This is a genomic window from Weizmannia sp. CD-2023 (genome assembly GCF_036225245.1).
GTDB classification, from domain to species: Bacteria; Bacillota; Bacilli; order Bacillales; family Bacillaceae_C; genus Weizmannia; species Weizmannia faecalis.
In genome coordinates this window covers 1-57,671 of the sequence record NZ_JARTJQ010000025.1, presented here as the reverse complement: position 1 = coordinate 57,671, position 57,671 = coordinate 1, and the positions used below count along the sequence as shown (strand labels likewise).

Genomic DNA, 57,671 nt, shown 5'->3' with positions numbered 1-57,671 from the left:
ATTGATCGCCATCAGTATTATTTCAACCATCTTTTCATTGAACGACAGATTAGGCTACAAAACAGGCATTCCGTACGTTGTCCAGCTGAGAATGTCCTTCGGCGTAAAAGGTTCGATATTCACATCGCTTTGCCGCGGGATACCTGCCATTGTTTGGTACGGATACCAAAGCTGGATTGGCGGCACGGCTTTAAATGAAATGGCCAAAATTGCAACGGGCGGAGCTTTTGACAATGCAGCTATTTGCTTTATCGTGCTCCAACTGTTTCAAATTGCGCTCTCCCTCTATGGCTTTCATGCGATTAAGTGGGTGGAGGCCCTGACTTCAGTCGTGATTTTAGCTGCACTTTTCTATGTGTTCAGCATTCTTCTCACATCCCATAGCGCCACGATTGCAAACAAATGGGTGCATGCAAAAGGAACGTGGGGGCTGCCATTCTTTGCTTTTATCATGACGTTTATGGGCAATTATGCCGCCATCTTTTTAAGTGCAGCGGATTATTCAAGAGAATTGAAAGCCGGGATCAGCCATACAAAAAGAAGGTTATTGTATTTTATTCCGATCTTTATCGCATACGGGTTTGCTTTAACGATGGGGGCCATGCTTGCTTCTGCTACCGGTATTACAAATCCTGTAAAGGCCTTTTCGGTGGTGGTCGATAATCCTTATATTACATTTTTCGTGTCTGCGTTTATCGTGATCGGGACCGTTTCAGTGAATATGGTTGCCAATATTATTCCGCCAACTTACGTCATTACATTGCTTACGAAATTAAAATTTAAGTATGCTGTCACCATTACAGGGCTGCTTGCTTTTGCATCTTTTCCATGGGTGCTTGTCCGGGATTCTTCAGCAAAGGGGCTCGACATTTTCATTCTGGCTTACTCGGCGTTTTTAGGTCCGATTGTAGCCATTCTATTGATTGAGTACTACATCTTCCGAAAACAAAAGGTAAATATCGCCGACTTGTACGCGGAAGCCGGGCCTTATTCCGGCTATAACCCTGCGGCTGTCATTTCATTAGTAATTGGCGCGGCTGCCGCACTTGCAAAAGTGGAACTGGCATGGATCATCGGCTTTGTTGCGGCTGGTTTAGCCTATATCATTCTGTCAAAATACGCATTTCCATTTTCAAAATTTAAAAAGGATACAATTTTTCAAAACAACGTCGTTCTCGAACCAAATCACAGGGAGGGGATTCACAATGAAATATGATACGCTCATAAAAAATGGAAAAGTTGTTTTTAGAAACAGCGTTAAAATCGCTGATCTTGCCATCCAAAATGGAAAAATTGCTGGAATTGCGGATAAAATCGAGGAAACGGCAGAACAAGTTTATGATGCTTCAGGCCAATATGTGATGCCGGGAATGGTCGACATCCATGTGCATATGTGTGAACCGGGGCGGACGGAATGGGAAGGGTTTGAAACCGGAACAAAGGCGCTTGCCGCCGGGGGAACGACAACGTATGTAGATATGCCTTTAAATGCGCTGCCTGCCACGACAACAAAAGATGCTTTAGAAAAAAAGCTTGCCGCTGCCGCCGGAAAAAACTATGTGGACTACGCCTTTTACGGCGGATTAGTGCCCGGTAATCTCGATCACTTAAAAGAACTTTCCGATTGCGGCGTGGTCGCTTATAAGTGTTTTATGGCCAGCTGCGGAACCGATTTGCCGGGAGACTTTAAAAATGTAGATGATTACACGCTTTATGCGGGGATGAAAAAATTAGCCGAGCTTGGCCATATTTTATTGATTCATGTAGAGAATGCCGCCATTACCGATGGGTTAGCAGAGGAGATGATTAAACAAGGGAAAACAAGCCCGGCTGATTATGTTGCAACACGGCCGATATTTACTGAAGTGGATGCCATCAAGCGGGCGCTGTATTTTGCGAAACAAACCGGGTGCAAACTGCATTTTGTCCATGTCAGCAGTGCGGAAGGAGTGGAAGAAATTACGAAAGCGCGGAACGAAGGACAGGATGTCACCCTTGAGTCGTGCCCACATTATTTTACAATCACAACAGCCCAATTTGTGGAAATCGGCCCGCTTGCAAAATGTTCCCCGCCTTTACGCAGCGAAGCGGAGCAGGAAAAACTTTGGGAAGGATTGAAACAAGGAAAAATCGATATGCTGACATCCGACCATTCCCCTTGCCCGCCTGTAATGAAGGACAGCGAAACCGGTAATATTTTTGAGGTATGGGGCGGCATAACCGGGTGCCAGAATAATGTCGATTTGATGTTCGATGAGGCTGTCAAAAAGCGCAATATTCCCATTACGCAATTTACGCGCATGATTGCAACCAACCCTGCCGAACGTTTTGGCTTAAAATCGAAAGGGGAAATTGCGCTCGCAAAAGATGCGGATCTTCTCTTTCTCGATCCCGACCGGCCATACACGGTAAGTGCGGAAGACCTCTATTACCGCCATAAGCACAGCCCGTATATCGGCAGAAAAATTGATTGCCGGGTTACGAAAACTTTTGTAAGAGGACAGCTCGTATTTGATCTGGATGGCGGCGGTATCACAGGTGAGCCGGTTGGCAAATGGATCCGGCCAGCGAAGGTCCCAGACTATGCCGGAGTGCCGTCATAATGCCAACAGCATCAGGCTCTGTTTTCAAGAGCCTGTTGTTGCTGGCACAGATTTTGGGACAGGAATAAAAATAACACAAGACAGCTTGCTGTTTTCAAGAGCCTGGTTTTGCTGGCATAAATTTTGGCCGGTTATCAATAGCTGGCATCCTGTATGTGCCGTGGCAATGCCTTCAATTCTCCGTGGTGCTTCACTCAAATGTAAATGTAAGAGGAAGCTCGTATTCAATCTGGATAGCGGCTGTATACAGGCGAGCCGGTTGGCAAATGGATCCGGCCAGCGAAGGTTTCAGACTATGCCGGAGTGCCGTCATAATGCAAGCAAAATCAGGCTCTGTTTTCAAGAGCCTGATTTTACTGGCATGGATTTTGACCGGTTATCAATGGCTGGCAACCTGTATGCACCATGGCAAATGCCTTCAATCCTCCGTGGTGCTTCACTCAAAGCTTACGGTTGCTTACGGTATGATTGATCATTCTGTCCCACCCTTTATTTTTTTGTAAAACTTTTATCAAAACATAGCCAAAAATGGCCCCTGCAAAAGAGCTTAAAAAGAAGGCAGGGATAAATCCGAAAAGCGTTGACGCTTGGCCGAGCAGAAAAACAGCAATGGGATAACAGGCCAGGGCACCGAGAATGCCTGTCCCCATGACCTCCCCAACAAAGGCAAAAATGAGCTTATTCGTCTTCGCGTACAGATAAGCTGCCAAAAACGCGCCGATCATGCTTCCCGGAAAGGCAAAAATACTCCCTGTCCCAAGCAAGTTACGTAAAAGCGAGGATATAAAGGCTTGTGCAACCGCATAACCGGGGCCGAGTAAAACAGCCGAGAGTATGTTGGCAAAATGCTGTACCGGAAAAATTTTTGCAAAACCAACCGGGATATAAATCAAGCTGCTGGATGCAGTTGTGATAGCTGCAATAACTGCAGTTGCTGTTATTTTTTGTGTTTTTCTCATTAGAACCAACCTTCCCTCCTTTTTAGTTGCGAATGAAAATCAGACCGGCCAGTCTTGTTTTTTATCGTTCATATCCCAAAATAAATATTCATACTTTGAGGCCATTTGAAAATGGCGTTCTAAGGCCATCAGTTCCGTTTCTGATTTTCCGCTTGCCAGTTGGTCCATTAAGTCAATTAACCACTGCGTTCCGGAGCCGAACGTTTCTGAAGAATAGGTTTCGATCCATTTCTTGTAAGGATTGGCCTCCAATGTGTCTCGATGATTTACTTTTAGCAGTTTCCCAATTTCCCAATAATCCCAGGCACACGGCAACAAGCAGGCAACAAGTTCAGCCAAGCCTCCATTGGCGGCCACTTGTAGCATGTAACTCGTGTAAGCAAGGTTGGCCGGCGTTGGTTGAGTTGCTTCTAAATCCGTGCGTGTAATGCCAAACTCGGCAGCGTATTGGCGGTGTAGTTCCATCTCAAAATGCAACGATTCATGGAGCACCGCAGCAAATCTCGTCATAATGTCCAGGTTACCCGCTTTCACAACACCCATGGCAAACAGTTTTGCGTACTCAACTAAATATACGTAATCCTGCTTTAAATAATAGATAAATTTATCTCTTTCTAAAGTTCCGTTCCCCAGTCCCACGACAAAAGGATGGTTATGGTTTTTCTCCCAAATCGGCTGGACATTTTGATATAGCCTTTCTGTAAAAGATCGTTTCAACAATGATTCCTCCTTGTTTACCGGGAAAACGATTACGGTTTGCAGGCTGGTTTCTCCCTTTGCCCTAAGCAGCTTCAAAATAAAAAACCCGCCCTCCATCGGAAAGCGGGTGTATAAATTACAAATCATCAGGTGTAATTTCATTACCTACTTCCCTACGCTAGTACGAACTAGATCAGGTTCTAAGGGTACTTCTCAGCCAATCCGGCGCCCCTAGTAGACGATTGTGAATATTCATTTTCATTAATTTTACCATATCATAGTCCCGAATTTTGTGCAACAGCAAAATTATTGCCCGTCTTTTAAGTTTTTGTTAAATATGAAAAAAAGCACAGGATGTTACCTCAAATGCCGCCCGTACCACGCTTCAGTTCCCGAGATACGGTATTTTTTTTACAGCCAACCACATCAGCGATTACTTGCATGGATTTTCCTTCTGCACGAAGGGTGGCAATCTACTCCATGGATAAACCTCCGTATTGATTGCGTTTTTATCGCAAACGGTTTATCATGTTTTTTTTCATTTATTTAGCTTGTTGCATTTGATTATCCAACTAGCCTTTTGTAATTTTATCAAAAAAGTCTATATAATCTACTATTGCATTTTCAAAATAATCACCTAAATAAATATTGAAATGTCCACAATCGTACGCTTTAATCGTTGCTTTCTTGGAGCGTTTTGCACACTTTATGGTTGCCCAAGCAGGTGCTAATGTATCTTTCCGACAAACCGCATAAAATATCGGTATTTCTATATTTTTAGTGTATCTACTAGGTGAACATTTAAAAAATTCTAAAACTGTTCTTGCAGGGGCTTTATTCACAAACTTTAAATTTTCAGGCATCAACTTAAAAACCTCTTTGTAATCAGGAACAGCCATCATCGCTACTTTCCCATGCGCATCCACCAATTTAATCATGACCGGATGATACCCGGTAATAGAAGATAAAACGTCGGCTATGACAAAGGGGAATATTTTTAGGGCAGATAGCGGTGAGACCGTTTTCATTGTAGCTAAATTGTTTGTATATGGGCACTGTGCCACGGTTGCAAGAATATCTATTCGATGAGCTGATAGGGTTATAACGTGTCCCCCACTAAACGAACTTCCAAACAGGAGTATTTTACTATCATCAATCCTATCATTCTTTTTGATGAAATCAATGGCAGAGTTCCAATCTGCAAGTTGTTCTTTTACATTTATCCGTTGTCTTTTATTTCCGTCACTTGCTCCATGGTTACGATAATCAAATAAAAAGCAGGCATACCCGGCAGCAGCAAACCTTTCAGCATATGCGTCCAACCGCATTTCACGCACTCCACCCAAGCCATGAGCCATTACAATTACCGGGCATCTTTTATCTACATTGGGTAGATATAGCCACGCGCTACACCTTGTTCCATTTGAATAAAAGTCAATATCTTCTCGTCGAAATTGATTGTTCATTTTTCTCCCTTCTCCCGCTTCAGGCGAGCACAAACATTGCACGAAATAGAATTGACATATACGTATAAAAATGGCTCCACAGTGAACTACTCCCACTTCGACGGGTCACTCGAAGTAGGGGCTTCTCGACTTATCGTTACTTTTACGAGCTAACGAAAGCTGACCAAGCGATCCTTTTTGTTCCAAGCGTTTATGTTTCATACTAACCCCAATAAGCATATGCCTTCTTGTTTGTATCCCCGAATATTGCTCAATTCGTCCAGCGCAGTTTGTGACCAAAATACACGATACTCTTTGTCCACGCTTAAGACCCCTTGAAACATCTCCGAAGATACTTAAGCCCCTGTTCTTTGCTGTAAATGCGTCCGTTTCGCCGATCTTCGCGACTCTTTTGAACCTGACGAACAACTTCTTCATCTTTTGCCAGATATTCAACTTCCTTTTCGTTTAGTGCTTGTTCTCCCCGCTTGAAGGTTAAAAATTCAATAAAATCATACACTTCAAGGACATCTTGTTCAGGAATTTGATCAATCATCCGCTTTAATTCTTCACGGCTCACTCTCAAAACGTTTCACCGCCTTGTGGTTTATTTTCTCATTATATTTTTTAAATGCAAACACACTCCACATGGCTCAGGTGCTGTGAGATATCAGGACGTCCTATCCGTTAAGCAGAATCTGGGTTAGCCATGAGACATCTTTTAAAACGATACTCAATCAATAGCGTTTGCTGCGACATTGAAGGGTATTGATTCTGGCCCGGCCTTAAAATAGCAGTACCGGCCACTTTCCCTAATTTGCCGCGTTTCGGCACTGTCCAGGAAATGGCCGAAATTGGTTAAAAATACTTCAATTTCAGGACTTATATTTTCGGAAATCTATTTTATCAATGTCTTTATAATTGTTATGATCTGCTCTATAACTATTCATAGAGGAAGCCTCATAAACACATAAATATTGTTCAGGATTTAGTAAATAAAATTGAACATCCCCCTTTTGATGCATTTCCGGATCTTCTAATTTTACGCCTGCAAAATTGGGGAAAGTGGGTAGTTGTTCTTACCCGTTGCCCTGCAGGCGGTCAATCAGCTAAATAGTTGCCTTCCATATTGTCCACCGGTCTTTTTCAACGATGTTATTTTCCTTTGTCACCTTTTTCTGGACATAATCGGTCAGCAAACTTAGTTCTTGATCATCCAGTTCATACAAAATGCTTCTTCCTGTTCTTTCACTTATGTCTTTTAATAATTGCGCTTTATTTTCGTGCACCTTTCTTGTTTCCCATAATTTAACTTCTTCAATTTTTTTGAACCCTGCTTCTTGCAAAGCCTCGATGACCGTTTGGCTGCTATGCCTGCGTTTTATTTCCTCATCAATTAATTTTGGAAATAACTCAAATAAATACCCTCTGATGTTTGTGTTATCTCCTTCTAATAAGCAATCATCGGGTGTGCGATCTTGAATAATAAAAACCCCGCCATCCTTTAACAGTCTGTGTGCTTCTTTAAAACAAGCATGCAAATCCCAAAGATGGTGTATTAACGCTCTTTCAATCACCAATTGAAAGCTTTGACTTTCTAAGCCTGTATCATAAGCGTTTCCGAGTTGAAAGGAGATATTTTTATAGTCTTTACAATTTTCCTTCGCTCCTTCAAGAATCGGTTCCGAAAAATCGATGCCTATAACAGTTTGAACGCCCATATCTGCCAGGGCTTTCGAATAAATCCCTCCTCCGCACCCGATATCTAAAGCGTTTGATATATGCTCGACAGTTAGCAGACTTTTCATCATGTCAATCCAGGAACGATCCGCAACACGGGTTGTATAAGTCAATCGATTTTGCTTACTGTGAAAATCAATTCCCATTTCTTATCCCTCATCTCTATTGAAAAATCATATTACTCTAAAAACTGAACTTAGTTTTTTACATTAAGACCAAGTCATCCATTTTACATCCTAATTGCTTTTGCAACCGGTAACAAAATAGCAATGTTTCGCTCATTCTCTCCAGCTTTATTTTATTATACCTCATTGGAAAGAAAAATTCGGAAAATTTTATTACAAATCATAAATATTCATTATAGTCCCGGTAATAAGCCGGCTATTGGAGATTTTTGATTTTGAATAAAAAATCGCCCTGATTTTGGAAAGGTGATTTTCACAAAATCAGGGCTTTGTATCGTTGCTGTTTACACATCTAAAACCAAATGCGCCACGCACTCCACATGCACCGTATGCGGGAACAGGTCCACCGGCTGGACGGCAGTCAGTTTGTAGCCAAACGGTTCGAGTTCTTTTATATCCGTTGCAAATGTGTCCGGGTTGCAGGAGACATAGACAATGCGCGCAGGTTTTGCCCGGCCGATTTTGCGCATCACTTTGCCGCCGGCGCCGGAACGCGGTGGGTCGAGAAGCAACAGTTCCGGGTTGCCGAAGCTTTCCAGCACTTCATCAATCCCTTTGCGTGCGTCTTTGGCAAGGAAATATGTGTTTGAAATGCCATTGTCTTTTGCATTCCGTTTTGCCGATTCGATCGAGGATTCAACAATTTCAATGCCGGCAAGTTCCCTGACACGGTCCGCAAACGGCAGCGAGAATGTGCCGACGCCGCAGAACAGGTCAATCATTTTTTCCGCTTTCTCCGGCCGGCCCATTTCAAGCGCAAGATCGACGAGTTTCTGTGCCTGTACTGGGTTGGTTTGGAAAAATGTATCGAACCATATCCGGTAACGGTAACCACCCATTTCATCGTAAATAAAATCACGTCCGGAGAGGACATGTGTTTTTTCCGCCTGTGTCCGGTCTGCCCAGTCGGTATTTTCGAGCCAGAGCAGGCTTTTTACTTGCGGGAAGTTGCCGGTGATCCGCTCTGCCAAATCGCGGGCCGCTTCAGCTAGTTCCCCATCCGGCGCTTCGGTTGCAAACAGGGCGAGCATCATTTCCCCTGTTGCAAAAGACTGGCGCACCATTAAGTGGCGTAAGAGGCCTTCGTGCGCATCTTTGTCATAGCCTTTTAAGCCATGCTCTTTTACCCACGCGGCCACTTCCATCGCGCCATCCACCATTTCTTTTCCGGCAATCAGGCACGTTTCAAGTGGAATCACTTTCCGGAAATTCCCTTGCTCATGCAGGCCGAGCGATCCATCTGGAGCAAATGTAAATTCCATTTTATTGCGGTAATGCCAAGGATTGTCCATGCCGATCGTATCACGGACAAGCGCCGGGTCAAAGCCTTGTGTGGCAATGGCTTCTTTTACATGGGCAGTTTTTTGTTTTAACTGGCCCTCGTATGCCCAGTGCTGCCAGACACAGCCACCGCAACGGTCAAAGTGCGGGCACATGGGCGCCACCCTTTCCGGATGGGCTTTCAGAATTTCATCCGGCAGCGCCTTTCTTCTTCTTTTCTCCGGCTGGTCCACGGTGACGCGTACTTTTTCCCCCGGAAGCGTACGCGGAATGGTCAGTTTTAATTTTTTCGCGTTACCAAGTTCATTTTCACGCCAGACAACCGCCTGCCCGGAACCCTTTGCATCAAGGCCGCGGATTTCTGTCACCAATGATTCCCCTTGCAAAATGGCCAATCCAATCACTCCTTCCATCGAAAAACAAATATCTTGAACACGTTTAAAGTGTAAAATTTTCGATTCAAAAAAACGGGCGTTTCACTGCCTTGTAATAGTATAATGGAAAAAAAGCGGTTTGCAAATGTGCATCGCGCCGTTGCAAGCCATCCCGTAAATAGAGCTTGCTGGGCGAATCCGATTTTGTACCCAATTGATCAGCAAATGCTGTCTCAATATATAGAAGAAACTATCTGCAAAATGCAGGATTCTGTCTTCTAGTACGATGAAACAGCTTGCGAGTGCAAACTTTTCTCTAGATTTTTATAAACCAAATCTATAAATTTTGCTTATTCAGCAACCCATAAGCAAAACAAAGCCCGTGAATCTCGAGTTATCCACGGGCCTTGTTTTGCTTTCTGATTTCCAGTATTTTTGGCAGCTTGATCGCCAGATGTTCACGACATTTTCGCTGTTTTTCATATATATAGTCTGTTGCCTTTTCAATGGAAACGAGCTTATTGATTTCATCTTCATCTATATCGAGATCAAATTCATCCGATAACTCCACAGCCAGCTCTGAAAGGTCAATCCAGTCCGCACCGAGATCATCGACAAAAAGGGTGTCGTCCTTTATTTCCGAAGGGTCATCATCGAAATCATTCAACACAATGTCGCGCACTCTTTCCCGGATATTTTCTTTTGAAATGGTTTCCCGCATCATCATCAGCTCCATTGTGTAAATGTTAACAAATTGTTTCTCATCTACTTTTAATAATAGTCATTTTACAACGCCAGCACAAGAATGCAATACCTGACGCTAACTTTTTTATGCCAAATTTTTCCGTGGACCTCTGCAGCATTCCTTGGATGCGAATGCGCCCGGGACAGCTACTCTACAAATCAAGTGACAAGGACGGATACAAACACTAAAATGGTCGTATAGTGTAAGCGGATTCTTTCGGTAAAGGAGATGCACCATTCCTTTACCCATTAGAATTTTCTCTAACCGTATTATCATATTGAACAAAACTGAGGATGCCTCGGCCATTCCAACTGAAGCAGGAAAACGAAAACCTCTGCACTTACGAAACGAGGAGGAAGATGGATGATTAGTTTTGAGGAACAAACGAAAACTTTCCATTTGCAAAATGATGAAGTGAGTTACCTTTTACAAGTGGATGCATTCGGCTACGTGGAACATCTGTATTGGGGAAAACCGGTGAGGGCCTATCACGGAGGGCGCGCCTATCCGCGCATTGGCCGCAGTTTTTCCCCGAACCCGCCCGGTGCAAAAGACCGCAAATTTTCGCTTGATACGGTACTGCAGGAATTCCCGGGTTACGGCAACGGCGATTTCCGTGAGCCGGCACATATTATCCGACATGCGGACGGGTCAACGGTCACGGACTTCCGCTACCGGGCGTATGACATTTTAAAGGGCAAGCCGGCGCTTCCCGGGCTTCCCGCTACTTTTGCCAATCAAAATGAAGCCGAAACGTTGAAAATCATGTTGGAAGACAAGCTTACAGGCCTTCAATTAACGCTTTTATATACCATCTTTCGCGATTTTCCGGCGATTTCCCGCGCGGCTGTGCTGACAAACGGCGGAAACAAACCTGTTCGAATTGAACGCTTGATGAGCCTGAATGTCGATTTCCCAGCCGGAAATTTTGAGCTTTTGCATCTCCCCGGCGCCCATAAACGCGAACGGCAAATAGCAAGAGAAACCGTAACAGACGGCATCAAGCGGATAGACAACAAGCGCGGCGCCAGCAGCCACCAGGAAAATCCGTTTTTGGCGCTTGTCCAGCCTGAAACAACGGAATTCCAAGGTGAAGCATATGTAGTGAACCTCGTTTACAGCGGCAATTTTGCCGGAATGGTGCAGCAGGACCAGTTCGGCCAGGTACGCTTTGGAATCGGGCTGAATGATTTCGGGTTCAGCTGGGCGTTGGAGCCGGGTGACACTTTTTATTCCCCTGAAGCGGTGATGGTATACAGCAGAGACGGGCTGAACGGGATGTCGCAAACGTTTCACACGCTCTACCGCCGCCACCTTTTGCGCGGCAAGCATAAAGATGCGGAACGCCCTGTATTGATCAATAACTGGGAAGCGACCTATTTCCGATTTCATGATGAAAAACTGCTTGAACTCGCCGACGAGGCGCAAAAGCTCGGCATTGAGCTATTTGTACTGGATGACGGCTGGTTCGGCCACCGGGACAATGACCGCAGTTCTTTAGGGGACTGGTATGAATACGCCGAAAAAATAAAGATGGGGCTCAAAAACCTGGCAGAAGAAATCCATAAACGCGGGATGCAATTCGGCCTCTGGTTTGAACCGGAAATGGTTTCGCGGGACAGCGACCTTTTCCGTGAACATCCGGACTGGGCACTGCAAATTCCGGGCCGCGGGCTTTCTGAAGGGCGCTCCCAATATGTGCTCGATTTTAGCCGTAGGGATGTACGCGAAAATATTTTCCGGCAGATGACAGACATTCTGGATCATGTCCATGTTGATTACATCAAATGGGATATGAACCGCCATATGACAGAAGTCCATTCCGCCCTGCTGGAGCCGGAAAACCAGGGAGAAACCGCCCACCGCTATATGCTCGGGCTGTATGACTTTTTAGAAAAGTTGACATCGCGTTATCCTGATATTTTGTTTGAAAGCTGTTCCGGCGGTGGCGGGCGTTTTGATCCGGGCATGCTGTATTATATGCCGCAAACGTGGACGAGCGATAATACCGATGCGGCCGACCGTTTGAAAATCCAGTATGGCACAAGCCTCGCCTACCCACCGGTTACGATGGGCGCGCATGTCTCGGCCGTTCCGAACCACCAAACCGGCCGGGTTACGCCGTTATCGACGCGCGGTGACGTGGCAATGGGCGGCAATTTCGGCTATGAGTTGGATTTGACAAAATGCACGGAAGATGAAAAAGCAGTGATCCGGGAACAGGTTGCATTTTACAAAGCACACCGGCAATTGTTCCAGTTTGGCCGGTTCTACCGCCTGATAAGCCCGTTTGAAGGCAACAGCGCCGCCTGGCAATTTGTCTCACCGGACCGCAACCATACCATTGCCTATTTTTTCAACGTACTGTCTGAAGCAGCCGGCCAGTTGAAAATATTAAAACTGGCAGGCCTTGACCCGGACAAAAACTACCGGCATATTGAAACAGGCAAAATCTACGGCGGCGACGAACTGATGAACATTGGGCTATATTTGCCATTGTTTAACAAACAGGACTTTGCAAGTTACAAGGCGGAGTTTGAGGTGGTGTACGAGTAAAAATACCTCCCCTCTGCCCGGGCAGAAGACACTGAAAAACGGTGAGACACTATGAATGGCGCGGTGTCTTGCCGTTTTCTCTTGGACTTTTTCAGCGGCTTTTCTCCTCTCCTCTATTCATTTTTGTTATGAATGAATATAACAATTTTTTATTTTCATTTTTTTCTCTATTTCAGTATAGTATACATAAAACCAGTCTTAAAGAAAGAGGGTTCAACTATGGATGCATTTGTAGACGCATTCCGTTCTATTCCTACCACATGTATATCAGATGCTATGGATGGCTTGAATAACTTGCACCCGCGGATTAAGCCATTGAAATCTTCCTATTTTCTCTGCGGCAAAGCTTTTACTGTTAAAATGCCGGTGGGTGACAATTTAGCCGTCCTAAAAGCCATCAGACATGCACAACCTGGCGATGTTCTTGTCGTGGATGCAAAGGGGGATGAGTACAGAGCCATTGCTGGCGACTTTGTGGTCGGGATGGCAAAAACTTTAGGCATAAGCGGGATCGTTGTGGACGGCGTCATTCGCGATATAGATGGCGTTAAAAAACTGAACTATCCTGTTTTTTGCAGAGGCACAACTGTGGCCGCTAGCGGAAAAAGCGGTGTTGGCGAAATAAACGTCCCCATTTCCTGCGGGGGAGTAGCCGTACATCCCGGGGACATTATCGTGGGTGATGCGGACGGAGTTGTTGTGGTCCCGGCAGAAAAAGGAGAAAAGATATTGCAAAAAGCACAGGAAAAAATGAAAAAAGACCAGCTTAGGGAAGAATCCGTCTCCGAAAACAAAGAAGAGATCATCAAGTACTTAGACTCCATGATCTCAAAATCATAAGCTGCCTGTCTCTAGCACTATTGGGTTGTTGAACCACAGGAGATGCTCCCTGCCGGAAAAAGCAGCCGCCATGCAAATGGATGTGTGGCTTTGAAATTAAATTCACTTTATTCTATAAAACAGGGAAACATTGTTATTTTGCCACCGGCTGCAAACACCATGCAGATGGATAAGTGGCTTTAAAGTTAAGTTCACTTTATTCTATAAAACGGGCGATACATTGTTATTTTGCTACCGGCTGCAAACACATGCAAATGGATGCGTGGCTTTGAAGTTAAGTTCACTTTCTTCGTTAAACCGAGCGAATCATTGTTTTTTCGCTGTCGGCTGCAAACACATGAAAATGGATGCGTAGTTTTGAAGTTAAGTTCACCTTCTTCGTTAAACCGAGCGAATCATTGTTTTTTTGCTGTCGGCTGCAAACACATGAAAATGGATGCGTAGTTTTGAAGTTAAGTTCACCTTCTTCGATAAACCGAGCGAAACATTGTTTTTTTGCTACCGGCTGCAAACACCATGAAAATTGTTGACTTAACCCCGATGCAAAAGCTTAAGTCTGTTTTACACGACATACGGCGGACTGGCCAAATGCTTCATAGTTGATATTCATTTGCCAGTTTCCTGAACGCTGCAAGCGACCGTTTCACTTTCTCTGTCGGGATGCAGTAGGAAATCCGGAAGTAGCTCGGAACGCCAAACGTATCAGAAGGAACGAGCAGCAGGTCATATTCAAGTGCTTTTTTGCAAAATGCCACAGCATCCTCTTCCAAGGCTTTCGGAAACATGTAGAATGTACCACCTGGCTTTGTGATGGAAAAACCCATATCGGTCAAGGCATCGTACAAAATATTCATGTTGGTTTCATAGACTGAAAGATCCGCCGTGATGTCCAGCACTTCGGCAACAGCGAGCTGGATGATTGACGGCGGGCAGTTGTGGCCGATGCCGCGTGAGATCTGGCCGCACATATTGACAATCAATTCCGCATCCGGGCAGTCCGGGTTCACAGCCACGTACCCGATCCGCTCGCCTGGCAGCGACAGCGACTTGCTGAAAGAGTAGCATGTAATCGTGTACGGATGATATTTTGCAACGTACGGGGCCTCTACACCCTTGAACACAATTTCCCTGTACGGTTCATCTGTAATGATATAAATCTCATGCCCGAATTCCCGCTCTTTTTCTTGCAAAATCTGCGCCAATTCCCGGATCGTAGCTTCAGAATAGACAGCGCCTGAAGGATTGTTTGGCGTGTTAATTAAAACGGCTGCCGTTTTGGGCGAAATCATCCGGCGGAACGCGTCAAAATGAATTTGAAAATTTTCCGTATCAGCAGGAACAACTTTTAACACCGCGCCCGTTTGATTGACGTATGGCACGTATTCCGGAAAATACGGCGCAAACGTGAGCACTTCATCTCCCGGTACGGTTACCGCCCTTAAAGCGTGTGCAATGGCGCCGGCTGCCCCCGTAGCCATAAAAATATGTTCTTTCCGGTACGGCATGCCAAACCGCTGTTTTAAGGAATCTGCAATTTTTTCACGGACTGAATCAATCCCAAGGCTCGGGCTGTAGCCGTGCACCGCCGGGTTTTTCGCAAGTTCCATAAGTTTTTCGGTAAAAGCTTGCGGGACCGGCACGCTCGGATTGCCAAGGCTATAGTCAAAAACATTTTCAGACCCGATTTCCTTTGCACGTACTGCCCCGTATTCAGCAATTTCCCGGATGACCGATTTCTGGCCAAGCATCCTTTTGAATTCTTCCGCAATCATGTTTTTCTTCCTCCTGAACATCAATCCTATGTATAGATATAACTATAACATATTTTGAGCCCGTTATGATGAAATTTTCTAAATTTGCTTTCTTGTTTACAGTATAACAGTGTTATGTTATATTAAAAATAGCAAAGGAGTGGCGAAAATGGATGAAGACTTAATTTCCAAAAAAGATCTGCTCGAACAAACCGGCATCTCCTATGGGCAATTATACCGGTGGAAACGGAAAAACCTGATTCCGGAAGACTGGTTTATCCGCAAATCGACGTTTACCGGGCAGGAAACCTTTTTCCCCCGCGAACGCATTTTGGAGCGGATTGAAAAAATACAGGCGATGAAAGAAAACCTTTCGCTTGATGCGCTTGCCGAAATGTTTGCACCGGGCGGCGGGAAACGGATCAGCAAGGCAGATATACTGAAACGGGGTATTGCCTCCGATTTTGTACTAAATTTTTACATCGAACAAACGCAGGCGCAAGAACAGGCTTTTCCTTTTGAGGAAGTGCTCTCCATTTTTTTATTGGAAAAACTTTTGCACGGCGGGGAGATTTCCCTTGAGGAAGGAAAAATGCTGGTTGGGCTCTTGCAGGATGCAGAAAAATCTTTTGCAACGGAAGGCACAAACGTATGGCTGATCCGAAAGTTCGGCGTTTCCACCTGCTTTTTGACAAAAAAGGCAGAAGATATTTTGTTTGACCGTGAAGCAAAAGTGATTGTCAGCCTTGATCTGATGGAGTTATCAGCAGAATTAAAAGGAAAATGGCTATAGGAGGCGGGCAAAAGTGGGAAATCTTGTCATAAACGGAGTCGCATCCTCAAACGGCGGGACTTTTGACGACGTCATCGTGAATGGAAAAGGAACAGTGAATAGTGAAATCAAGTGTAAAAATTTGGAATCAAACGGAATAGCGGTTTTTAAAGGAAACATTGTTTCACAAAATGCCACTGTCAATGGAACGGCAACCTTTCACGGTAGTCTCTCCAGTAAAAGCATGGAGGTTTCGGGATCGGCCAAGTTTTTGGATGATGTCCTGGCAGAAAATCTTCACGTATCCGGGAATGCAAAATTTGGCGGCAAAGTGAAAGGAACGGAAATCCTGCTTGAAGGGAATGTGTCTGTTGCCGGAGATTGTGAAGCCGAGGAAATCAACATCCACGGCACCGTCAAAATGGAAGGCGAACTGAATGCCGAAAAGATTGAAATGAACCCGTTGTGGCGCTGTTTTATCCGTGAAATGGGTGGGCAGCAGATCACGGTGAAAAAAGTCAATTCTATTTCAAGCTGGTTGAAGCCGTTTACGCCCACGGGCCTCACGGTTGACAGTATTGAAGGGGATGATATTGTGCTTGAAATGACGACAGCGAAAGTGGTGCGGGGCGCCCGTGTAAAAATCGGTCCAAAATGTGAAATTGATCTTGTGGAGTACAAAGATACGTTTGAAAAAGACAGCTCAGCGGTTGTGAAAGAATACCGGAAAATATAAAGAAAGGCGTGCAGAACATGGAGAGAAATCCTTTGATTGTGAATGGTTCGGGCGCTTATGGCGGCGGATTGTACGGAAATGTTAAAGTGAACGGGGAAGCGGAAATTGTCGATGCGCTCGATTGTTTGAACTTGTCGATCCGCGGTACAAGCAAGGTAAGCGGCAATACAACCGCCAAAACGATTTCAGTTTTTGGCGAGGGGATATTTGCCGGCAGTGTAGAGGCAGAGAAATTGAAAGTTTCAGGCAGCTGCCGGATTGAACGGGATGCGGAAATCAAGACCAGCCTTGTACGCGGGGAGATGGAAATTGGCGGCCGGTTCAGCACGGAAAAAGCAGAGATCAAAGGGTCGCTTGACGTCAAAGAAGATGTCGAAGCAGAGGCTTTTATTTCAAAAGGAAAGTTTCTAGTTGGCGGCCTGTTAAATGCGGAAGAAATTGAAATTGCGTTAAAGTATAGCAACAGCCGCGCGGGAGAAATCGGCGGGAAGAAAATTGACGTCCGCATGCAAGGCGGGCTTCCCGGCATGTTTGGGAAAAAACGGCATCTGTTGCAGGCTGATATCATCGAAGGAGATCAAATCTATTTGGAATACACTGAAGCCGGCACGGTTCGCGGGGAAAATATCGAAATCGGCCCCGGCTGCAAGATCGGTTTAGTGGAATACACGGGAACGCTGAACATTTCAAATGAGGCAGTGGTCGAAAAACAACAAAAAACAGGAGCCCATTCTTAAACTGGGAGCTGAATTTGCTCCCTTTTTTGTCTCCCGCTGCCTGATGAAGACATTTTGGACGCGGATGTTTCGCGGCACACAGGCATTTGGATTGGGGGCCGGGCCAAGTCTACGTTAAGAAAGCGGGGGGAAAACGACAATCTTGACTTAGAACCCCTCTAATTGAACAAAAGCTCAACGCTCCCGAGTGGTTTGTCTAGTTAGAAGGTCCAATTAGACAAAAGCTCCCCGATCGGCGTTCGTTTTGTCCAATTAGCGAGGTTAACTGGACAATAGCCCCACGCTCCCTGAGTGTTTTGTCCAGTTAGAAGTTTCAATTAGACAAAAGGTCCTGCACGGCGTTCGTTTTGTCCAATTAGCAGGGTTAACTGGACAAAAGTTCCCCGCTCCCGAATGTTTTGTCTAGTTAGAAGGTCCAATTAGACAAAAGTAAACCGTGGGGGTTCGTTTTGTCCCATTAGCGGTGTTAACTGGACAAAAGCCCCACGCTCCCCGAGTATTTTGTCTAATTAGAAGGTCCAATTAGACAAAAGCTCCCCGACCGGCGTTCGTTTTGTCCAATTGGCTGACCTGCGTGAAGAAGCGAGAAAAAAGATATTCCGGCGTTGTCAAACTCGCTTTTGTTCCTCTTGAACCCTGCAGCCCAACCTGTTTCGCCCCCTATTCCGATCGCGGCCACTCCCTTTTTTCCAAATAACGGAAGCCCCACCTTCTTGGCAATCCTGTTTTTTTCTTGAACGGCATGCTTCCCAAATGAAAAGGCAGTGCGATGAACGGGTACTTCATCGCACTGCCTTTAGTTTGGTATTACAGGGGACCCAACCATGCCGCATCCTGTATACATTTTCACATTCGGGGGGTAACTCCCCAATGTATGAATGGAGTTTTCAGCCTTTTCCCGGCTGCCGGAGTGTGATGTTATCAGGATGCCTGTCGTCGGCTCCGTGACAGATACAAATCTTTGTTAAGATTTGCTGCTTTTAAAGCTTGTGCCTTAAAAGATCCGTAACTGATCCGGCTTTCCTTTGCCTTACCATATTCTTTTGCCTGAAAGTTCATTGACATTTCATTTGACTGTTCAGCACTTTTTCTCATGAATGAATTGCTTTGCGGCCTTTTCCTTTTGAAAACTTTCCTTAGAAAACTTTCATCGTCGGAAACTGGTTCCCCAATTGCTTTCATTCATTTACTCAAGTGCCTGGAGTTTCCATGATGCTTCAAATCACTTTTTCGGCAATCGTTTATGTTCCGGCAAAAGGTTTGCTTTTCAGCTGCTTGAACGGGCGGAGAGCATTCGCCAATTCCTTTTTAGTGGACCGGTTGCGCTCACCGTTCTGGGCTTTTCGAAATATACGCGTGAAGACGGAACCAATCGGGATGGTTGAGTCTCCTGCAATCCCAAACTGTAAGGGCTTTCCCTCCTTACACTTGTAGTATAGCATGGGCAGCCGGAAAAAGCTGTGTCGAAATTGTTAACGTTTTCACATTTTGAAAACTAAAAGCAGTGCGGACGATCGCACTGCTTTCCGTCGTTAAACCAGTTTATGCGCATACCATTTGGCACCTTTGAAGCGGTTCATAAAAATGAGCCCGCGCACACCCCATTCGGCAATCATCGCGACCCAGACGCCAATGATGCCAAAACCGAATGTAATCCCTAAAATATAGCCGAGTATGACCCGCAAAAGCCACATTGACAGCAGCGAAGCGACCGATGTAAATGTTGAGTCACCTGCTGCCCGGAGCACGGCCGGCATAATAAAACTTTGCGGCCATAACAGCGGCTGCCCAAACGCAGAAATCAGGACAATCGTAAAGATCGTCGGAATAATTGAGTCAGGCGGATTAAACAATTGCATCATGACAGGGAAAAACGGCAAAAGAACCGCTGTCGTTACAACATAAAGTAGAGAAGACAAAACAATAAACGACTTTGCAAATTTCCGTGCGTCATCGATATTCCGCCGGCCCATGCATTGTCCGACAATCGTTACAATCGCAATGCTAAGCGCATTCGGTCCAATCTGGAAGAGCAGCGTGATTGAACTTGCGATCGCATTTTCCGTCAACGCCAATGTCCCAAGCTGCACAATAAATGTCTGTGTCAGCAGTTTCCCGCCGTTAAAAAAGATTTGTTCCGCCGCAAACGGGATCCCGATAAACATCACTTTCTTCAATAAAGAAAAATCAAGGTGAAGCGCATTTTTTATTTTAAAACGAATCGTCTCATTGTACTTCATAACGTAAAAAATGGAAGCGATCATACCGAAAACTCTTGCGCATAAAATGGATGTCACAAGGCCGACGACGCCCATATGAAAAATGGTAATAAATACAACATTGAGCACGGTATTCGTTAAGTTCATAAACAGCGACAAGCCGAGGCATGGCTTTGTTTCTCCGACGCCGCGCAAACCGCCCAGTACTGCCTGGAAAATCGCAATAAAAGGATAGGAGAGACAGCTGCCAATCAAATAAATTCTCGCATTATGAAAAACGGCTGCATCTGCTTTCCCGAACAGTAAATTGAGTGTCGGCGTGTTGAACACAATCACAAACACGGCAAGCACGACCGAAAAAATAGCAACAGCAGAAATGGCTTGTGTCGCCGTCTTTGACACCATTTCTTTATTGCCGATTCCTTTATACTGGGCAACAATCACCGTTCCACCGGTTGCGATTGCAATAAATACGTTGACAAGGAAAATATTCAATGAATCTACCATGTTTACGGCACTGACAGCACTAACGCCGGCAGAACTGATCATCGCCGTATTTAGAAAACTCATTAAGATCAAAAACGCCTGATCCACCAAAATTGGGATAATAATGCCAATAACTTCCCGATAATCTATAGAATCCCCCGTTAAATATCTGTTCAGGTAAAAAGTAGACTTCTGCTTGAGTTTGACAGCTTTGATTTCCATAAGACCTCTCTTCTTCATTTTGCGGGCTTTTTCATCCGTTCTTTTGAATGCAACCCATATTATATCACCTTGATAAAAAGAGTAAAGCTTTTTCGCCTAGCGAAATTTACGATTTTGTGAATAGCAGGCAACCCGGAAAATAAGCGCCAGCACGCCAAATGAGGCCTGTAAAACTGCATTTTTCCATTGATAGCCATTCAAATTTTGACGCTTCATTTCCATGGTGATACGATAGATATGTAAGGGGTTACATAAAACGCGAGAAAGGGCGTATGATGATGAACTTTCAAAATATCACCATTGCAGGGAGCGGCGTACTCGGGAGCCAAATTGCCTATCAAACGGCTTTTAAAGGCTTTCATGTATATGTTTATGATATTTCTGCCGAGGCAATCGAACAGGCAAAAGAAAGAATTTCCGGGTTGAAGGCCCGGTACCAGAAAGATCTTGGTGCAACAGAGCAAGAAGTGGACGCAGCCTATCATAGAATTTCTTTTTCTGATGATCTGGGACAAGCTGTAGCCACTGCCGATCTGGTCATTGAGGCCATTCCGGAAGTGGTTTCCATTAAAAAGGACTTTTACCAAAAGCTTGGAAAATTGGCACCAGAAAAAACGGTCTTTGCAACGAACTCATCGACCCTGCTGCCAAGCCAGTTTGCAGAAGCAACCGGCCGCCCGGAAAAATTTCTGGCGCTCCATTTTGCCAATGAAATTTGGAAATACAATACAGCAGAAATCATGAAACATCCCGGTACAGGTGAAAAAGCGTTTCAGGATGTGATCGCATTCGCAGAGGCAATTGGCATGGTGGCGCTGCCTTTGCACAAAGAGCAGCCGGGCTATATTCTGAACTCATTACTCGTACCGCTGTTGGAAGCAGCCCAAATACTGCTGGTAAAAGGGGTTGCCGATCCGGAAACGATTGACAAAACATGGCGCATTGCAACAGGCGCCCCGGCCGGACCATTCCAAATTCTGGATGTTGTCGGCATCAACACCGCCTACAATATCAGTTTGGCAAAAGCAGAAACTACCGGCGATGAACTGTATAAAAAAATAGCAGACTTGCTGAAAACGGAATACATTGACAAAGGCAAACTCGGAAAAGAAACAGGAGAAGGCTTTTACAAATATTCTTCCACCGAATCCTGATGTAAAAGAAGGACCCGCACAAAGCGGGGCCTTTTTTATTTTGTCTTGCTTTTATAGTGATCCCGAAAAAACTTAATTCAAAAGCCACAGCCATAGATAGAAAAGAATCAACCTGTATCTGGTAAACATTGCAGCACTTACTGAATGGGCCGGATAAAAAGCAAAAACGGATTTGTTCGGCAAGCCCTGTTTAATGCACGGCAATTTTCTGCCCGTGGAAAGCCAAGTACTGGACGGCTTCCGGCGGGGCGATTTCCTGCATCATGTCGACAAGGCGCTGATGATGTGTGAAAAAGATGATTTGCGTGCAGCTGGAAAGTTCGAGCAATACTTTCAATGTTTCTTTTGAACGTTCATCGTCGAAATGGACGAGGATGTCATCGACAATGAACGGTAGCGGCTCGTTTTCAGCTGCGTATTTTTCAATGCTCGCAAGGCGTAAGGACAGATACAGCTGGTCGGTCGTCCCGTCGCTCATCCCGTTCAGCGGCACATTCTCCCCGCCGCGCACGCCCATTAAAACAGGCTCGTCCTGCTCGTTGTAATCCACCGCCAACCCGTCAAAAGAATGAAGTGTCAGCCGCGCAAAAATATCACCCGCACGATTTAAAATCGGATTTTGATTTTGGCTCCGGTAAAATTCAATCCCCTTTTGCAGCAAAGCGGCAGCGAGTTTCAACTGGATATATTGCTCCGTCAAACTGGCGATTTGCGCATGCACGCTTTCCCTTTCCTGGCCGGCTTCAATGGCTGTCATGTTGGCGCCGCGAATCTGTTCTTCGTATTCTTTTTTGACCGCCCCATATTCCTGCTCCACCTCGGAACGCGAGGCTTCCAAACGGTCAAGTTCACGACCGGTTTCCGCCAAATCGGCGTCAATCGAATCTGCATCAAACCGGGCCGCCTCATCAAGCAATTCCTGCAGTGATTTACCGGCACCCGCATCCAGCATGTCCGCTTCGATTTGCCGAATGTCTTTTTCAAAACTTTTTTTCAGCAGGAAAGCTGTTTCAATTTGCTTTAGTTCTTCGATTGTGCTGCAGCCTGCCTGTTGGAAAAGTTCTGTTAAAACCGCTTCAGCTGCTTCCAGTGCTTCTGTTTCTTCTTTTCTCTCATTCTCCAAGTCTTCTAAACGGCGTTTGAGCTTTTTCAAAGCGGCATCGTCCTGTTGGGCATTTTGCAATAGCTGATACATCTGGCTTACGGCAACAGCGGCATTCTCCCCGTTCGATGGAAGTTGGGCCGTTTCAAGGATATGCTGCACTTTTTCTTCAAAGCGCGCCATTTTTTCAGTAACGGCTTGCTGCTCTTTTTCAGTCTGGTTGTATGCATCATAGAGTTGCATACATGTTTCATAGCGGACGAGCAGGGATTCAGCAACCGCCGGCGGCACCTCTTCCAATATTGCCGTGCCCGCGACAGCCGAAGACCAATTTGCCAGCCATGCTTCGCGTTTCTTCCCGATTTCCGCTTTCTCCGTTTGCATCTCTTCCCGTTTTTCTTTTAAATCGCGGATAGCCGTTTCGAGGCTGTCCTTCTTTGCGGCAAGATTGCGGACTCGTTTCAATTCGTTTTCTGCAAGACTTACCAGTTCCGCAAGCGGCTGCCCTTCTGAAACGGCGGCAAATGTTTTCAGCACGGCAGATAGCGCATTGCAGCAGTCCGCATGGCTATCATGAAGCGCGCGCATTTTTTCTTGCGCCTTCTCATAATCCTGCATCAAGCTTTTAATTTGCGCGTGTTTTTGCAGCCATTCCCGCATCTCTCCAGGCGTAAGCGGACGGATTTGCGCCGGCGCCCAAAGATCTTGCCAGGCGGATTCCCACGCACGCAAAGCTTCTTCAAGCCCGGATTTCTCTTTTTCAAGCTGTTCTTTTTTCCCGCGGAACTTTCTAATATCGGCTAAAAGTTTATTCTTCTCGCCGACTTTTTCCGCTTCCAGCCGCATCGTATCCGCAATCTGGTCAGCTTCAAGGACATGTTTCTCATAAACCGACGCGGCCGGCTCTCCCTTTGTATATGTTTCAGCCGTTTCAAGCCAATGGCCGGTTTCAAGTTTGGTGCGTATCAGCTGCCAGCCGGCATCCCTTAAGGCACGGACGGCCGACAGCTTTTCTTCAGACGGGATCTCGGCAATGGAATCAAGCCGGCGGATGCTTTCTTCTGAAACTTCGATGTCCTCTTTCAACCGGGAAATCCGGCTTTGCACCGAATCCAGCTGCCGCGTCAATTGCTCCGCTTCTTTTTCAAACTTTTTCACCGTTTCTTCCAAACCGGGCACCGGAAGTTTGACAAGTTCTTCCACCCCGCCATCCCATAACGGCAAAGCACGGACGGCTTCTTCCACTTGCCGCTGTTTTTGCCGGCATTCCGCGGCCAGCTCGTGTATCGCCGCTTCCACGTCTCCCGCACGGTTCACCTTGGTCAGGACGGCTTCCAGTTTTTCCACGTCCGGTAGATCAGGCAAGGCAGCCAATTCTTCCAGCTTCTTTGCCAGCTCTTTTTCCAGTTTTTCGCCTTCCCGTTTCAATGATTCATAAGCCTGGTCGAGCAACGGCTTTTGCTTGCAAAGCTCGCGGATCATTTCTTTTTGGGCGGAAGGCAGCCGGTAAAGTTCTATATTTTCAACGGCTGCACGGCCCGGGTCGATCTCCTTCATAACGGACATCAATTGGGCTTGGAGCTGCTGCTTTTTCCCTTCGAGCTCAGGCAGCATTTTTTCATCGTCTTCGTACTGTTGCACTTGGCGGTAAAGGGCTGTAATCGCGGCAGCCTGTTCTAAAATGTGTTCCGGAATGCTGATTTCTTTCATTTCCGCTTCGGTGCCCGCCAGTTGCCGGGAAATTTTGTCCAAGTTTGCCCGGGAAGCGTTCCATTTGTTTTCCGCTTCGGCACGGACTTCTGCAATATTATCCGGAAGATCCGGGACATCGCCGAGCGCTTCCAATTTTTGCAAAAGATTTTTCCGGTTTGCGATCTTCGGCAAAATCCATTTGACCCGTTGCAGCTGTTCTTTTTGGCTGCGCAGCGTCTTTATTTTTGCGGTGAGGGCGCCGAGTTCTTTTTCCAACTCCCGGTAACGCGCCTCGAAAGCTTTCCATGCCTGTACTTTCAACTGCTGCTCACTGATTTTTTTCGAAAGCTCTTTTTCCCGCTTGAGCAGCTGATTTAATTCAGGGACGGAACCGGTTTTTTTGTACAGTGCGCCTGCCTGTTTGTCAAAGTTCTCGAGAACCCGGCGCAGCACATTGATGCCCGAAGCGGCGGTGAAAAAACTTTCCCCGGCATTGCCCCCGCTTTCCAAAAGGCTTTCGCCGCCTTCACGAAGACGGACATGGTCAAGGGCAAACATGTTTAAAAACTGGGATTCCGGCATATGGTTTAAAAAAGCCGCGACCGTATTTTCCGGGACCGGGTTGCCGTCCGGGTCAAGTGCCGTATTCTTTTTCCCTTTTCTACGGGTAAACTGCAGGGCTTCCCCTTTTGTGTTGCGCAAAAGCCCTTCAATTCTTAATTTCGTATTGCCATGGAGGAAAGCGTCGTTCGTTTTTTGCGGAAATCCGTATAAAAAATGCGTAATCGAGCGGAGTGTTGTACTTTTTCCGGCTTCGTTCGGCCCGAACAGCAGATGGAAGTTTTTCTCCGGATCAAAGGAAAACATCTGATCTGTAAAATGCCCGTAAGCAAGCAGGTTCAAATAATCAAATCTCATGCCTTTTCCGCCCCCGTTTCCGTTAAGGAATAAAGAATGAAGTCTTCCACATCTTTTATCCGCTTTTTGACGAGGCCAGGGTTGGAAAAATCAAACCCGTCTTCCCCTTCTTTCAGTTCATGCGGAATGGCCTGGCGGATATCGCTGAATTCATCCAGCAGCGCTTCAAGCATCTCCTCATCTTCGGCCGTGCTGCGGATAAATTTTAGCACCGTCCCGATTGGCGATTGTTCATCGGAAAAGGCATCGGCATCGTTCAGCCCTGTTGTCTTGATTTTTACTTTCTCCACCCAGATTTCGCCGAAACCTGTCTCAAGCGCAATGGAACGCAGCTGGTTCAAGAGGAGGTCTTTTTTTGCAATCAGTTCCCTGTGCATTTTCGTTGCGCCGGCCAATTCAAAACGCACCGCCAAGTAACGCCCGTCTGCTTCCGCATATGCCTTTTCAAGCGCACTGCGGGCCGCGTCCATGAGCCCGTCCACCGTTTCGATGTCGCCCATATCAACCGGGCATAATGTCCAGCGCAACACATCAAGCGGGATGGGTTCCATCTTTTCAATCGTACCGTCTTTTACTTCCACATAGGTGCAGCCCTTTTCTCCTGTCTCCCGAATATGCCGTCCCTGGATATTTCCCGGGAACAAAATCGCGGGGTCATGCGGATGGAGCAATTCCCGCATATGGATATGGCCGAGCGCCCAATAATCATACTGCTTCTCCATCATATCTTCTATCGTGCACGGCGCGTAATTTTCATGCCCTTCACGCCCCGTCGCGCTTGTATGTAAAATGCCGATATTGAAATAGCCTTCTTTTTTCGGCGGATAGTTTTTCACAAGATTTTCTTCCACTGCCCGTTGTGCAAAACCTTGCCCGTGAATGGCGACGCCAAACGCATCAAGGGTAACCGTTTCCGGCGCTTTTACCGGAAATTCGTGCACATTCTCCGGCAGTTTCAGAGATTTCGTCATCAAATTGGCCGCATCATGGTTGCCGCGGATGAGGAAAACAGGAATGCCTTCTTTCTGCAGGCGCACCATCTGGCTTGTGAAAAAGAGGCCGGTATTGTAATCTTTCCAGTTGCCGTCATACAAATCGCCGGCAATGATGAGAAAATGGACTTGCCGTTCAATCGCCGCATCCACCAAATTTTTAAATGCTTCACGGGTTGCGCCGCGGATTTTTTCCACTGGTGCCCCCTCGTATTGCTCCAGGCCGGCCAAAGGGCTGTCCAAATGAATATCAGCCGCATGGATAAATGAAAAAGACAAGGCACTCCCTCCCAAATTTAAAAACGAGAACATTTATTTGCTATTTTAATTTTACATGGACAGGGAGGGAATGATCAAGAGAAAAACCGTTTTTCTGAAAAATTTTTATATTTAGGTAAGTTTTTTGCAAGCCGTTGTAGTTTAAACAGAGGAGTTACACCTGGCTAATTCCCAGTTTATATTGAATATCGTTCACCAGTTTTTGGTATCTTTTTTCTTCCCGGAAAACTGCAAAAACGGGATTTTCCTTTACTCTCCTACCACCTGCATCAGAAAAGGGCGGACAGTTTTAGCTGTCCGCCCTTTTCTGAATCGTCCGGTACGTGCGCGGCTTTAATCGCGGGAGATGTACGCTGCTTCTTTTGCTTCTTTTATTTTTGCATACGTTTCCGTAAGCATGACGGTGTCCTCCACAAGCCGGCTGATGCGCAAGAGGACGTCTTCATTCACAATTTCTTTCTGGTAAAAATCTTTTTCCTCTATAAAAACATAAGACTGGACAATTTGTGCCCGCATGTAAGACAAAATCGGCTTGATCTGCTGCTCGGCAATCAAATAATGTTTCGGTGAGCCGGCCGTGACAATGATGCTTGCCACCTTATCCCGAAGTGATTTTTCGGGCAGCAGGTCAAACACATTTTTCAATGTCGCCGGAATCGATGCCTGGAAAACCGGCGTGCCGATGATAAGCGCATCCGCGTCCATGACAGTTTGCGCCACAAATTTGGTATCCCCTTCGTAATCCATATAATGGCGCCCGTCGCTGAACTGCACATCGTAATCCGCCAGATCAAGGAGCGTGACTTCCGCGTTTGGATATTTCCCACGGATCACGTTTACCGCGTAGTTCATCGCTGTTCTTGTTTTCGAGCCGACTCGCGAGCCCGAAAGTGCAACAATCTTCATTTATGCTCCCCCTGGTTCTTTGCTGTATATTTTTCAATGCCGGTAAAAAGTCCGCCGATTTCTCTATTTTTTCAAACAGCCTGTGCCGGCCGGGATTGACAGACTGCCGGCGTTATTGCTGTTATACCTTTTCTGTAAACTGCTGCTTTGTTCTTTTGTAACTATTATAATATGAAAAAAGAACGGTTGCACTTAATCGCGCTTCGGAATCGGCTCCGGTACATTTCAAAAGGCTGTCCAAATGAACAGCCTTTTTCTTTCCATTTATTTTTCTGTCTCTTTCAACTGATCGAGATATTGCATGTCTTCACTGGAAATTTCAAAGTCTACGTCCGCATTTTGCAGGATAAATGCCTCATGCGTCGATTTTGGGAGTGGCAGCACGCCTTTTTGCAAGCAGTAACGGATGCAAACTTGCGGAAGTGTTTTGCCGTATTTGTCTGCAATTTTTTGTATCTCGGCGTTTTCCAGAATTTTTCCTGTGGCAAGCGGCGAATAGGCCTCAACGAGAATGCCATTGTCCTGGCAGAATGCTGTCACATCTTCCTGTGTATGTCCAATGAAGTAACGGATTTGATTGACCATCGGCTTGATTTTTGCATTTTCCATCACGGCTTTCAGGTCGGAAACGCTGAAATTGGAAACGCCAATTGCCCGGCAGCGCCCGCTTTCATAGATTTCCTCCATCGCTTTCCAAACTTCAATATTTTCTTTCGTATAATCGGCCCCCTTTTCGCTCCATGGCCACGGGGCATGAATCAGATAAAGGTCGAGCTGCTCAAGGCCAAGATTTTCCATTGTTTCGTCAAATGTTTTCAGCGCTTTGTCATACGACTTGATTTCCGCCGGCAGCTTGGACGTGACAAAAATGTCGCGCCGGTTAATGCCGGAATCCCGCACTGCTTTGCCGACACTTTCTTCATTATGGTAAGCATAGGCGGTATCAATGTGGCGATAGCCGTTTTTTAAAGCAAAAGATACGGCATGGTAAGTGGTTTCGCCATTCGGGACTTGCCATGTACCAAGGCCGATTTTCGGGATCCCCACCCCATTTTCCAATACAAAAGTTTCATGTAAACTTGACATGTGCATTCCTCCCAATTTTACAAAAATGGTTTATAATACAGCATCGGCCGTTTTGGTTTCAGCCTATGTGTAGGAACAGCGCATTTTTTCCTCGCTTCCTTCACGTAGACGCACTCTATGTTAAGGAACAAGGCATTTTTTTCATGCTTCCTTCACGTAGACGCCTTCTATGTTAAGGAACAACACCTTTTTTCCTCGCTTCCTTCACGTAGACGCACTCTACGTGAAGGAACATCGATTTTTGCGCCAGCTTTCTTTACATAGACGGACTCTGCGCGCGTGGTAAAGTCCCAAAAACATGAAACTTCTGATTTTCTTGTACCCTTTTTCGAGCCATCAAGAACCGTTTTCCCGGCTGGTCAAATTCTCCGCAATCAGCCATTAGCCGAAAACTGGCCGAGCACTTTATGAAGCCAGGAAACGCTCAGGCCAAACCATTGTGCAACATCTGCATCCACATTTGCTTTTAATCCGTTTGAAGTATGGGGTTTGGCGAGCGACAGCCCGTGCTTGCCTTTTTGAAAAATATGCGACTCGAATGGAATGCCGTGCACATTCAACGCCTGCAAGAAGGCAATCGAGTTTTCAATCGGCACGGTTTGGTCTTCAAAAGTTGAAAACAGAAAGACCGGCGGCGTTTCGGCAGTCACTTCCTTGTCAACAGACGGCACCGGAAAAGCAAGGCTTTCGCTCATCGAATCCAAAATACATGGGTAGCCTAAAATCAAGGCATTAGGCTTATTTTTTCCGATCGTACCAAGTGCAGCGGCAAGATGCCCTCCTGCAGAAAAACCGGCAACCGCAATTTTTTCAGGGTCGGTATGCCAGTCTTCCGCATGCGCGCGGATCATCGCAATCGCTTCTTCCGCATCTTGTAAAGCCGCTTCAAACCGGAATGTTTCCCCGACCGAGTAGCGAAGTACAAACGCGTTGAATCCTTCCGCCAAATATGCCATCGCAACCGGTTCAGCTTCCCTGTCCGAAGTAAACCGGTAGGCGCCACCGGGAAAAATAAGCACAACCGGGCGCGCCTCGATATTGCTGAACTCAGGGGATCCATCCAGTACGTACGCCGTCAGTTCAGCATTCTGATGCGCCTTTAAATGTAAAGTTTCTGTCTTCACAACGCTCTCCTCCTTCTGCCCATTTCCGGGACGGCTTTATTTTTACAGTAGCACCGGAAATTACAAAAAACAATGAAAACGTTTCTGTATATCCTGCCCCGTTTAAAACAAAATAAGGTTGGTTTTAAAAATGAAGTGGAGGTTGAATCATGAAATTAGCCGCACATGAACTGTACGATTTAAATGAACTGGCGATGAGCTGTGTCAACTCGATTACGAACATGGCATATATGCTCCAGCATGTCCAGGATCCGGCGTTCAAAAAAATTCTTGAAAAACATTTTCCGCTCCATATCCGGGACTACAACATGAAAGTCGAATTTTTAAACAAAGCTGAAGGGGCAAAAAAAGAATTGCCGTTGTTAAAAGAAAACCAAGAGATTTCCAACATGGCACTGCAAATGGCCCCACCGGCTGTCCCTGTCCAGCCGCGGACGATGGTTGAAGATATGAACGACCGCGAAATGGCAACTGCGTATCTGTTAACGCTGAAACGGGCCGGGCGTGAATATGCATGGGCGGCGATGGACATGGCAAATCCTGAAATCCGATCGTTTTGCCAGACTGCCTTTATGATGAGCTGCGCCCACGCCTATGACATGTGGCAGTATATGGCATCGAAAGGCTACTATCCGGTTGACCAGGCAGAATCTGTGGATACGGCAAAAATCGGCGCCATGTACCAGGTTGTTCCGGAAAACCAGCCGCAAATCCAGCAGTACATGGCACAGTCCCAGAATCCGACTGCCGGAGACAGCGGGCAATTGTATCAATAATGGTTTTACTCCAGTAAGCCCGAGGGTATCAGTGATTAGCCTATTGCGGAAGCAGCTGCTTCTGCAATAGGTTTATTTTTCTATCATTTAAAACTAACTTACGTAACAAAAAGAAGAGAAGGTATTGAACTACTCTGCACAATGGAATGCCTATGAATGCCGGGCTGCATTTGATCCGGCTGATGACCGTTTCACATTTATCGAGAATGGCGTACAAAAGCTTTTTGGCTGGTCCAGAGGGGCCGGTGTTACAGCGATTTGCGCAGATGCTGGAAAAAACGCCGCACGGACATACATTCGGAAAAATGATTTCATCTCTAAGCCGATTCCTTGAACTCCTCCCCTTTTCCCGGCCATAATGTGTTTGCGGAGCTTTTGTCCAATTGGAACGCTTAACTGGACAAATCTTCAGGGGCGCACGGGGCTTTTGTCTAATTAGAACCGCTAACAGGACAGTCCTACACTGCCGCACGGCGCTTTTATCCAATTAGAACCGCTAACGGGACAGTTCTTCCGCGGCAGCAGGAGCTTTTGTCCAATTAGAGCAGCCAACGAGACTGTTCCACGCGGGCTGCCAGCGCTTTTGTCCAATTAGATCGGCTAACGGGACAGTTCTACTCCGGCCGAGTCAAGTGCTGGTTATTGTGTAAATTGCATTTGGGGCTGTGCATGGCAGTCCCTGTTTTTCATCAAAAACGAAGGGAATGGCTGATTTGTTATCTTCACTGAAACTGATCGCAAAAGCAAAAGCGGGAAATACGGATATTCTCCACGAACATAAATGGCTTTCATACTTGTACCGTACAGACGAAAAAAATGTGAACCTCGAACAAGTCGAATCATTGGAAAACCTTGAACCGAATCCGGTCCTGCACTATGTTGAAAAAACGCTAGCCATATTGGACCGCTGTTATGCAGACTTGCCCGCATCTGAAAAAGAAATCATTGAGGAAGTTTTAAGATGGAGCGAGGTGGCAAAATGCGGGTCTGCCCAAAAGCGGGAAGAATGGCGCAGGCGCGGTTTTCAATTGCGTATCCATAATATCGGATCAGCGCGGATTTATGCCCATGAACAAATGGCGGTTCCATTCGGGCAGCGTCATTTGCAAAAAGAAGACCTGATCTATACGCTCATCCTGACCCACGGCCTTGTCGGGCAGTTTATCAGGGGAGAAGTCCGCTACCGCCAGCTGTATCCTCTAATTGATTGGATCCAAAGCCACCGGTCATCTTTAAAATGGGATATCAAACGCATTTTGCTTGCCCTCAATCACTGTATTATTGAAGGGGTATCCCCCGCTATATGGGAAAAAGTCCGTGCAGAAACTTCACAAATCACAAGCTGGATTGCCGCGGGAGAAAAAAGCCGGGAGCATTCCCTTAAAGAACGGCTCAGACGATTAAGAGAATGTTCCATCCAAAAAGGCGAGGACTTTGAGGCTTTATACACAAAATGGTTCAGCAACCGGGAACTTGCCAGTATGTTTCACTTACTTTTCCAGAAAACGGATATTTGGTATGTGGAATCCGCACTGCAGGATTTTTCTTTTGAAGAATTCCTGAAAATTTTTCTTCTCGTCTATCAGAAAACAAACCTGCTTACCGTTGAGCAAATCAGTTTTGAGCCGTTGATGAAAGATATCTATTATGATTACAAAGGGAAAAAATCGGTTAATTTGTATAAAAAAAGAATTATAGAAGCGTATTTAAAAGCTTGTCCGCTAGCAGGCCTGATCAGCGGAGATACGCAGCCGAACGAACATGTTACGCTTGAACTCATTCCATTCGATTCATTGGGCAGTACAACCGGCGTCAATTTTACTTTTTCCAAACCTGGGGAAAAGCTCATCGCATTTTGCCAGGAAGCAGAAAAGTCCCCTCTCTATGAACGTTCCATACTCTTGTTGTACGATTTTTTCGGATTCCGTAAAGATGCGTTTGACAGGCTGCAAAATGAACAGCATTATTTGGCAGACATGAACAATGCCGAAGACCATAAAAAGATCATCGCAGACTTTGCAAAAGGAACGGTCATGATTGATGTTGGCGCAGGGGGCGGGATCATGCTCGATCTCCTGTCCGAAAAGCACCCGGATGCCGACATTACGGGGATCGATATTTCGACCAATGTCATTCAAGAACTGGAGAGAAAAAAGGTCCGTGAACGGAAAAGCTGGAAGGTGAAACAGGCAGATGCGCTCAAACTTTCATCTTATTTTGAGTTAGAGAGCGCTGATACAATTATATTTTCATCTATTTTGCATGAAATGTATTCCTATATCCCTTTTCACGGCCGGACATATAACCCGGATGTCGTAAAAGCGGCTTTAAAAAGCGCCTTTGCCGTGCTGAAACCGGGTGGGCGCATGATCATCCGCGACGGCATTATGACGGAGCCAAAAGACCTGATCCGGTTATTAGCATTCCGCGATCCGGACGGCTTCCGCTTTTTCACTAGATATGTTGAAGATTTTAAAGGCAGAAAAATTGATTACGAGATTACAGAGGATAATAAGATCAAACTCCCGGTAAATGACCTGATGGAATTTCTATATACTTATACATGGGGGGAGGAAGCTTATCCACATGAAGTCCAGGAACAATTCGGATACTTCACCCCATCTGAATATCTGAAAGTGATTGAAGAAACGCTCGGCAGCAGGGCAAACATCATTTGTTTCCGCCACTATCTTCAAGAAGGCTACAGCACGCACCTGCTTCCGAAAGTCAAAGTAATGGACGAGAGCGGAAAAGAAACCGCACTCCCGGACAGCACCTGTTTCATTGTCATTGAAAAGGCGGAATAAGCCTTCATCCGGACTGCTCCGTGAGAAGAGGCTGTTACAAGCAGCCTCTTTGCATCCTTCTGTTTTTTACCTAACCTATTCCATTTTACCGATAAAACATACTTTACAACTAGGATTAATTGGTTTAAAATTATGTTAACATTTTAAATTCACTGACCATATAAATGTTAGGAAGGAGCTTTTTTATGCATGAATACTATCCCGTTCTTTCGGGTGCAGAATCCTTTTTTATAAAAGGAAATGAAATTGGCATTCTCATCTCGCATGGATTCAACGGCACCCCGCAGAGCGTCCGCTTTTTGGGAGAGGCACTGGCATCGGACGGGTTTACGGTTTGCGCGCCAAGATTAAAGGGACACGGGACGCATATCCTGGACATGGAACGCTGCACTTACAAAGACTGGATTGCTAGCCTTGAAGAAGGTTATCAGCTGCTGAAACGGCATTGCCATGATATTTTTGTTATTGGCCAGTCAATGGGTGGCACACTGGCTTTGCATCTCGCGGAAAAACACCCGGATATCCGGGGAATAGTGTGTATCAACGCGGCTATCCAAAGCATTCCTGAACTGGAAAAATGCCTGGCGAAAGGACGGTTTATTCAAGAGGGCCCGCCGGATATTAAAGCAGCGGGCGTGCATGAAATTTCATATGAAAAAGTGCCGGTGGCTTCCATCCGTGAGCTTCTGTCCGTGATGTGGGAAACGCGGGAAAACCTCTCCGCCATCCATTGCCCCGCACTTTTGTTCCAATCAACAGAAGACCATGTCGTGCCTCCTGAAAATACAGAGTATATTGCCGCACATATTCATGCCAGCCGGAAAAAAATCGTACCGCTCCGCAACTCTTATCATGTCGCAACAATGGATCATGAAAAAGAATGGATTGCGGCCCAATGTTCATTATTTGTTCAAGAAATTGCGCATATCGAAACCCGTACGGAAATATGATGAGTTTTAAATCATGCTCCAAAAGAATGGGAGGATGCTCATTTGAAAAATTTTCTACGGCACGCGATAGAGAAAAAACGGCAATATTTGATAGAACAGCTGATTGCTCTTGGCGCCTATCAGGAAGATGACAAGCAGCTTTTCACCCTGACATTGACGGAACTTGAAACAGAATATGCATACTTCAGCAAAATCAGCCAAGAAAAAGAAGCGTCCGGAAGAGAATAGTTTTGCCGGCGCTTCTTTTTTGTGTATTTTTTTAAATGCCCAAAAACGGCATAGACGTTCCTGCCACAGTAAACGTGACACCTTTATTTAGGGCTTGCTGAACGAATCCAATTCTGAGTTTGTCTGCAAGCTCTGTCTCAAAATATAGCAGAATTCTTTTGCAGAAATGGGTGATTTTATCTGATTTGGCTTACGAGTGCAAGCTTTTCACCGGATTTGTTGTAAAACTAGCATTTAAATGGTTGCCAAAGCTGTCAGCATCCTTGCCAAATCTAAGCAGTTTGCTTATTCAGCTAGCTCTGTACAGGTTATAACAGCCCTACAATTTGCAGACCGTGGGGAATGCCCATGTCTTCCACCGATTTTGTAATGTATTTGGCGGCAGCCTTTACCTTTTCTTCCGCATTTCCCATTGCCACACTGTTTTTAATCATGGACAGCATTTTAATATCATTTAACCCGTCGCCAAATGCATATTGGCGTTCTGGAGGAAAGCCCAATTTTTCAACAATCTTTTCAATTCCTCTCGCTTTTGACCCGCCTTTTGGCAAAACATCGACGGAAAGCGGATGCCAGCGAATAAATTCAAAATCCGGAAACGCCTGTTCATACTGTTTCTCTTCCCCTTCTGAACAGAACAGGAGCGCCTGGTACAATTCACGCCCTTTATAATAATGCGGGTCATACGCAGGCAACCGGCCAATTTTCAAAGACGTAATGCTTTTTTCAATATCCTCGTGGTTTGGCACATTGGCCTTCATGTCTTCATGGTCCATGTAGACAAGCGGATGCTGGTGGGAAAGGGCATATGCAGTCAATTCTTCAAGCGATTGCCTGTTTAACGGATTTTTAAACAATACCTCTCCGTTCATAACAACATATTGCCCGTTATAACTTACAAAAGTATCCATCCCGAGTTCCTTCCGCAAATCTTCAAACATAAACGGGGCCCTGCCCGTTGCAATGGCTGTGACATGGCCATCGCTTTTCAGCTTATCTATCGCTTTTTTGGTTGTGACAGGCAGCTTCTTCTCATGTGTCAGCAAAGTCCCGTCGATATCAAAAAAAATCACGCTTTTTTGCTTCATATTCTTCATAATCCTTTCCCGTTCTATTTCAAGCATACTCATTTTCAGGATGCCGTTTTTTCATTAAAGATGCTGTAATGACATCATAAATCAAAAAACTCAGCAGTTCAAATAAGGTTCCGATTCTATCCGGGGTGAGGCCGGCCTGTTTTATGCTTTCAAATTCAGACGATTCGTCCGGCAACAAGACCGTCACATCCGCCATTTTTGCAAGGGTTGATGCGGGAGAAGCCGTGATGGCCACAATGTTTATACCGTGGAGCTTGGCTTTTCGGGCGGCATTCAATAAAACGGGATTTTCTCCTGATTTTGAGCTGAACAAGATGGTATCCCCTTTTTTAGGAACAGGGGAAATTAAGTCGCCAATCATCCCAACCCGGAACCCCAAATGGACCAGCCTGTTGGCAAAGACACGGAGGATCATTTCCGAACAGCCCGTTCCTGCCAAAAACAAACGATTCGACCGACCAATCACCTCTACAACCTGCTCTAATGGTTGATCGTCTACTTTACTGCACAAACTGGCATACAGTTCTAAAACCATGGCCTTTGCATCTTCCAGTATATTCACTTTTCTCCCTCCCCGTTTGATAAAGCACAAGCATCCCTTTTGCGGCACTGCTGCAGACGCCGTTTTTGTTTTGGCAGGCTGAGGTTGGCCGGGCTTTACACGCGGCAGGACGAAACTTCCCAGCCTATATCCCTATACCGTACCTCTTTCAATGAGTGTTGCTGAGATTTCCTTGTTTTTAATTTCCTTTGTCAAAACCTGGTGGACAAGGTTCCGGCCCATTTCAACAAGCGGAATATCTATCGTTGTAATATTCAGCATTCCGGCAATCGGTTCATTGTCAAATCCGATGATCGCCAACTCATCCGGAATAGAAATTTGCTGTTTGTTGCAACTGATGACAATCCCCGCTGCAACCTGGTCGCTTGTTACAAGCAATGCCGAAGGAGGCGGGTCCATTTCTTTTACCCGGCTCAAAACCCTTTCTCCATCCTCATAGTCGTAGCATTGGTCAAAAATATATTCCGGATGGTGCGGCAAATGGTATTTTTCATGGAAATCCCAATAGGCTTTATCGCGATTCCGGCTGTTGGTGCCGGATTTCCTGCCGATGCAATACCCGATTTTCGTATGGCCTTTCCGGTACAAAAATTCCAGTGCATCCATAAAAATTTTATAGTGGTCAATATAGGTTGACGATATTTCGCCGCCTTTTACACATTCACAAAGCGCAATCGGCCCGAATGGCAAGTATTCTTCAATTTTGCGCATACTGCAGGCGCGCGAACAAATGATTAAACCGTCAATTTGCTTTTGTTGCAGCATTTGTAAGGCTTCCGTTTCCCTGCTTTCCATATAGTCTGTTTGAAACAAAAGCAGTTTATGGTTATACTCCAGCGCCTGCTTTGCGATCCCTTTCAATAAAAGGGCAAAATAAGGATGATCTGTAAATGGCAACACGACCCCGATCAATTTTGTTTTCCCTTTACTTAAATGGACGGCATTGATGTTTTTATGATACCGGGTCGCTTTCACCGCTTTTAAAACAGCGTTCTTTTTTTCTTCACTCACATACGGATGATTGTTCAGCACACGGGAGACGGTCGTCACAGACACGCCGGCCATTTTCGCCAAGTCTCTAATATTTGTCATAACCTCACCTATTAAAACACTTGCGATTTTTCAGCAGGCATCCATGCTTTAGGATGGAAGTGTTTAAACCAAGCCCCTGCCAGCAGGCTCATTTTTATGTATTTATAGTGTAAATGATGAAACGCATTTCATGTCAATTTTTATTTTTGCAAAATCCGTTTCGATGTTGAAACAGAAAAGCGCCGGTGAAGATGTGGACATGCAAAAAAGGGCTGGTTGCTGCAGCCCTCCCGTTTTACCGGGGAAAAGGGGACCGGCATCCCGGCCGGCCCCTTGATCTGTTCAAAAACCCCCGTACATGCGGTTTCATCTTCTCTGCTCCAGTTCCTTCATCATCTTCTTGTATCTGTTTTCTGTAATCGGATAAAAGCTGATCAGCAAAACAGACAGCAGGATGAAAATGCCAGGGATGATGGCATTCATGTCCTTAATCGCTTGAAGGGATGAAACGGACTGGGCTACATTTGGAACATAGCCGGCCTTGTTTAAAAAGAACGCTGAAAACGAACCGGCGAGCGCAACACCCAGTTTATTGGTAAAACTCATACTCGAAATCACCACACCGTCTGCGCGGATTCCCGTTTTCCACTCTGCATAGTCCACACAATCCGCAAGCATCCCCCATGCGAGCGTGTTCAGCGGGGTGGTAAAAAACCCGGAAACAAACAGTAAAAACAAAATCAGTGGAATGGAGGAATATGCTGTAAATTGCAAGCCGACATAAGAAATCAGGGAAAGGGCTGCCGAAATCATCATGACGTTCTTCCTGTCCCATTTTTTGGACAGGCTGGGGATGAAGATATTGCTGATCAGCGCAGCACCAAAAAATAACAGCGTCCCCATAAACACCAAATCTTTGCGGTGGACATTATAGGTGAAGTAGTAAACCATTGTCGTCAATTTAATGTTAAAACCGACGGCAAAAGCCAGGAAAGAAGAAGCCAGGATGAGCAAAGGTTTATTTCGGATCAAGACGGCCAATGTTTTCTTTACACCGTGTTTTTTTCTGGTTTTATAGCGACCCTCTCCCGCACTGTCAGGAAACTGATCAAATTTAATGCAAAGCTTGCGGCCGCATAAACAAGCGCCGTGAGTTGAAATCCTTTTGCCTGGTCATCGCCGCCGAAATATTGGGCAAGCGGTGTTGCACAAGATATGGAGAGAAGAATTCCGATATAGACCAAAATCATCCTGATCGTTGTCAATAATGTCCGTTCCTGTAAATTGTCCGTCATTCTTGCAGTCAGGCTGTTTACCGGTATCGTCTGCATGCTGAATGACATCCCGAGCAAAATATAGGTCACGTATGCATAAATTCTGTTGCCCGCCACACTAAAATGGGGCGTTGTAAAACATAAAAAAGTAAACAAAGCAAGAGGAACTGCCGCCCATAATAAGTACGGCCGGGCTTTCCCCCATCTGCTCTTTGTCTTATCCATAATGACGCCCATCACCGGGTCAAAAACGGCATCCAAAACGCGCACAACAAGGAACAAAGTGCCAATGATAGCAGGTGAAATCCCGTCCACATCGGTATAATAGAATAACAGATAGGCGTTTACGAACTGGAAAATAATATTATAAGACATATCCCCGAGCCCGTAACCGATTCGTTCCGTCCAAGACAACCTGCCGCCGGAAGCGCTCTTTTGATTTTCCGCTGCATGGAATCGTACTGTTTTATCAGAAACCAACATAGGTGATACCTCCGAATGCGTTTTCAATGATTCGTTCATTCAACTGCCTGCAGAAAAACAGACATTTTGTACCGGCTTTTCCTTCAAACATGCAAATGGATGATGGATGCGGGTGGCTTGAAATTCATCGGCCAGCCCGCATCATCCTCCCCATTCTATGATTCGTGTGACATCCTACAGGCCATCATGATTTCGATCCTATTTTTCCGGTGAAACCCATCCGGCCCGCGCATGTAGATTGCAACCATTTTCTATAAAATGAACGAATGATACTACCCTTTTCCTAAATAGGGATGCCTCGCTCTTGTTATAAATGAACGGCTCAGTATTTTCAGTTGTTCGGATAAACCATGACTTTCAGGCATTCGTTCTTGAAATTCAGTGCGCGTTCCATCGCCTGATAAGTATCTTCCAAGGCATATTGATCCGTCACCAGTTTTTTCACATCCGCGATGCCGGAAGCCAAAAATTTTATGCCTTTTGGATACGTATTCGCATAACGGAAAACACCGTAAATATCAATTTCATTATCCGCGATAAATGGGACGTTCAACGGAATTTCATTTTGAGCCGGTAAACCGACAATGGCCAGCTTCCCGCCGCGGCGTACAGATGCAAGCGCTGATTGGAGCGCTGCTGGATTACCTGCTGTTTCCCAAGCAACATCAACCCCCTTGCCATTGGTGATGTCTTGAATTGCTTCATAAGGATCTTGTTCGCGAATATTGATCGCATAGGTAGCGCCCATTTCTTTTGCCGCTTCAAGCCGCAATGGTTCCAAGTCCGTTACAATAATGTTCGACGCTCCGAAGGCCCTCGCTGCCACAACAGCCATTAAACCGACCGGACCCATTCCCATAATCGCTACGGTCGATCCCGGTTGCAGTTTTGTTCTTGTGGCTGCGTGAATGCCAACGGAAAAAGGTTCAACAAGAGAAGCCTCTTCATAAGAAAGCGCATCCGGAATGGCGAACACAAAGTCTTCTCGCATTTTAATATATTGGCAAAAGGCACCATCTACAGGAGGGGTTGCCAAAAATTGGACATGTGGGCAAAGATTGTAACGCCCTTCTTTACATGCTTCACAATGCCCGCAAGTGACACCTGGCTCAACAGCGACTCTGTCCCCTACTTTAAAATGGCGGACTTTTGAACCAACTGCTGCAATTTCCCCTGCACATTCATGCCCGAGAATAAACGGCTTGTCCACTACATATTTTCCAATTCTGCCCGTTTCGTAATAATGTAAATCCGAACCGCAAATGCCGACCGCCATGACTTTAATTAAAACTTCATTTTCTTCAATTTGCGGAACAGGCAATGTCTCAATCGAAATATTTCGTGTCCCGTGCATCACTGCTGCTTTCATTGTTTCAGGTATATGGTTTGTCATCTTCAAAGTCCCTCTCTTTGAAAAACTGGATTTCCGGAATATACCGTGATGAAAGTGCATTCATTTTGGCATATTCTGTTTTCACTATTTTTATCATACAAAACGGATGAAAGGGGAACCAGCTATTGTTGCTGTATAAAAGGACAGCCGCACTGTATGTTTTATGCTTAAATTTTAGACTTCGGTTATTATATTGATAAAATATAGGAAAGGAGGTGAGGTCCTTGGCCGAACTTGAAAACCAAAAAAAGTTTTCCAGTCTGCTATCTTCCGGTGTTAAAGCTTTAAAACAGCACCCGGATTACAAGACAAATAGAGAAGCCGGCAACAAAACCGGGCAATCTTACATGGAAAAAATCGCATACAAACTAGGTGTATCCCCTAACACCGTTAAAAGCTGGATCGGCCAAATGGGATCGAAGTATATTCCGGGCCGGATCGAGGATGCCAAACTGTTCGGCATCATCTGGCTCATTCTTGAAAAAGGATGCATGAATGTAACGTGGTTCATGGAATTGCTGGAAACCACTTCCATCCCTGTCATCGAACCGGCATTGCCGGCATGGGTGGCGTCCTGCCTTAAAAAAGCAAAAACGATGAACGATAACGGGACAATCGGTACACCCCCGCCTGAGGAAATCAATATGGTCATCACCCGTCTGTTTGGAAACGCCGCTGTGCTTGAAAGCGAAGAGAAAAACAAATTTTCCGCGCACAACCTGCCCGCACGCTGGTCAGGGCGCTTTATTGGTAGAAAATCAGATTTACAAGCCATCTATCACTGGCTTCTTTCCCCTTCGCCTGTTTGTTCCATTACAGGGTGGGCCGGCGTGGGAAAAACGACGCTCGCCCTTGAAGCCGCTTATGCTTGTGCAGGGGAACCGGGTGAAGAAGCGGCAAATGTCTCTGATAAGTGGCCCGCGTTTCACTGCATCATTTGGTTCAGCACCCATTTAACAGGGTTAAGTTTCAATGATTTTTTAAATACAATCGCTTACCAGCTTGGACTGACAGAACAAATCGATAAACCCGTCATGGAAAAACGTTTTGCAGTGCGGCATGCTTTACAGCTTTTTTCCAGGGAACAGCCGATACTGCTTATTGTGGATAGTATGGACGCCGCTGAAAAAGAGGTGCTTGAATTCATTATCAACCTCCCTCAAGGCGTAAAAGCAATGCTGACTTCCCGTGAAAACTACAATCAAGATTATAAAGACGCTTTTCAAAATTTCACAATTGTCAAGTTAAAGGGATTAAACGAAAAAGAGGCACTTTCATATTTGTCATTTGTCATCCGCGAACATTTGCAAACCGGCAGTGCACCTAACCAGGAAGAGTTGCGGCATCTGACACCGGAGATGCAGGCAAAGCTGATCAAAGCGGCCGCCGGGAATCCAAAAGCGCTGTCCCTCTGTATTGCCTATATCAGCGACGGCGGCATTCCGGCAGAACAACTCATTCAGGAAATCGAAAGCGCCGGGTATTCATTACTGGAGTTATTTGAATTTCTTTTCGGGAGAACATGGAAGCGCATCGATGAAGCAGCCCGCCGTTTATGGCAGGTGCTCTGTTTTTTTGAAAAGCCGCCCGTTGAAGCTGCCTGGGCCGCAGCGGCAGGATTAGATGCCAGGGGCTTTTATGCAGCAGTTGAACAAATGCGGAATTATGCGCTGATCCATCCTGACCGGACAGACGGAAAATTGCGCTACCCCGCGCATCAAACCGTGATTGCTTACGGTGAACAGCACTTGTCGGAAAACCGGCAGCTGGAAAAAGAGGCGCGAAAACGATGGGCTCGCTATTATATCCATTTTTTGGATACCCATTTAAAACGGGAACAGCCCAATATATTCTATTGGCGCTATCTGCTTGGCCGGGATCTCGATGATCTGAAGCAGGAATGGACGAACATTCGCAAGGTAATGGAATGGGCCAGCCAATCAGACGAAAAGGAAATATTGATTGAATTCGTAGTTCGTACCAGCCATTTCTTAAGCAGGGTCAATCTGCCTTTACGGGTCGAATACGGGCGAAAAGCAGCTGATTTTGCTGCTGCACTAGACAAAAGCATGCTCGAAGCTTTCTTTCGGATTGATACGGTTGGATGGGCGCTGATGGAAATGAATGAGCTTGAAGAGGCGCTCATACAAATTGATGCCGGGCTAAAGCGGCTATCCGGCCTGGATGCTGGCAATGAGGATACCCGCGACTTGATGGTCTGGGGGCATGCCTTAAAATCAAGGGTGCTTCTCAAAGCGGGCGACCCCGATCAGGCAGAGGCCATTCTTAGCAAAGTCATTCCGGTCCCATCCACCCCGATGATCAGGCACCGTGTTTTATTGGTCCAGGGCGATTTATATTTGGAACGGAAAAAATACAAAGAGGCCATCCGTGCATATGAAGCTGCAAATCAAATCAGCCATGCTTACGGCGGGGAAAAGACGATTGAAGCCTATTTTAATCTCGGCATCGCATACGTGGAAAATCAGCAGTTTGAAAAAGCGGCGGCGGCATTTGAAAAGATGCTTTATCAAAAAAATAAAGCCAACCCGATTGAGTTAATGTACTATCACTACGGCATGGCCAGATTATTTGCCAAAAAAGGCGATTTGGAATACGCCCTTTATTCCAGTCAGGAAGCCCTTCATCTCGCTGCGTCATGGGAACAAAACATCAGCATCCGCGATGAAACAGAAAAATTCAATCAGTTTATAAAGAAAAAAATCCAATATCAAAACGGATGAATGGCGTCGGTCTAGGTGCCCGTGCCATAACGAGCCTTGCATCAGAGAAAAATGACAAACAGCCGGCGCAACTTTTCAACACAGACGTCACTGCTTTAGCGAAGGCAGCATACCGTACTTTTTACGAAAAACACCCGGAGCCCAGGAAATGGAATCTGCGAAAAAAGAAACAGGCTGCATGTTATAATGAACCATGGCATATATAGGAAAAAAGCAGAAAAAGGAGGGGCCTGCCGTTTGGAGGTGGAATCATGCGCAAAGCAGGCGCCCGGATTGACTTTTTGAAAAAGGAGCACAAACATGTTAAAAGAAGAAACACAACGAAGCATTACGCCTGAATACGATCCGTGGGAAGCATACATGGACATCACGACGCACGGCAAACTGACTTTGTCGAATATTGAATTCACAACGACCACTTTATGCAATATGCGCTGCGAACATTGTGCGGTCGGTTACACGCTGCAGCCAAAAGATCCGGATGCGCTGCCGCTTGATCTGCTGCTCAGGCGGCTGGATGAAATCAGCACACTGCGCTGCATCAGCATTACCGGCGGCGAGCCGATGCTGTCAACCAAATCTGTTGAAAATTACGTTCTGCCGCTGTTACAATATGCGCATGAAAGAGGGATTCGCACCCAAATCAATTCCAACTTAACAATGAAACTCGAAAAATATGTGCAAATTGCGCCTTATCTCGATGTGCTGCACATTTCCCACAACTGGGGAACTGTCCGTGATTATATTGACGGCGGGTTTGCCAACATGCGGATCAAGCCAAGCGATCAGCACGGTGAAAAATTGTTCAGGCGTATCGTGGAAAACAGCCGCGCCTTGTCGGAGATGGGCGTGATGGTTTCTGCGGAAACGATGTTAAACAAGCGCACATTGCCTTATATGGAACAAATCCATCATCAAATTGTCGAAGAAATGAAATGTGCAAGGCACGAAATTCACCCAATGTACCCAAGCGATTTTGCTGCTGATCTTGAAGTGCTCAGCTTGGATGAAATTCGAGAAGCCATCCACCATTTGCTCGATATCCGTGATGAAAGCGTGTGGATGCTGTTTGGCACGCTGCCATTTTATCCGTGCAGCCCTAATCCAGAAGACCAGGCCTTATTGAAAAGATTGTACGAAAGCAAAAATGTGACCCTCCGCAATGATCCGGACGGCCGCTCCCGCCTGAATGTCAATATTTTTACGGGTGATGTGATTGTCACGGATTTTGGCGATACACCACCGCTTGGCAATATCCAGCATGACAGGCTGCCCGACGTCTTTGAAAAATGGCTCGAAACACCCATTGCAAAATCGCTGAATTGCCATTGCCCGCAAGTCAAATGTCTCGGACCGAACATTTTAGTCAAAAATGCTTACTATAAAAATATTGATTTTACCCAACGAAAAGCAGTCATCGACATGCAGGGCGCCTCTTCCAGGATGGGCTAAAAATGGCAGAAGCATGGGGTGCGCCTGCCCCATGCTTTCTCGTAATCTCAACTACTTTTATCCTGGTTATTTTCATTCTAATGCGTTACAATACGCAACAAAGATGATTGGATGTAGCATAAAATGACTTTTGATCAGGAGGGAATAAAATTGGGTTGGTTTATCGGGATTATCATTATTATCTTGCTCGTGTATTTTTTAATCATCCGTCCTTTGATCGAGCGGAACCGCCCGCAAATCATTGAACCGCGAAGAAGCATTTACAATGGGGATGCCTATGACCCGCACCCGGAGCAAACCGGATGGAACGATGGGGGTAATGCCGGAATCGGCCGGTTTGGCATGTTTGCCGGCGGGATGGCAACAGGTGCATTGCTGACGTATTTACTGGAACAGGGCAGAATCGGTTTAGACCAGTTCGAGCATTTTCAAAATCTTGATGGCAACGATCTGTTGCAAGAACTGGAAGAGCAAAATATTTTACAACAGGATGAGATTGACCATCTCCAGGATACTTTAAGCAACTTTGAAGACAACGGCCATGACGGTCATGACGACGGAAATCATGGAGACCACGACCAGCAAGATACCGGTTTTGATTTGGCTCATTTCAGTTCCCATGAGGATCATGACGCACATGACAACGACCAGCAAGACGCCGGATTCGATCTGGCTGATTTCAGTTCCAATGATGACAATGACTTTGGCGGATGGGATAGCGGATCGGATGACAATAACTGGCTGTAAGCATATAAACAGAACAGGTGCCGCAACCAAAAGCAGATGCAAGTTATGACTTGGTGGAGGCTGGCTTCAAAAAAATTTACGGAACAGGTGCTGCAACTGCCTGTTCCGTTTCCTTATGACGGGTTTCCAGCAGGCTAACCTGCATTGGCATTTGCCCAAAGGCTTTGCAAGGGCTAGAACTTAGAAATGAGATTGGCAGCGTAGAACTATTTACAACTTTGTCCAAAGGTTTTGCAAGGGCTAGAACCTACCGCTCCGGGCAAGACAGATCCATCGCTGTTCCATTGTTTGCAGCGACAGTACCCACTCGAATCTTGGCGAAAAACATACTAGAAGCACCCGGGGATTCGGATTCCGTTTTTATCGGCCATCCCGCGGGTGCTTTGCTTACAAGGTTTACGGTTTGTACTTTTTTTCGCTTGAAGAAGTCGTTTTTTTGTCATGATCCGTTTTTTCTTCAAGCTTTTCTTCTCGCAAGTCTTCCATTGGGATCGGGTCAACTGTTTGTTCACTCATAAATTTATCATGCATGTCTTCGTTTTCTGTTGCAAATTGTTCGGGGTTGTCCATTTTCCGTTGCGATTTCTTTTTGTTTTCGTTCATTTCATATCACCTCGTATGGTTCAATACCCTTTATTTTTCCGAAAAAAACAGAAAATATCCGACGAACATGCAAAAAATAAACCGTGCCTGTCCACCCCAAGGGGCAGAGATTTTGTGTTTTTCTCGTATTCTCTGTTAATTGTTGCAATTTTTTATGATATGATAAGGTTGATGAGAAGAAAGCCGATGGAGATGATTTTATGTTTAATCGTATTCTTGTGGCAATAGACGGTTCAAAAATGAGTGAAAAAGCACTGAAATCCGCACTGAATTTTGCAAAAGAAAGGTTTACAAAAATCGGTGTCATCCATGTGGAGAAAAATCCGGTTATTCCGGAGGGGATGCCAAATGCGTCAATAGATACCCTTTATTCTGAACAGCAGAGGGACGGGGACGATTTGCTAGACCAAGCCGCCGCTCTTGCTGAAGAGGAAGAAATTGAGATAGAGAAGTTTTATGAAACGGGCGATCCCGCTGCCCAGATTGTCAGAAAGGCGGAAGAAGGAAACTATCAGCTTATCATTATGGGAAGCAGAGGACTCGGAAATCTGAAGGGGCTCATGCTTGGCAGCGTCAGCCAGAAAGTCACCCAGCTCGCCAAATGTCCGGTACTGATTATAAAATAGTCCTGTTTCAAAAGCCTGTCCAGAAATACCGGACAGGTTTTTGAAATTGAACCGGGCAAGTGCCTCTCTACATACAGGCCCTTTACGTAAACTTATTCCCCAACGGTGCCTACGTGAACTTATGGTTGGATTTTCGCATTGTTCCTTAACGTAGAACTGCTCTATGTGAACTTATGGCCGGATTTTTGCATTGTTCCTTAACGTAGAACCACTCTATGTGAACTTATGACCGGATTTTTCGTCCGTTCCTTAACGTAGAACCGCTCTATGTGAACTTTTGACCGGATTTTTTGTCTGTTCCTTAACGTAGAACCGCTCTATGTGAACTTCTGACCAGATTTTTCGTCCGTTCCTTAACGTAGAACCGCTCTATGTGAACTTTTGACCGGATTTTTTGTCTGTTCCTTAACGTAGAACCATTCTATGTGAACTTTTGACCGATTTTTTCGTCTGTTCCTTAACGTAGAACCGTTCTATGTGAACTTTTGACCGATTTTTTCGTCTGTTCCTTAACGTAGAACCACTTTACGTGAACTTTTGACCGGATTTTTTGTCTGTTCCTTAACGTAGAACCATTCTATGTGAACTTTTGACCAATTTTTTCGTCTGTTCCTTAACGTAGAACCGTTCTATGTGAAATTACTATCAAAAATTTCGATTCTTTCTCGTTCCCCCCTTATAAAACGATCAAGCTGGGTTATGTTGCACAAACTTTCAAGAATTACCGCGGACCCTCACAAACCCGGACAAACATCCAAAAAGCCTGCCGGAACCCGTATATCTACCGTTAAAAAGTATGTTTCATTGATTTGCGGAGAATCAGGGAGATTTCAATTTTTTTACAAATCGTTAAATAGTGCATCATCATGATAAGCAATGTTCCCGTATTCATAGCGATGATGACGCCGGCCATTTGGTACTGGGGATTTGAGCCAAGATAATAAATGAGGCAGTACGTAACCATTGTTGACCAAATAAAATGCGCGAGGGCATCCCTGACCAGGCCGAGGCCGATTAAAAACGCCTGCATCGGAATGACAAAATAGTGAAACAGAAAATACGGCCATAACAGACGGACATAAACGGCGGCGGCAGCCGAATGGGAAAACAAAGTTGTGAGCGGCACGGAAAACACCTGAATGACAATGACAGCCGGAAGCCCGTAAAGAAACGTCATCATCATCACCTGCTGAAGCAGTTTCTGCAGCTTTATGCCGTCTCTTTTGGCATAAGCTTCCGAAACAGTCGGAATTAATACGGTGGACAGGGAATGGGCAATAAAGGCCGGAAAAAATCCGATCGTAAAAGCGACGCCGGCCACCAGTCCGAAATGTTCGTTTGCCATCCCCTCCGTCATCCCGGATTTAAGCAATACCCATTTGATAAAAAATGGTTCAATCGCATTTGTGACGGCATGAAATACGCGCATGCCCGTTGTCGACAAGGAAACAGAAAGAAGGCTCCTTCTGATTTCCTTTCCCCCCATTGGAGCCTGTTCTTTTTTCTTGAGCGTCCGCATTTGCAGCACAAACATATGAAAAAGATACAGCAGCACAATCAAGTCACTACCGACAAGTGTGCATATCGCGATAAAAATCGACATTTGCACGTCAAATTCCATCCAATGAAATAGCAAGACAAGCAGGATAAGCTGCATCATTTTTCTCAGGAAGTTGGCAGCAGCAATCTTCCCCATTTGCTGGACACCCATAAAATAACCTCTCGCAATTGAGGAAAAGGCGATCATCGGGATAAGCGCAATGATCAGCCAGCGAAGATACGGGTGGTAATGATGGAAAATTGGAAGCGCCGGCAGCAGCAATGCGACTGCCGCCATGAGCAACAGGACAAACAAAGATGCCAGCCGGATTGTAAACCTCAGCATATCACGATGATATTTTTCTTCCTGTTCCGCAACAAATTTTGAAATGGAGATGGGCAGTTCCATGCTGGCGATGGTGACAATTAGAAAAATGGCCGGCAAAATAGACATGTATAGCCCCATGCCGTGCGCCCCGAGTTCATTTGCAAGTACCATATTGGTTAAAAATTCAATGCACTCTCCGATGAAAGCAACGCCAATCAGCATAAATGCCCCTTTAAAAAACACTGCCATGTTCTTCCTCTTCTCCTTATCAAGAAAAACTTTTTCAATAATAAAGGATATGAGGCAAGCCTGGAGAATCATTACAAATAAATTAACAGAGATGGGAGAGGCTCCTGTGACAGAAGAAAACGTGATTCGTCAAAAACAAATGCTCGTAACAAAAGAAAGATTAGTGACAGATTTTCGCAAGCTTGGGCTGAAAGAAGGTATGGTGGTTATCGTCCACTCGTCTTTAAGCGCGCTCGGCTGGGTTTGCGGGGGAGAGGTTGCCGTCATTCTGGCTTTAATGGAAGTGGTGACAGAGCGTGGCACCATTGTGATGCCGGCCCAAACAGCGAATAATACCGACCCCGCCTTTTGGGAAAACCCGCCCGTTCCGGAAGCATGGTGGGAAGAAATCCGCCGCTCTATGCCTGCATTCGATCCCGCCGTCACGCCGACTTACGGCATGGGCCGGGTTGCCGAGCTTTTCCGGACGTTTCCGGAGGTTTTAAGAAGCCATCATCCGACCTGTTCGTTTACTGCCTGGGGACGGGATGCAAAATCGATTTTGAGCGGGCACTCGCTCGACTTCCCGTTCGGGGAAAAGTCCCCGCTCGCCCGGATTTATGACCGGGATGGCTGTATTTTGCTGCTCGGCGTCGATTACCAAGTCAATACATCCATGCATCTCGGCGAATCCAGGTCCAAGCATACAAAACGGTGTACGCAGAGTTGCGCGATGACGATAAACGGAAAAAGGGTCTGGCAATCCTATGAAGATTACGAGGAAAACTCCGATTTATTCAATAAAATTGGCCGCGCCTTTGAACGCAGCCATCAAGTAAAAACTGGTTTTATTGGCGCTGCTCCGTCAAGACTTATCCAACAGCGGGCGCTCGTCGACTTTACCGCGCAATATTTGGATGAGTTATACACGGATACGGAAAAAGCGCACCACTAGTTTTCTGATTTCCTTTTCGGGTAGGCCCCAACGTGCACAACAGACCGGCTTGCTGCTATTGATACGCCAGCATCGGGTTGCCCCAATCTGCGCCTAGCACAACTTCGGCAGCGGCCAATTGATCCATCAGCGTTAGGTTTGCTGCCTGCCGCTATCGATATATCAGCTTCGGGCGACCCAATCTGCGCTCAGTACAACTTCGGCAGCGGCCAATTGATACACCAGTGCCAGGTTGCTGCTCGCGGCTATCGATACACCAGCGTCGGGCGACCCAATCTGCGCTTAGCACAGCATCCGCAGTGGCCAATTGATACATCAGCGTCAGGTTGCTGCTCGCCGCTATCAATACGCCAGCATCGGGTTGATATATCTTCATTCACCCGTTTCCTCGGCCGCTTGTGATTTCGCATGTACGCAGTCGATTTGCACAGCACACTCCTTTGCAATTAAGAACCCGTAATCGTCCCGCCGTTTACATGCAGCACCTGCCCTGTTACATAGCTGGAATCACGGGATGCAAGATAAACATAAGTCGGAGCCAGTTCGTACGGCTGGCCGGCCCGCTTCATTGGCACATCACGGCCAAATTTGGCAACCTGTTCCGGATAGAAGCTTGCCGGAATCAGCGGTGTCCAAATCGGCCCCGGTGCCACCGCATTGACCCGGATGCCCTTTCTCACCAGATTTTGCGACAAAGCCCGGGTGAAAGCCACAATTGCCCCTTTTGTTGCAGAATAATCGATCAGATTTTGATTTCCTTCATACGCCGTTACAGAACTGGTAAAAATGATCGAGCTGCCGGCTTTTAAATATGGCAATGCGGCTTTGACCAAGTAGAAAAAACTGTGAATATTGTTTTTAAAGGTAAAATCCCATTGTTCATTCGTAATATTCAGCAAGTCCTTCTGCACAAACTGCATGGCGTGATTGTTCACAAGCACATCCAGATGCCCGAATGTATCCACCGTTTGCTTCACAACGTTTTGGCAATGCTCCGGATCTTTTAAGTCCCCCGGAATCAGCAGGCAACGCTGCCCGAGCGCTTCAATCCTCCGCTTTGTCCGGACGGCATCTTCTATTTCATAATTGGAATAATACGGAATCACGACATCCGCGCCTTCTTTTGCAAACGCAATCGCGGTAGCTGCGCCGATCCCGCTGTCCCCGCCGGTTACAATCGCCACTTTATTTTCAAGCTTTCCAGATCCCTTATAGGACGGGTCTTCAATCAGCGGGCGCGGGTGCATCAGTTTTTCAATCCCTGGCTGTTCCGGCTGGTGCTGCGGCGGAAAGGCATATTTTTGCGGATGATTGCGGTAACCCGGTTCCGTCCGGGAAAAATACATATCTGGCTTCTGCCAATACAAATGGACCACCTCTTTATCCAGGCTTTTTCCATTCAGTGTATTCGCCTAAAAGCCGGTGGGTGACAATTAATTTCCTTCATTTGCCGGCACTTTTTCCATCACAATCTCTTCGAAATGTTTCACAAGCGCCAGTTCCGGATCGATGGCAAGCGGGTCGTGCCAAGCCAGCCTGAGATAGGCTTCCGCGATCCATTTTTGCCGCTGCCCGGCCAATGCGTCTTCGAGGGCTGTGACACTTTCATATATTTTGACCATTTGCCTGGCTACTTTTTTACAATGGTACGTTTGCGCGGCTTCCTCTTTCGTCTCCATGACAAAACGGCAAGTTTCTTCGAGTTGGTCCAGTCCGGCAGATAGCCATGTACCGGCCTGCAGCTGATCTATTTTCTCCCGCATCATGCCGATAAAAATGTCATGCACTTTAAATTTCCGCATCAGGCGGAGCACTTCAAGGCCGAGAATATTGGCGGTCCCTTCCCAGACAGTAAGCACCTGGGCATCACGCAAAAGCCTTGGCGTTACAAAGTCTTCGATATAGCCGTTTCCGCCGTGCATTTCGATCGCTTCATGGGCAAAATGGATGGCCTGCTCGGCTGTTTCCATTTTCAAAATGGCAATGAGCAGTCTTGTCATGATGTTTTCTTGTTCATCCGCCTTGCCGGAAGCCGTCCGGTCAAAAAGTGTGGCAAGCCGGAACACCGCGCTTGTTTCCACTTCCTGTTTGGCTGCCATTTTGACAAGGGTTTCTTTTACCATTGGATAGTCTGCGAGCCGGCTGCCAAACGCCGTCCGTCTCAGCGCATAGGCCCGCGCTTCCCGGTATGCCCGACGCATGATGCCGATCGAAGCAATGGCATTGCAGATGCGCGAAAGGTTTAGGGCCTCCATCATATAGTAAAAGCCTTTGCGCGGGTCGCCAACCAAGTAAGCTTTTGCCCCGTCAAATACCACCTCACCCGAAGGCACCGCGCACACGCCGAGTTTATCTTTCAAACGCCGGATATAGATGCCGTTTTTCTCGCCGTTTTCTTTTTCCCACGGCACCAAAAACAAGCTTAGCCCTTTTGTTCCGGACGGGGCCCCTTCACGCCTTGCAAGCACCATAGCTACCCCGCACATGCCCACATTAGAGGCAAAATATTTTTCGCCGTAAAGCCGGTAACAGCCGCCTTCCGAAACGGCTTTTGTTTCATTGGCGCCAACGTCTGACCCGCCTTGGCGTTCCGTTAAAAAAGTGGCACCTTCATAGCGCTCCGCTTCACCTGTTGAGATTAGCTGCGGCAAATAGGCTTGTTTCAGTTCATGGCTACCATAATGGTCAAGCAAATAGGCGGCTGCTGCCGTCAATGTGACCGGACAATAAAACCCGGGTTCCGATTGCGACAGCAAATAACCTTGCGCAAACGCATACACATAATTGCCTTTTTGGCCCAATGCCGGAATGGATTTATGGACATATCCAACAATGCCTTTGTTATACACTTGCTCCACTGTTTTTAAATAACCCTCATTTACACACACTCTCGATACATCTTCTCCGTAGCGGTTATATTTGATCAGCTTGGGCTGGCCTTCCCGGTCCGTGTGGGTCGCCCGTTCGTCAATTTCTCCGGCGCACATTTCCCCGAATTCGGCCAGTTCCTTTTCTGCCCAATCAAAAAACAGCGGATCCAAATATTGTTTCAAAAGCCGTGCCAGGTTCGGATCGTCATGGTAAAAGTTCATTGGCCATCCCCCTCAATACTTGTTTTTGGATTTTTCCCGTGGCGTTCCTCGGCAGTTCTTCTATTCTTTCGTACAACTTCGGAATTTTATAGGATGCCAGTTTCCCTTTTAGAAAGCGTTTGCATTCTTCTTCAATATTGTCCATCGGTTCTGCCAGCACGAGAAAAGCTTTGACCGTTTCCCCCCATTCCGGATGCGGAACACCGATCACAGAAACTTCCCTTATTTTCGGATGGGTAACCAATACGTCCTCGATCTCTTTCGGGTATACGTTTACACCGCCTGAGAGGATCATATCTTTTTTACGGTCCACTACCCAGTAGTACCCTTCCTCATCTTTTCTCGCCATGTCGCCAGTTAACAGCCAGCCATTTTGAAATACGCGGTTCGTTTCTTCTGGTTTCCGGAAATATCCTTTCATGACGCTTTCCCCGTACAACGCAATTTCCCCGACTTCCCCCGCCGCTACGTCTTCACCTTTTTCATTCACAAGCCGGATTTCCATGCCAAGTGCAGCGCGTTTACCGATGCTTCCAGCTTTTTCCGCGTGTTCTTCAGGCAGCAGCAATGTCCCGTTCGGCCCCGCTTCTGTCAGGCCATATACGCACACGAGCCGGTCCGACCGAAAAGCATTTTGAATCAGGCCCACTTCCGGTCTGGAAAGCGGCGCACCGCCATATACCCAATACTTCATGGTGGATAAATCGTAATCCTGCAAGTTCGGCAGTTTTGCCGTGAACAAATAGGCCACCGGGGCACCGAAGAAATGGGTGATTCGTTCTTTTTCTACAGTTTCCACCAATGCTTCCGGTGTAAATACAGGCGAAAGCACATGTGTGGCGCCTACAACCGTGCCTGCAACCAAAAAGAGATGAAGAGGCGCTGAATGGCTGAGCGGCATCATGTGCAGGATTCTGCTTTCCGGTTTCATTGCCATTTCCACACACATCATCCAGGCGGCGGACAAAATATTGCGGTTGGTGAACAAAACACCCTTTGGCTTCCCAGTTGTGCCCGATGTGTAAAGAATAGAAGCATCATCGTCTTCTTTGAGCCGGCACCGGATCTCCGTTTCAGGCGAATGGTTAATCATTTCTTCAAAAATTTGACAGCCTGTCACACGTTCGCCTGTTTTTATTTTTACGAGATGGGGAGGAAAAGTTGCTTCTTTGAGTTCCTCAAAAAGCAGCTCATGGACAAATAACACGTTTGCTCCGCTATCGTCCAACATATACTCCAGTTCTGCGCGGCTTGATTTGGCATTAACCGGCACGACAATACCGCCAAGCCGCATCACGGCAAAATAGGCAATGACAAACGCATTTGTATTTGGCATCACGATGACCGCCCTGTCTCCCTGCTTGAAGTTACAATTTTGGAGGGCATGCGCCAAACGGTTTACTCTGACATTTAATTCCTGATAATTCAGCCGTTCACGAGGCGAAACCAATGCTTCCTGCTGTGGGTACTTTCTTGCATTCCGCGCCAACAGTTCAGAAATATTCATCCCTGCTCCTCCTTTAAGCGTTTTAAACGAGTTTCAAATTCTGCCAGATATTTTTCCAGTTCGGATTGAAGTTCCTGGAGGTTTTGAATTTGCTGTGCAACTTCCCGGCGTTTTTGTTTGCCATACTCGATCGTTTTTTCGAGTTGTTTTATGCCGGAGCGGTCGCAATCGAACAGTTCGATCATTTCTTTAATCTCATCCAAAGAAAAATCCAGTTGTTTCCCGCGGAAAATGAGCTTTAACCTGGTGTAGTCCTTTTTCGAATAGCACCTCCTGCCATTTTGGCTTCTTTTTGGCTTGAACAGCCCAAGCTCTTCATAATAGCGGATGGTCCTCGTGGATACCCCGAATTCGGCTGCCAGTTCAGAAATTTTGCAGGTCATACACCCCTCTCCTTCCCATTTGCCTCTATCATACAATTTACGTTAACGTAAACTTCAAGATATAAAGCGTGAATTCCTTTTATCATTATGAAACAATTAGAGGGGAATACGATTATACAGGAATGAGCCATTTTGGGATTGCATGTCATGGATTTGGTTGATTATGCCAGCCTATATTTCCCTAAATGTATTGAAAAGTTGCCGAAGCGAATGCTAAGGAATAATTGGTTGGTTTTTGAAGGAAGTTTTTAAGGAAGTGACCAGAGGAAGTTCAAACACCGTTCAGAAAATGGAATTAAACAAAATAAAAAGCAGCAACATACCCGTATTCTTCATAAGGAGTGGAAGTGGGAATGATAAAAACACCTCTTCCATCCTAATAAATGTGTCTCCCCCTCTACCTGCCCTGTTTTTAACTTAATGTAATATAAAAAACCATAGATAAGCAAAAAGGAGTAAATAAGCAATGATGTAGAAAAGAATATTCCCTAAGCTTGGTTTTTTATAAATATTATACAAGGACATAAAAAACAGGACGATGAATGCACCCCAGTACACTGGTGTACGCTGAATAAAAGTAACCAGTAAACCGACAACTAAATATATAACGGATGAAAAGCTTCTACGTGTTGAGGATTGACCCATTGATATCACCAAACTTTTTTAAGTTTTTAAAAATACTATTTAAAAAACTTCCCGGTACTGAACGAAGAATCGTTTTGAAAAAATTTCAAAAAATATACAGATCATCTTCTTAATAGACAAATTATTCCATATATAAATCCAATAGTCAAGACACAATTAAACCTTTTAGGGTGGATAAAAATCCGATTAGGATGACAAAGACCTTCGCCTTTAGTGAGAGAAGAAGACCTCCCCACTGATTTGATTCACTATATTATTGACAACACTCGGTGTTTTGGAACCATGTCACTCCCCTCTACGTTACAGTAAACTTCAAGACACAAAGCCCGAAATATGTAAACCAATTTTATTTTTAGGTTGACATATATGCCGCAGTTTTTTAATCTATTAATAGATAAAGGAAAAAAGGGGAGTGAAAAAATGGCAGCGAAAAAATTCCGTGCCATTGATCTTTGTTATGCGGGTATGTTTGCGGCGCTGATGGCCATTGGGGCAAATATTACATCCATTGCGCCGTTTCTTGTTATCGGCGGGGTGCCGATCACATTGCAAACTTTTTTTGCCGTGCTGGCAGGTTTAGTGCTCGGCAGCAGGCTTGGAGCGATCTCGATGGTCGCCTATATGCTGATCGGCTTACTGGGAGCACCGGTTTTTGCGCAGTTCAGCGGCGGGTTTCAAACCGTTTTAAGCCCAACATTCGGATTTATTCTTAGCTTTATCCCCGCAGCCTGGGCAACGGGCAAGATTGTGGAAAAACGCCAAAACTTGACAACGTACTTTATTGCGGCAATCATTGGCCTGATTTTAAACTATTTGATTGGGACCAACTGGATGTACGCCGCGTACAAAATATGGGCGCAGGCCCCACAAGCGTTCAGCTACAAAATTGCCTGGGTGTGGATGGCGGTGCCCCTGCCAAAAGACATCATTTTGTCCTTGGTTGCGGGCTGGCTGGCACACCGGATTAAAGCCGTTTCCCCGCTAATTGCGTTAAAACGGTAGAATGGCCCCGCTTATACTGCCCCGCCCGATATGGTGATTTTTCAGGCGGGACAGTATTTCGGAGCAGGGCATTTCCCCGTTTACTGCGTTAAAACGACGGGATCTTTCCAAATGCATACTTCAGACCCCCGCTTGACGATTAAATCCGATCCCGCTGCAGCCGCCTGAAACGGTGCATTCTTCGGGTGGGACAGTATTCCGGAGCAGGGCATTTCCCCGTTTACTGCGTTAAAACGACGGGATCTTTCCAAATGCATACTTCAGACCCCCGCTTGATGATTAAAACGAGGCGGGCTATTTATTCCACTGTAGCCGCCCGAAACGGTGATTCTCTAGGGAGGACAATGCTCCGGCGCACCGCTTATCGCGTTAGAACGATGGGGGTTCCTTTTGTTACAATGACGGTATGTTCCACTTGCGCTACAAAGCTTCCGTCCGGTGTTACATACGTCCAGCCGTCGCCCGATTCGACCACTTCATCGGTGCCGGTCGAAACAAACGGTTCAAACGCAATGACCATGCCGTCCTGTAACAAACCTGTATCGTATGGGTCATAGTAATTTAAAATATACTCGGGATCCTCATGCAGGGCTTTCCCGACACCGTGGCCCGTCAAATTCAAGAGTACTTCAAAACCATTGCCGTACACTGCTTTTTCAACCGCCCGGCCGATTTGATTCTGCCGATTGCCGGCCCGGATTTTTTTCAGGCCGCTGTCAAACGCCAGCTGCGCACATTCGCACAGCGCAAATAATTCGGGATCTCCTTTTCCGACAACAAAAGAGATGCCTGTATCCGCATAATATCCATCCAGCGATCCGGATACATCCACATTCACAAGATCCCCTTCTTTTAACACGCGGTCTCCCGGAATGCCGTGCGCCACTTCTTCATTTACACTGATACAGGTGTAACCCGGGAAGTCATACTCTCCCTTTGGCCCGGAGACCGCCCCGTTTTCTGCAAACCGCTTGCCCGCCCATTCATCCAGCTCTTTTGTTGTGATGCCGGGCCTGGCTTTTTCCTTCAGCTCATCGCGAATGCTGGCAACAAGCCTCCCGATTTTTTTCAGTCCTTCCAAATCCGCTTCTGACTTAACGATCATGTTGAACGTTCCTTTCTGCTTTAAAGTCATGACTCCATTATATAGAAATAACGTTAGATATCAAAATCCATGGTTCACCCGAACAAAAAAGGATGCCGTGCCCCGCATGCCGGACGCCGTCAAACTTTTCACGTATGTGTAAAATTTTACTCGAAGGGGCAGATGAGTGGAAAAAAATGGGAAGACGCTCTATCATCTAATTGTACACTTCAAGATGAACATCTAGAGAGAGAGGTCTTCCCATGGATATTATATCAATAATTGCTGGATTATTAAAGGATACAAAGAGTCTTATCGAATTTGAAGAACAGCTTAAACTTCTGATGCAGAAGGCTTTTACACAATGGGTTGGGGAAATATTTGAAGAGTTAGATAAAATAATTAAACAGGAGAAGTTAGAGGAGGGCTGGGTGTACTGCCGGAGTGATAACAGAAACATTCAGTTTCTATTTGGAAGTGTGACCTTTATACGCTCATTAATGCATGACAAGAGAGGGAACTCTCATAATC

At 46.0% G+C, this 57,671-nt stretch carries 45 protein-coding genes, 2 pseudogenes and 1 riboswitch (1 of these 48 running past the window's edge); of the genes and pseudogenes, 19 read left to right on the top strand and 28 right to left on the bottom strand.

Going from position 1 to position 57,671, the window contains the following annotated elements; translation table 11 throughout:
• Nucleotides 1-1,216, top strand: partial view of an NCS1 family transporter gene (locus tag P9687_RS03025; protein WP_071451751.1) — the 3' portion only. It extends 221 nt beyond the left edge of the window; the window shows 1,216 of its 1,437 coding nt (coding positions 222-1,437); its start codon lies beyond the left edge, outside the window; the stop codon is at nt 1,214-1,216.
• Nucleotides 1,206-2,603 carry an allantoinase AllB gene (allB, locus tag P9687_RS03020; RefSeq protein WP_104851268.1) on the top strand — a complete coding sequence of 466 codons (1,398 nt, stop codon included), beginning with the start codon at nt 1,206-1,208 and terminating at the stop codon, nt 2,601-2,603. The genes P9687_RS03025 and allB overlap by 11 nt, the downstream gene beginning before the upstream one ends.
• A 440-nt stretch (nt 2,604-3,043) precedes the next feature.
• Here the strand turns inward: allB and thiW are convergent, their stop codons facing one another.
• The 8 genes and pseudogenes from thiW to P9687_RS02980 all read right to left on the bottom strand — a co-directional run bounded on the left by thiW (nt 3,044) and on the right by P9687_RS02980 (nt 10,007).
• Nucleotides 3,044-3,562 (bottom strand): energy coupling factor transporter S component ThiW, encoded by a 519-nt coding sequence (thiW, locus tag P9687_RS03015; RefSeq protein WP_029142551.1) that lies wholly within the window; start codon nt 3,560-3,562, stop codon nt 3,044-3,046.
• A 39-nt stretch (nt 3,563-3,601) separates the two neighbouring features.
• Nucleotides 3,602-4,423 (bottom strand): thiaminase II, encoded by an 822-nt coding sequence (tenA, locus tag P9687_RS03010; RefSeq protein ID WP_061564872.1) that lies wholly within the window; start codon nt 4,421-4,423, stop codon nt 3,602-3,604.
• Nucleotides 4,415-4,504, bottom strand: a riboswitch (TPP riboswitch). Its footprint overlaps the gene before it by 9 nt.
• A 131-nt stretch (nt 4,505-4,635) precedes the next feature.
• Nucleotides 4,636-4,734: pseudogene (locus tag P9687_RS03005) on the bottom strand (helix-turn-helix domain-containing protein); the annotation flags it as partial.
• 99 nt (nt 4,735-4,833) lie between these two features.
• The gene (locus tag P9687_RS03000; protein WP_061565495.1) at nt 4,834-5,727 is read right to left on the bottom strand and encodes an alpha/beta hydrolase; all 894 of its coding nucleotides are present in this window, start codon (nt 5,725-5,727) and stop codon (nt 4,834-4,836) included.
• 304 nt (nt 5,728-6,031) lie between these two features.
• Complete coding sequence (locus P9687_RS02995; protein WP_231111524.1) at nt 6,032-6,262, bottom strand: hypothetical protein; 231 nt, start codon at nt 6,260-6,262, stop codon at nt 6,032-6,034.
• 553 nt (nt 6,263-6,815) lie between these two features.
• Complete coding sequence (locus tag P9687_RS02990; RefSeq protein WP_035182296.1) at nt 6,816-7,592, bottom strand: class I SAM-dependent methyltransferase; 777 nt, start codon at nt 7,590-7,592, stop codon at nt 6,816-6,818.
• A 323-nt stretch (nt 7,593-7,915) separates the two neighbouring features.
• Nucleotides 7,916-9,307, bottom strand: coding sequence for a 23S rRNA (uracil(1939)-C(5))-methyltransferase RlmD (rlmD, locus tag P9687_RS02985; protein ID WP_081111672.1), 1,392 nt, complete (start codon nt 9,305-9,307; stop codon nt 7,916-7,918).
• 373 nt (nt 9,308-9,680) lie between these two features.
• Nucleotides 9,681-10,007, bottom strand: coding sequence for an acyl carrier protein (locus P9687_RS02980; RefSeq protein ID WP_061565493.1), 327 nt, complete (start codon nt 10,005-10,007; stop codon nt 9,681-9,683).
• Nucleotides 10,008-10,394: 387 nt separating this feature from the next.
• Between P9687_RS02980 and P9687_RS02975 the strand changes: the two genes are divergently transcribed.
• Complete coding sequence (locus P9687_RS02975) at nt 10,395-12,587, top strand: alpha-galactosidase (protein WP_328228632.1); 2,193 nt, start codon at nt 10,395-10,397, stop codon at nt 12,585-12,587.
• A 219-nt stretch (nt 12,588-12,806) separates the two neighbouring features.
• A complete protein-coding gene (locus P9687_RS02970; protein ID WP_104851266.1) occupies nt 12,807-13,427 on the top strand; it encodes an RraA family protein in 621 nt (206 codons plus the stop codon).
• 593 nt (nt 13,428-14,020) lie between these two features.
• Here P9687_RS02970 and P9687_RS02965 read toward each other — a convergent pair.
• Nucleotides 14,021-15,199 carry a pyridoxal phosphate-dependent aminotransferase gene (locus tag P9687_RS02965; protein WP_035189865.1) on the bottom strand — a complete coding sequence of 393 codons (1,179 nt, stop codon included), beginning with the start codon at nt 15,197-15,199 and terminating at the stop codon, nt 14,021-14,023.
• 148 nt (nt 15,200-15,347) lie between these two features.
• Here P9687_RS02965 and P9687_RS02960 point away from each other — a divergent pair, with 148 nt between their 5' ends.
• From P9687_RS02960 to P9687_RS02950, 3 genes are read left to right on the top strand one after another with little or no spacing between them, the layout of a single operon-like run.
• Complete coding sequence (locus P9687_RS02960) at nt 15,348-15,971, top strand: YhbD family protein (protein WP_035189866.1); 624 nt, start codon at nt 15,348-15,350, stop codon at nt 15,969-15,971.
• Nucleotides 15,972-15,984: 13 nt separating this feature from the next.
• Complete coding sequence (locus P9687_RS02955; protein WP_035189867.1) at nt 15,985-16,686, top strand: polymer-forming cytoskeletal protein; 702 nt, start codon at nt 15,985-15,987, stop codon at nt 16,684-16,686.
• Between the two features lie 17 nt (nt 16,687-16,703).
• Nucleotides 16,704-17,423: a hypothetical protein gene (locus P9687_RS02950; RefSeq protein ID WP_026104633.1), complete on the top strand. Its 720-nt coding sequence runs from the start codon at nt 16,704-16,706 to the stop codon at nt 17,421-17,423.
• A 1,532-nt stretch (nt 17,424-18,955) separates the two neighbouring features.
• On the opposite strand, the gene P9687_RS02945 is transcribed toward P9687_RS02950, so the two are convergent.
• Complete coding sequence (locus tag P9687_RS02945; RefSeq protein WP_026104582.1) at nt 18,956-20,350, bottom strand: MATE family efflux transporter; 1,395 nt, start codon at nt 20,348-20,350, stop codon at nt 18,956-18,958.
• A 278-nt stretch (nt 20,351-20,628) separates the two neighbouring features.
• Between P9687_RS02945 and P9687_RS02940 the strand changes: the two genes are divergently transcribed.
• Nucleotides 20,629-21,504 (top strand): 3-hydroxyacyl-CoA dehydrogenase, encoded by an 876-nt coding sequence (locus tag P9687_RS02940; protein ID WP_035189888.1) that lies wholly within the window; start codon nt 20,629-20,631, stop codon nt 21,502-21,504.
• A 190-nt stretch (nt 21,505-21,694) separates the two neighbouring features.
• Here the strand turns inward: P9687_RS02940 and P9687_RS02935 are convergent, their stop codons facing one another.
• The 5 genes from P9687_RS02935 to P9687_RS02915 form a co-directional block, all read right to left on the bottom strand.
• Entirely contained in the window at nt 21,695-25,216 is a 3,522-nt protein-coding gene (locus tag P9687_RS02935) for an AAA family ATPase (protein WP_328228631.1), read from the bottom strand.
• On the bottom strand, nt 25,213-26,487 hold the full coding sequence (locus P9687_RS02930) for a metallophosphoesterase family protein (protein ID WP_035189872.1): 1,275 nt from the start codon (nt 26,485-26,487) through the stop codon (nt 25,213-25,215). The genes P9687_RS02935 and P9687_RS02930 overlap by 4 nt, the downstream gene beginning before the upstream one ends.
• 333 nt (nt 26,488-26,820) lie before the next feature.
• Nucleotides 26,821-27,393: an NADPH-dependent FMN reductase gene (locus tag P9687_RS02925; RefSeq protein WP_035189874.1), complete on the bottom strand. Its 573-nt coding sequence runs from the start codon at nt 27,391-27,393 to the stop codon at nt 26,821-26,823.
• 264 nt (nt 27,394-27,657) lie between these two features.
• On the bottom strand, nt 27,658-28,479 hold the full coding sequence (locus P9687_RS02920; RefSeq protein ID WP_035189875.1) for an aldo/keto reductase: 822 nt from the start codon (nt 28,477-28,479) through the stop codon (nt 27,658-27,660).
• A gap of 374 nt (nt 28,480-28,853) precedes the next feature.
• Nucleotides 28,854-29,603, bottom strand: coding sequence for an alpha/beta hydrolase (locus tag P9687_RS02915; protein ID WP_035189876.1), 750 nt, complete (start codon nt 29,601-29,603; stop codon nt 28,854-28,856).
• A 149-nt stretch (nt 29,604-29,752) separates the two neighbouring features.
• Here P9687_RS02915 and P9687_RS02910 point away from each other — a divergent pair, with 149 nt between their 5' ends.
• The 4 genes from P9687_RS02910 (at nt 29,753) to fbpA (ending at nt 34,364) form a co-directional block, all read left to right on the top strand.
• On the top strand, nt 29,753-30,379 hold the full coding sequence (locus P9687_RS02910) for a spore coat protein (protein WP_017551032.1): 627 nt from the start codon (nt 29,753-29,755) through the stop codon (nt 30,377-30,379).
• Between the two features lie 713 nt (nt 30,380-31,092).
• Nucleotides 31,093-33,186 (top strand): class I SAM-dependent methyltransferase, encoded by a 2,094-nt coding sequence (locus tag P9687_RS02905; RefSeq protein ID WP_328228862.1) that lies wholly within the window; start codon nt 31,093-31,095, stop codon nt 33,184-33,186.
• 185 nt (nt 33,187-33,371) lie between these two features.
• Nucleotides 33,372-34,136, top strand: a complete 765-nt coding sequence (locus P9687_RS02900) for an alpha/beta hydrolase (RefSeq protein WP_014095963.1) — start codon at nt 33,372-33,374, stop codon at nt 34,134-34,136.
• Between the two features lie 42 nt (nt 34,137-34,178).
• Nucleotides 34,179-34,364: a Fur-regulated basic protein FbpA gene (gene fbpA / locus P9687_RS02895; RefSeq protein WP_014095964.1), complete on the top strand. Its 186-nt coding sequence runs from the start codon at nt 34,179-34,181 to the stop codon at nt 34,362-34,364.
• 308 nt (nt 34,365-34,672) lie between these two features.
• Here the strand turns inward: fbpA and P9687_RS02890 are convergent, their stop codons facing one another.
• From P9687_RS02890 to P9687_RS02870, 5 genes and pseudogenes are all read right to left on the bottom strand, one after another.
• Nucleotides 34,673-35,452, bottom strand: a complete 780-nt coding sequence (locus P9687_RS02890) for a Cof-type HAD-IIB family hydrolase (RefSeq protein ID WP_035189879.1) — start codon at nt 35,450-35,452, stop codon at nt 34,673-34,675.
• Between the two features lie 28 nt (nt 35,453-35,480).
• Nucleotides 35,481-36,023, bottom strand: a complete 543-nt coding sequence (locus P9687_RS02885; protein ID WP_014095966.1) for an SIS domain-containing protein — start codon at nt 36,021-36,023, stop codon at nt 35,481-35,483.
• A gap of 132 nt (nt 36,024-36,155) precedes the next feature.
• Nucleotides 36,156-37,115 carry a LacI family DNA-binding transcriptional regulator gene (locus P9687_RS02880; RefSeq protein ID WP_014095967.1) on the bottom strand — a complete coding sequence of 320 codons (960 nt, stop codon included), beginning with the start codon at nt 37,113-37,115 and terminating at the stop codon, nt 36,156-36,158.
• A 306-nt stretch (nt 37,116-37,421) separates the two neighbouring features.
• Nucleotides 37,422-38,812, bottom strand: a pseudogene (locus P9687_RS02875) (MFS transporter).
• 331 nt (nt 38,813-39,143) lie between these two features.
• Entirely contained in the window at nt 39,144-40,205 is a 1,062-nt protein-coding gene (locus P9687_RS02870; RefSeq protein WP_035182323.1) for an NAD(P)-dependent alcohol dehydrogenase, read from the bottom strand.
• Between the two features lie 224 nt (nt 40,206-40,429).
• Here P9687_RS02870 and P9687_RS02865 point away from each other — a divergent pair, with 224 nt between their 5' ends.
• From P9687_RS02865 to P9687_RS02855, 3 genes are all read left to right on the top strand, one after another.
• The gene (locus P9687_RS02865; RefSeq protein WP_328228630.1) at nt 40,430-42,949 is read left to right on the top strand and encodes a tetratricopeptide repeat protein; all 2,520 of its coding nucleotides are present in this window, start codon (nt 40,430-40,432) and stop codon (nt 42,947-42,949) included.
• 300 nt (nt 42,950-43,249) lie between these two features.
• Nucleotides 43,250-44,401, top strand: a complete 1,152-nt coding sequence (yfkAB, locus tag P9687_RS02860) for a radical SAM/CxCxxxxC motif protein YfkAB (protein ID WP_014095971.1) — start codon at nt 43,250-43,252, stop codon at nt 44,399-44,401.
• A 150-nt stretch (nt 44,402-44,551) separates the two neighbouring features.
• Entirely contained in the window at nt 44,552-45,148 is a 597-nt protein-coding gene (locus tag P9687_RS02855; RefSeq protein WP_035189883.1) for a hypothetical protein, read from the top strand.
• Between the two features lie 396 nt (nt 45,149-45,544).
• Here P9687_RS02855 and P9687_RS02850 read toward each other — a convergent pair whose 3' ends face one another.
• On the bottom strand, nt 45,545-45,751 hold the full coding sequence (locus P9687_RS02850) for a hypothetical protein (RefSeq protein WP_014095973.1): 207 nt from the start codon (nt 45,749-45,751) through the stop codon (nt 45,545-45,547).
• A gap of 200 nt (nt 45,752-45,951) precedes the next feature.
• Between P9687_RS02850 and P9687_RS02845 the strand changes: the two genes are divergently transcribed.
• Nucleotides 45,952-46,377 (top strand): universal stress protein, encoded by a 426-nt coding sequence (locus tag P9687_RS02845; RefSeq protein ID WP_014095974.1) that lies wholly within the window; start codon nt 45,952-45,954, stop codon nt 46,375-46,377.
• Nucleotides 46,378-47,164: 787 nt separating this feature from the next.
• Here P9687_RS02845 and P9687_RS02840 read toward each other — a convergent pair.
• Nucleotides 47,165-48,493, bottom strand: coding sequence for a polysaccharide biosynthesis protein (locus P9687_RS02840; RefSeq protein WP_061565703.1), 1,329 nt, complete (start codon nt 48,491-48,493; stop codon nt 47,165-47,167).
• A 106-nt stretch (nt 48,494-48,599) separates the two neighbouring features.
• Between P9687_RS02840 and P9687_RS02835 the strand changes: the two genes are divergently transcribed.
• The gene (locus P9687_RS02835) at nt 48,600-49,427 is read left to right on the top strand and encodes an aminoglycoside N(3)-acetyltransferase (protein ID WP_035182332.1); all 828 of its coding nucleotides are present in this window, start codon (nt 48,600-48,602) and stop codon (nt 49,425-49,427) included.
• Between the two features lie 446 nt (nt 49,428-49,873).
• On the opposite strand, the gene P9687_RS02830 is transcribed toward P9687_RS02835, so the two are convergent.
• From P9687_RS02830 to P9687_RS02815, 4 genes are all read right to left on the bottom strand, one after another.
• On the bottom strand, nt 49,874-50,773 hold the full coding sequence (locus P9687_RS02830) for an SDR family oxidoreductase (RefSeq protein ID WP_043052586.1): 900 nt from the start codon (nt 50,771-50,773) through the stop codon (nt 49,874-49,876).
• A gap of 87 nt (nt 50,774-50,860) precedes the next feature.
• Nucleotides 50,861-52,519, bottom strand: coding sequence for an acyl-CoA dehydrogenase family protein (locus tag P9687_RS02825; protein WP_035182336.1), 1,659 nt, complete (start codon nt 52,517-52,519; stop codon nt 50,861-50,863).
• A complete protein-coding gene (locus P9687_RS02820; protein WP_014095979.1) occupies nt 52,503-54,026 on the bottom strand; it encodes a class I adenylate-forming enzyme family protein in 1,524 nt (507 codons plus the stop codon). Before P9687_RS02820 ends, P9687_RS02825 begins: the two co-directional genes overlap by 17 nt.
• Nucleotides 54,023-54,409, bottom strand: coding sequence for a MerR family transcriptional regulator (locus P9687_RS02815; RefSeq protein ID WP_014095980.1), 387 nt, complete (start codon nt 54,407-54,409; stop codon nt 54,023-54,025). Before P9687_RS02815 ends, P9687_RS02820 begins: the two co-directional genes overlap by 4 nt.
• Nucleotides 54,410-55,474: 1,065 nt before the next feature.
• Here P9687_RS02815 and P9687_RS02810 point away from each other — a divergent pair.
• On the top strand, nt 55,475-56,056 hold the full coding sequence (locus P9687_RS02810; RefSeq protein ID WP_014095981.1) for a biotin transporter BioY: 582 nt from the start codon (nt 55,475-55,477) through the stop codon (nt 56,054-56,056).
• A gap of 80 nt (nt 56,057-56,136) precedes the next feature.
• Here the strand turns inward: P9687_RS02810 and P9687_RS02805 are convergent, their stop codons facing one another.
• Both P9687_RS02805 and map read right to left on the bottom strand, forming a co-directional pair.
• The gene (locus P9687_RS02805) at nt 56,137-56,313 is read right to left on the bottom strand and encodes a hypothetical protein (RefSeq protein ID WP_014095982.1); all 177 of its coding nucleotides are present in this window, start codon (nt 56,311-56,313) and stop codon (nt 56,137-56,139) included.
• Between the two features lie 104 nt (nt 56,314-56,417).
• Nucleotides 56,418-57,161 carry a type I methionyl aminopeptidase gene (map, locus tag P9687_RS02800; protein ID WP_061565701.1) on the bottom strand — a complete coding sequence of 248 codons (744 nt, stop codon included), beginning with the start codon at nt 57,159-57,161 and terminating at the stop codon, nt 56,418-56,420.
• 242 nt (nt 57,162-57,403) lie between these two features.
• On the opposite strand from map, the gene P9687_RS02795 reads away from it, so the two are divergent.
• On the top strand, nt 57,404-57,671 hold a 268-nt coding region (locus P9687_RS02795), incomplete at its 3' end, for a UPF0236 family transposase-like protein (RefSeq protein ID WP_328228861.1).

Excerpts from the sequence above, each read along its gene's own strand:
- allB (WP_104851268.1), top strand. The coding sequence starts at position 1,206 with ATGAAATATGATACGCTCATAAAAAATGGAAAAGTTGTTTTTAGAAAC.
- thiW (WP_029142551.1), bottom strand. The coding sequence starts at position 3,562 with ATGAGAAAAACACAAAAAATAACAGCAACTGCAGTTATTGCAGCTATC.
- tenA (WP_061564872.1), bottom strand. The coding sequence starts at position 4,423 with ATGAAATTACACCTGATGATTTGTAATTTATACACCCGCTTTCCGATG.
- P9687_RS03000 (WP_061565495.1), bottom strand. The coding sequence starts at position 5,727 with ATGAACAATCAATTTCGACGAGAAGATATTGACTTTTATTCAAATGGA.
- P9687_RS02995 (WP_231111524.1), bottom strand. The coding sequence starts at position 6,262 with ATGATTGATCAAATTCCTGAACAAGATGTCCTTGAAGTGTATGATTTT.
- P9687_RS02990 (WP_035182296.1), bottom strand. The coding sequence starts at position 7,592 with ATGGGAATTGATTTTCACAGTAAGCAAAATCGATTGACTTATACAACC.
- P9687_RS02980 (WP_061565493.1), bottom strand. The coding sequence starts at position 10,007 with ATGCGGGAAACCATTTCAAAAGAAAATATCCGGGAAAGAGTGCGCGAC.
- P9687_RS02975 (WP_328228632.1), top strand. The coding sequence starts at position 10,395 with ATGATTAGTTTTGAGGAACAAACGAAAACTTTCCATTTGCAAAATGAT.
- P9687_RS02970 (WP_104851266.1), top strand. The coding sequence starts at position 12,807 with ATGGATGCATTTGTAGACGCATTCCGTTCTATTCCTACCACATGTATA.
- P9687_RS02965 (WP_035189865.1), bottom strand. The coding sequence starts at position 15,199 with ATGATTGCGGAAGAATTCAAAAGGATGCTTGGCCAGAAATCGGTCATC.
- P9687_RS02960 (WP_035189866.1), top strand. The coding sequence starts at position 15,348 with ATGGATGAAGACTTAATTTCCAAAAAAGATCTGCTCGAACAAACCGGC.
- P9687_RS02950 (WP_026104633.1), top strand. The coding sequence starts at position 16,704 with ATGGAGAGAAATCCTTTGATTGTGAATGGTTCGGGCGCTTATGGCGGC.
- P9687_RS02945 (WP_026104582.1), bottom strand. The coding sequence starts at position 20,350 with ATGGAAATCAAAGCTGTCAAACTCAAGCAGAAGTCTACTTTTTACCTG.
- P9687_RS02940 (WP_035189888.1), top strand. The coding sequence starts at position 20,629 with ATGAACTTTCAAAATATCACCATTGCAGGGAGCGGCGTACTCGGGAGC.
- P9687_RS02935 (WP_328228631.1), bottom strand. The coding sequence starts at position 25,216 with ATGAGATTTGATTATTTGAACCTGCTTGCTTACGGGCATTTTACAGAT.
- P9687_RS02925 (WP_035189874.1), bottom strand. The coding sequence starts at position 27,393 with ATGAAGATTGTTGCACTTTCGGGCTCGCGAGTCGGCTCGAAAACAAGA.
- P9687_RS02920 (WP_035189875.1), bottom strand. The coding sequence starts at position 28,479 with ATGTCAAGTTTACATGAAACTTTTGTATTGGAAAATGGGGTGGGGATC.
- P9687_RS02910 (WP_017551032.1), top strand. The coding sequence starts at position 29,753 with ATGAAATTAGCCGCACATGAACTGTACGATTTAAATGAACTGGCGATG.
- P9687_RS02900 (WP_014095963.1), top strand. The coding sequence starts at position 33,372 with ATGCATGAATACTATCCCGTTCTTTCGGGTGCAGAATCCTTTTTTATA.
- P9687_RS02890 (WP_035189879.1), bottom strand. The coding sequence starts at position 35,452 with ATGAAGCAAAAAAGCGTGATTTTTTTTGATATCGACGGGACTTTGCTG.
- P9687_RS02880 (WP_014095967.1), bottom strand. The coding sequence starts at position 37,115 with ATGACAAATATTAGAGACTTGGCGAAAATGGCCGGCGTGTCTGTGACG.
- P9687_RS02870 (WP_035182323.1), bottom strand. The coding sequence starts at position 40,205 with ATGACAAACCATATACCTGAAACAATGAAAGCAGCAGTGATGCACGGG.
- yfkAB (WP_014095971.1), top strand. The coding sequence starts at position 43,250 with ATGTTAAAAGAAGAAACACAACGAAGCATTACGCCTGAATACGATCCG.
- P9687_RS02850 (WP_014095973.1), bottom strand. The coding sequence starts at position 45,751 with ATGAACGAAAACAAAAAGAAATCGCAACGGAAAATGGACAACCCCGAA.
- P9687_RS02845 (WP_014095974.1), top strand. The coding sequence starts at position 45,952 with ATGTTTAATCGTATTCTTGTGGCAATAGACGGTTCAAAAATGAGTGAA.
- P9687_RS02840 (WP_061565703.1), bottom strand. The coding sequence starts at position 48,493 with ATGGCAGTGTTTTTTAAAGGGGCATTTATGCTGATTGGCGTTGCTTTC.
- P9687_RS02830 (WP_043052586.1), bottom strand. The coding sequence starts at position 50,773 with ATGTATTTTTCCCGGACGGAACCGGGTTACCGCAATCATCCGCAAAAA.
- P9687_RS02825 (WP_035182336.1), bottom strand. The coding sequence starts at position 52,519 with ATGAACTTTTACCATGACGATCCGAACCTGGCACGGCTTTTGAAACAA.
- P9687_RS02820 (WP_014095979.1), bottom strand. The coding sequence starts at position 54,026 with ATGAATATTTCTGAACTGTTGGCGCGGAATGCAAGAAAGTACCCACAG.
- P9687_RS02815 (WP_014095980.1), bottom strand. The coding sequence starts at position 54,409 with ATGACCTGCAAAATTTCTGAACTGGCAGCCGAATTCGGGGTATCCACG.
- P9687_RS02810 (WP_014095981.1), top strand. The coding sequence starts at position 55,475 with ATGGCAGCGAAAAAATTCCGTGCCATTGATCTTTGTTATGCGGGTATG.
- P9687_RS02805 (WP_014095982.1), bottom strand. The coding sequence starts at position 56,313 with ATGCATTTGGAAAGATCCCGTCGTTTTAACGCAGTAAACGGGGAAATG.
- map (WP_061565701.1), bottom strand. The coding sequence starts at position 57,161 with ATGATCGTTAAGTCAGAAGCGGATTTGGAAGGACTGAAAAAAATCGGG.